Origin of the sequence: Kitasatospora sp. NPDC127035, from assembly GCF_042726075.1 — a bacterium.
GTDB lineage: Bacteria > Actinomycetota > Actinomycetes > Streptomycetales > Streptomycetaceae > Kitasatospora.
On the sequence record NZ_JBHXDN010000006.1, the window covers coordinates 124,218 to 176,517 of the forward strand.

The 52,300-nt window shown below is 73.9% G+C and carries 66 protein-coding genes and 1 other RNA gene (2 of these 67 only partly in view); 13 read left to right on the top strand and 54 right to left on the bottom strand.

The window, feature by feature from the left end; translation table 11 throughout:
* From ACFWIC_RS05650 to ACFWIC_RS05665, 4 genes are all read right to left on the bottom strand, one after another.
* A protein-coding gene (locus ACFWIC_RS05650; protein WP_380516100.1) for a hypothetical protein crosses the window boundary here: on the bottom strand, positions 1 to 414 show its 5' end (the start). The gene continues 540 nt to the left of window position 1, outside the view; the window shows 414 of its 954 coding nt (coding positions 1-414); the start codon lies at positions 412 to 414; its stop codon lies off the left edge, out of view.
* 311 nt (positions 415 to 725) lie between these two features.
* Entirely contained in the window at positions 726 to 1,664 is a 939-nt protein-coding gene (locus tag ACFWIC_RS05655) for an N-acetylmuramoyl-L-alanine amidase (RefSeq protein WP_380516103.1), read from the bottom strand.
* Between the two features lie 249 nt (positions 1,665 to 1,913).
* The gene (locus ACFWIC_RS05660) at positions 1,914 to 3,209 is read right to left on the bottom strand and encodes a hypothetical protein (protein WP_380516105.1); all 1,296 of its coding nucleotides are present in this window, start codon (positions 3,207 to 3,209) and stop codon (positions 1,914 to 1,916) included.
* Between the two features lie 279 nt (positions 3,210 to 3,488).
* On the bottom strand, positions 3,489 to 4,142 hold the full coding sequence (locus tag ACFWIC_RS05665) for a class I SAM-dependent methyltransferase (RefSeq protein ID WP_329878862.1): 654 nt from the start codon (positions 4,140 to 4,142) through the stop codon (positions 3,489 to 3,491).
* A gap of 185 nt (positions 4,143 to 4,327) precedes the next feature.
* Here ACFWIC_RS05665 and ACFWIC_RS05670 point away from each other — a divergent pair, with 185 nt between their 5' ends.
* Positions 4,328 to 5,416, top strand: a complete 1,089-nt coding sequence (locus tag ACFWIC_RS05670; protein WP_380354192.1) for an alcohol dehydrogenase catalytic domain-containing protein — start codon at positions 4,328 to 4,330, stop codon at positions 5,414 to 5,416.
* A gap of 122 nt (positions 5,417 to 5,538) precedes the next feature.
* On the opposite strand, the gene ACFWIC_RS05675 is transcribed toward ACFWIC_RS05670, so the two are convergent.
* From ACFWIC_RS05675 to lanL, 3 genes are all read right to left on the bottom strand, one after another.
* Positions 5,539 to 5,709, bottom strand: coding sequence for a hypothetical protein (locus ACFWIC_RS05675; RefSeq protein ID WP_329878860.1), 171 nt, complete (start codon positions 5,707 to 5,709; stop codon positions 5,539 to 5,541).
* A 321-nt stretch (positions 5,710 to 6,030) separates the two neighbouring features.
* Complete coding sequence (locus tag ACFWIC_RS05680; protein WP_380354195.1) at positions 6,031 to 8,037, bottom strand: alpha/beta fold hydrolase; 2,007 nt, start codon at positions 8,035 to 8,037, stop codon at positions 6,031 to 6,033.
* The gene (gene lanL, locus ACFWIC_RS05685; RefSeq protein ID WP_380516110.1) at positions 8,034 to 11,147 is read right to left on the bottom strand and encodes a class IV lanthionine synthetase LanL; all 3,114 of its coding nucleotides are present in this window, start codon (positions 11,145 to 11,147) and stop codon (positions 8,034 to 8,036) included. The genes ACFWIC_RS05680 and lanL overlap by 4 nt, the downstream gene beginning before the upstream one ends.
* A 529-nt stretch (positions 11,148 to 11,676) precedes the next feature.
* Here lanL and ACFWIC_RS05690 point away from each other — a divergent pair.
* From ACFWIC_RS05690 to ACFWIC_RS05700, 3 genes are read left to right on the top strand one after another with little or no spacing between them, the layout of a single operon-like run.
* On the top strand, positions 11,677 to 12,513 hold the full coding sequence (locus ACFWIC_RS05690) for a Nif3-like dinuclear metal center hexameric protein (RefSeq protein WP_329878856.1): 837 nt from the start codon (positions 11,677 to 11,679) through the stop codon (positions 12,511 to 12,513).
* 23 nt (positions 12,514 to 12,536) lie between these two features.
* Positions 12,537 to 13,280: a C4-type zinc ribbon domain-containing protein gene (locus ACFWIC_RS05695; RefSeq protein WP_329878854.1), complete on the top strand. Its 744-nt coding sequence runs from the start codon at positions 12,537 to 12,539 to the stop codon at positions 13,278 to 13,280.
* Positions 13,281 to 13,284: 4 nt separating this feature from the next.
* The gene (locus tag ACFWIC_RS05700) at positions 13,285 to 14,430 is read left to right on the top strand and encodes a bifunctional RNase H/acid phosphatase (protein ID WP_355407749.1); all 1,146 of its coding nucleotides are present in this window, start codon (positions 13,285 to 13,287) and stop codon (positions 14,428 to 14,430) included.
* A 121-nt stretch (positions 14,431 to 14,551) separates the two neighbouring features.
* On the opposite strand, the gene yaaA is transcribed toward ACFWIC_RS05700, so the two are convergent.
* Positions 14,552 to 15,337, bottom strand: a complete 786-nt coding sequence (gene yaaA, locus ACFWIC_RS05705) for a peroxide stress protein YaaA (RefSeq protein WP_380354203.1) — start codon at positions 15,335 to 15,337, stop codon at positions 14,552 to 14,554.
* 41 nt (positions 15,338 to 15,378) lie between these two features.
* Positions 15,379 to 15,837 (bottom strand): DUF3995 domain-containing protein, encoded by a 459-nt coding sequence (locus ACFWIC_RS05710; protein ID WP_329951630.1) that lies wholly within the window; start codon positions 15,835 to 15,837, stop codon positions 15,379 to 15,381.
* Positions 15,838 to 16,081: 244 nt separating this feature from the next.
* On the opposite strand from ACFWIC_RS05710, the gene ACFWIC_RS05715 reads away from it, so the two are divergent.
* The 3 genes from ACFWIC_RS05715 (at position 16,082) to rnpB (ending at position 19,510) form a co-directional block, all read left to right on the top strand.
* Positions 16,082 to 17,548 carry an RNB domain-containing ribonuclease gene (locus tag ACFWIC_RS05715; protein ID WP_329878846.1) on the top strand — a complete coding sequence of 489 codons (1,467 nt, stop codon included), beginning with the start codon at positions 16,082 to 16,084 and terminating at the stop codon, positions 17,546 to 17,548.
* Between the two features lie 108 nt (positions 17,549 to 17,656).
* Positions 17,657 to 19,099 carry a DHA2 family efflux MFS transporter permease subunit gene (locus tag ACFWIC_RS05720; RefSeq protein ID WP_380354226.1) on the top strand — a complete coding sequence of 481 codons (1,443 nt, stop codon included), beginning with the start codon at positions 17,657 to 17,659 and terminating at the stop codon, positions 19,097 to 19,099.
* Positions 19,100 to 19,112: 13 nt separating this feature from the next.
* Positions 19,113 to 19,510: RNase P RNA component class A (gene rnpB, locus ACFWIC_RS05725), an RNA gene on the top strand.
* 338 nt (positions 19,511 to 19,848) lie between these two features.
* On the opposite strand, the gene ACFWIC_RS05730 is transcribed toward rnpB, so the two are convergent.
* Positions 19,849 to 20,052, bottom strand: coding sequence for a hypothetical protein (locus ACFWIC_RS05730; protein WP_380516116.1), 204 nt, complete (start codon positions 20,050 to 20,052; stop codon positions 19,849 to 19,851).
* 348 nt (positions 20,053 to 20,400) lie between these two features.
* Between ACFWIC_RS05730 and ACFWIC_RS05735 the strand changes: the two genes are divergently transcribed.
* Complete coding sequence (locus ACFWIC_RS05735) at positions 20,401 to 21,180, top strand: hypothetical protein (protein ID WP_380516118.1); 780 nt, start codon at positions 20,401 to 20,403, stop codon at positions 21,178 to 21,180.
* On the opposite strand, the gene ACFWIC_RS05740 is transcribed toward ACFWIC_RS05735, so the two are convergent.
* On the bottom strand, positions 21,177 to 21,473 hold the full coding sequence (locus ACFWIC_RS05740; protein WP_380516121.1) for a hypothetical protein: 297 nt from the start codon (positions 21,471 to 21,473) through the stop codon (positions 21,177 to 21,179). The two genes, ACFWIC_RS05735 and ACFWIC_RS05740, sit on opposite strands and share 4 nt — an antisense overlap.
* Positions 21,474 to 21,599: 126 nt before the next feature.
* On the opposite strand from ACFWIC_RS05740, the gene ACFWIC_RS05745 reads away from it, so the two are divergent.
* Positions 21,600 to 21,791, top strand: coding sequence for a helix-turn-helix domain-containing protein (locus ACFWIC_RS05745; RefSeq protein WP_380516335.1), 192 nt, complete (start codon positions 21,600 to 21,602; stop codon positions 21,789 to 21,791).
* 379 nt (positions 21,792 to 22,170) lie between these two features.
* Here ACFWIC_RS05745 and ACFWIC_RS05750 read toward each other — a convergent pair whose 3' ends face one another.
* The 4 genes from ACFWIC_RS05750 to ACFWIC_RS05765 are packed head-to-tail and all read right to left on the bottom strand — an operon-like array spanning position 22,171 to position 23,426.
* A complete protein-coding gene (locus ACFWIC_RS05750) occupies positions 22,171 to 22,368 on the bottom strand; it encodes a hypothetical protein (RefSeq protein ID WP_380516124.1) in 198 nt (65 codons plus the stop codon).
* Positions 22,369 to 22,390: 22 nt separating this feature from the next.
* Positions 22,391 to 22,654 carry a hypothetical protein gene (locus tag ACFWIC_RS05755; protein ID WP_380516127.1) on the bottom strand — a complete coding sequence of 88 codons (264 nt, stop codon included), beginning with the start codon at positions 22,652 to 22,654 and terminating at the stop codon, positions 22,391 to 22,393.
* Complete coding sequence (locus tag ACFWIC_RS05760; protein WP_380516130.1) at positions 22,651 to 22,836, bottom strand: hypothetical protein; 186 nt, start codon at positions 22,834 to 22,836, stop codon at positions 22,651 to 22,653. The genes ACFWIC_RS05755 and ACFWIC_RS05760 overlap by 4 nt, the downstream gene beginning before the upstream one ends.
* Positions 22,833 to 23,426 carry a hypothetical protein gene (locus ACFWIC_RS05765; RefSeq protein ID WP_380516133.1) on the bottom strand — a complete coding sequence of 198 codons (594 nt, stop codon included), beginning with the start codon at positions 23,424 to 23,426 and terminating at the stop codon, positions 22,833 to 22,835. Before ACFWIC_RS05765 ends, ACFWIC_RS05760 begins: the two co-directional genes overlap by 4 nt.
* Before the next feature lie 132 nt (positions 23,427 to 23,558).
* Here ACFWIC_RS05765 and ACFWIC_RS05770 point away from each other — a divergent pair, with 132 nt between their 5' ends.
* On the top strand, positions 23,559 to 24,917 hold the full coding sequence (locus tag ACFWIC_RS05770) for a transcriptional regulator (RefSeq protein WP_380516136.1): 1,359 nt from the start codon (positions 23,559 to 23,561) through the stop codon (positions 24,915 to 24,917).
* A gap of 43 nt (positions 24,918 to 24,960) precedes the next feature.
* Complete coding sequence (locus ACFWIC_RS05775; protein ID WP_380516139.1) at positions 24,961 to 25,227, top strand: hypothetical protein; 267 nt, start codon at positions 24,961 to 24,963, stop codon at positions 25,225 to 25,227.
* Between the two features lie 41 nt (positions 25,228 to 25,268).
* On the opposite strand, the gene ACFWIC_RS05780 is transcribed toward ACFWIC_RS05775, so the two are convergent.
* From ACFWIC_RS05780 to ACFWIC_RS05905, 26 genes are all read right to left on the bottom strand, one after another.
* On the bottom strand, positions 25,269 to 25,463 hold the full coding sequence (locus ACFWIC_RS05780) for a hypothetical protein (protein WP_380516142.1): 195 nt from the start codon (positions 25,461 to 25,463) through the stop codon (positions 25,269 to 25,271).
* An 89-nt stretch (positions 25,464 to 25,552) separates the two neighbouring features.
* Positions 25,553 to 25,849 (bottom strand): hypothetical protein, encoded by a 297-nt coding sequence (locus ACFWIC_RS05785; RefSeq protein WP_380516144.1) that lies wholly within the window; start codon positions 25,847 to 25,849, stop codon positions 25,553 to 25,555.
* Positions 25,850 to 25,878: 29 nt separating this feature from the next.
* Positions 25,879 to 26,130 carry a hypothetical protein gene (locus tag ACFWIC_RS05790; protein WP_380354614.1) on the bottom strand — a complete coding sequence of 84 codons (252 nt, stop codon included), beginning with the start codon at positions 26,128 to 26,130 and terminating at the stop codon, positions 25,879 to 25,881.
* A 2-nt stretch (positions 26,131 to 26,132) separates the two neighbouring features.
* Positions 26,133 to 26,981, bottom strand: coding sequence for an N-acetylmuramoyl-L-alanine amidase (locus ACFWIC_RS05795; protein WP_380516147.1), 849 nt, complete (start codon positions 26,979 to 26,981; stop codon positions 26,133 to 26,135).
* Positions 26,982 to 27,033: 52 nt separating this feature from the next.
* Positions 27,034 to 27,414, bottom strand: coding sequence for a hypothetical protein (locus ACFWIC_RS05800; protein WP_380516150.1), 381 nt, complete (start codon positions 27,412 to 27,414; stop codon positions 27,034 to 27,036).
* 8 nt (positions 27,415 to 27,422) lie between these two features.
* A complete protein-coding gene (locus tag ACFWIC_RS05805; RefSeq protein WP_380516153.1) occupies positions 27,423 to 27,887 on the bottom strand; it encodes a hypothetical protein in 465 nt (154 codons plus the stop codon).
* A complete protein-coding gene (locus tag ACFWIC_RS05810) occupies positions 27,884 to 28,972 on the bottom strand; it encodes a hypothetical protein (RefSeq protein ID WP_380516155.1) in 1,089 nt (362 codons plus the stop codon). Before ACFWIC_RS05810 ends, ACFWIC_RS05805 begins: the two co-directional genes overlap by 4 nt.
* On the bottom strand, positions 28,969 to 30,015 hold the full coding sequence (locus ACFWIC_RS05815; protein ID WP_380516158.1) for a hypothetical protein: 1,047 nt from the start codon (positions 30,013 to 30,015) through the stop codon (positions 28,969 to 28,971). Before ACFWIC_RS05815 ends, ACFWIC_RS05810 begins: the two co-directional genes overlap by 4 nt.
* A 12-nt stretch (positions 30,016 to 30,027) precedes the next feature.
* Positions 30,028 to 30,897, bottom strand: a complete 870-nt coding sequence (locus tag ACFWIC_RS05820) for a hypothetical protein (protein WP_380516161.1) — start codon at positions 30,895 to 30,897, stop codon at positions 30,028 to 30,030.
* Between the two features lie 12 nt (positions 30,898 to 30,909).
* Complete coding sequence (locus ACFWIC_RS05825) at positions 30,910 to 34,977, bottom strand: phage tail tape measure protein (protein ID WP_380516164.1); 4,068 nt, start codon at positions 34,975 to 34,977, stop codon at positions 30,910 to 30,912.
* Positions 34,970 to 35,218, bottom strand: coding sequence for a hypothetical protein (locus ACFWIC_RS05830; RefSeq protein WP_380516167.1), 249 nt, complete (start codon positions 35,216 to 35,218; stop codon positions 34,970 to 34,972). The genes ACFWIC_RS05825 and ACFWIC_RS05830 overlap by 8 nt, the downstream gene beginning before the upstream one ends.
* 71 nt (positions 35,219 to 35,289) lie before the next feature.
* A complete protein-coding gene (locus ACFWIC_RS05835) occupies positions 35,290 to 35,817 on the bottom strand; it encodes a hypothetical protein (RefSeq protein WP_380516170.1) in 528 nt (175 codons plus the stop codon).
* On the bottom strand, positions 35,817 to 36,296 hold the full coding sequence (locus ACFWIC_RS05840) for a hypothetical protein (RefSeq protein WP_380516173.1): 480 nt from the start codon (positions 36,294 to 36,296) through the stop codon (positions 35,817 to 35,819). Before ACFWIC_RS05840 ends, ACFWIC_RS05835 begins: the two co-directional genes overlap by 1 nt.
* Positions 36,297 to 36,362: 66 nt before the next feature.
* Complete coding sequence (locus ACFWIC_RS05845) at positions 36,363 to 36,692, bottom strand: hypothetical protein (protein ID WP_380516176.1); 330 nt, start codon at positions 36,690 to 36,692, stop codon at positions 36,363 to 36,365.
* A gap of 11 nt (positions 36,693 to 36,703) precedes the next feature.
* On the bottom strand, positions 36,704 to 37,111 hold the full coding sequence (locus ACFWIC_RS05850) for a hypothetical protein (RefSeq protein WP_380516179.1): 408 nt from the start codon (positions 37,109 to 37,111) through the stop codon (positions 36,704 to 36,706).
* On the bottom strand, positions 37,108 to 37,491 hold the full coding sequence (locus ACFWIC_RS05855) for a hypothetical protein (protein WP_380516182.1): 384 nt from the start codon (positions 37,489 to 37,491) through the stop codon (positions 37,108 to 37,110). Before ACFWIC_RS05855 ends, ACFWIC_RS05850 begins: the two co-directional genes overlap by 4 nt.
* A complete protein-coding gene (locus ACFWIC_RS05860) occupies positions 37,488 to 37,898 on the bottom strand; it encodes a DUF6093 family protein (protein WP_380516184.1) in 411 nt (136 codons plus the stop codon). The genes ACFWIC_RS05855 and ACFWIC_RS05860 overlap by 4 nt, the downstream gene beginning before the upstream one ends.
* Entirely contained in the window at positions 37,895 to 38,257 is a 363-nt protein-coding gene (locus ACFWIC_RS05865) for a hypothetical protein (RefSeq protein ID WP_380516187.1), read from the bottom strand. Before ACFWIC_RS05865 ends, ACFWIC_RS05860 begins: the two co-directional genes overlap by 4 nt.
* Before the next feature lie 3 nt (positions 38,258 to 38,260).
* On the bottom strand, positions 38,261 to 39,442 hold the full coding sequence (locus ACFWIC_RS05870) for a DUF5309 family protein (protein WP_380516188.1): 1,182 nt from the start codon (positions 39,440 to 39,442) through the stop codon (positions 38,261 to 38,263).
* Between the two features lie 46 nt (positions 39,443 to 39,488).
* The gene (locus ACFWIC_RS05875; protein WP_380516191.1) at positions 39,489 to 40,106 is read right to left on the bottom strand and encodes a hypothetical protein; all 618 of its coding nucleotides are present in this window, start codon (positions 40,104 to 40,106) and stop codon (positions 39,489 to 39,491) included.
* 42 nt (positions 40,107 to 40,148) lie between these two features.
* Positions 40,149 to 41,153 carry a hypothetical protein gene (locus tag ACFWIC_RS05880; RefSeq protein WP_380516194.1) on the bottom strand — a complete coding sequence of 335 codons (1,005 nt, stop codon included), beginning with the start codon at positions 41,151 to 41,153 and terminating at the stop codon, positions 40,149 to 40,151.
* Positions 41,146 to 42,540, bottom strand: coding sequence for a phage portal protein (locus tag ACFWIC_RS05885; RefSeq protein ID WP_380516196.1), 1,395 nt, complete (start codon positions 42,538 to 42,540; stop codon positions 41,146 to 41,148). Before ACFWIC_RS05885 ends, ACFWIC_RS05880 begins: the two co-directional genes overlap by 8 nt.
* A complete protein-coding gene (locus ACFWIC_RS05890) occupies positions 42,540 to 44,171 on the bottom strand; it encodes a terminase (RefSeq protein ID WP_380516199.1) in 1,632 nt (543 codons plus the stop codon). Before ACFWIC_RS05890 ends, ACFWIC_RS05885 begins: the two co-directional genes overlap by 1 nt.
* 2 nt (positions 44,172 to 44,173) lie before the next feature.
* On the bottom strand, positions 44,174 to 44,632 hold the full coding sequence (locus ACFWIC_RS05895; protein ID WP_380516202.1) for a hypothetical protein: 459 nt from the start codon (positions 44,630 to 44,632) through the stop codon (positions 44,174 to 44,176).
* A 331-nt stretch (positions 44,633 to 44,963) separates the two neighbouring features.
* Positions 44,964 to 45,326 (bottom strand): hypothetical protein, encoded by a 363-nt coding sequence (locus ACFWIC_RS05900; protein ID WP_380516205.1) that lies wholly within the window; start codon positions 45,324 to 45,326, stop codon positions 44,964 to 44,966.
* Positions 45,323 to 45,706 carry a holin gene (locus ACFWIC_RS05905; RefSeq protein ID WP_380516207.1) on the bottom strand — a complete coding sequence of 128 codons (384 nt, stop codon included), beginning with the start codon at positions 45,704 to 45,706 and terminating at the stop codon, positions 45,323 to 45,325. Before ACFWIC_RS05905 ends, ACFWIC_RS05900 begins: the two co-directional genes overlap by 4 nt.
* A 51-nt stretch (positions 45,707 to 45,757) precedes the next feature.
* On the opposite strand from ACFWIC_RS05905, the gene ACFWIC_RS05910 reads away from it, so the two are divergent.
* On the top strand, positions 45,758 to 46,084 hold the full coding sequence (locus tag ACFWIC_RS05910; protein WP_380516210.1) for a hypothetical protein: 327 nt from the start codon (positions 45,758 to 45,760) through the stop codon (positions 46,082 to 46,084).
* 1 nt (position 46,085) lies between these two features.
* On the opposite strand, the gene ACFWIC_RS05915 is transcribed toward ACFWIC_RS05910, so the two are convergent.
* The 12 genes from ACFWIC_RS05915 to ACFWIC_RS05970 form a co-directional block, all read right to left on the bottom strand.
* The gene (locus tag ACFWIC_RS05915) at positions 46,086 to 46,292 is read right to left on the bottom strand and encodes a MerR family DNA-binding transcriptional regulator (RefSeq protein WP_380516213.1); all 207 of its coding nucleotides are present in this window, start codon (positions 46,290 to 46,292) and stop codon (positions 46,086 to 46,088) included.
* Between the two features lie 119 nt (positions 46,293 to 46,411).
* On the bottom strand, positions 46,412 to 46,696 hold the full coding sequence (locus ACFWIC_RS05920) for a hypothetical protein (RefSeq protein ID WP_380516215.1): 285 nt from the start codon (positions 46,694 to 46,696) through the stop codon (positions 46,412 to 46,414).
* 22 nt (positions 46,697 to 46,718) lie between these two features.
* Positions 46,719 to 47,315 carry a hypothetical protein gene (locus ACFWIC_RS05925; RefSeq protein WP_380516217.1) on the bottom strand — a complete coding sequence of 199 codons (597 nt, stop codon included), beginning with the start codon at positions 47,313 to 47,315 and terminating at the stop codon, positions 46,719 to 46,721.
* Positions 47,316 to 47,342: 27 nt separating this feature from the next.
* Positions 47,343 to 47,483 (bottom strand): hypothetical protein, encoded by a 141-nt coding sequence (locus ACFWIC_RS05930; protein WP_380516218.1) that lies wholly within the window; start codon positions 47,481 to 47,483, stop codon positions 47,343 to 47,345.
* Entirely contained in the window at positions 47,480 to 47,737 is a 258-nt protein-coding gene (locus tag ACFWIC_RS05935; RefSeq protein ID WP_380516221.1) for a hypothetical protein, read from the bottom strand. The genes ACFWIC_RS05930 and ACFWIC_RS05935 overlap by 4 nt, the downstream gene beginning before the upstream one ends.
* Entirely contained in the window at positions 47,731 to 47,943 is a 213-nt protein-coding gene (locus tag ACFWIC_RS05940; RefSeq protein ID WP_380516223.1) for a hypothetical protein, read from the bottom strand. Before ACFWIC_RS05940 ends, ACFWIC_RS05935 begins: the two co-directional genes overlap by 7 nt.
* The gene (locus tag ACFWIC_RS05945) at positions 47,940 to 48,296 is read right to left on the bottom strand and encodes a hypothetical protein (protein WP_380516226.1); all 357 of its coding nucleotides are present in this window, start codon (positions 48,294 to 48,296) and stop codon (positions 47,940 to 47,942) included. The genes ACFWIC_RS05940 and ACFWIC_RS05945 overlap by 4 nt, the downstream gene beginning before the upstream one ends.
* 41 nt (positions 48,297 to 48,337) lie before the next feature.
* Positions 48,338 to 48,520 carry a hypothetical protein gene (locus ACFWIC_RS05950; protein ID WP_380516229.1) on the bottom strand — a complete coding sequence of 61 codons (183 nt, stop codon included), beginning with the start codon at positions 48,518 to 48,520 and terminating at the stop codon, positions 48,338 to 48,340.
* Positions 48,517 to 49,500 (bottom strand): DNA cytosine methyltransferase, encoded by a 984-nt coding sequence (locus ACFWIC_RS05955; protein WP_380516232.1) that lies wholly within the window; start codon positions 49,498 to 49,500, stop codon positions 48,517 to 48,519. Before ACFWIC_RS05955 ends, ACFWIC_RS05950 begins: the two co-directional genes overlap by 4 nt.
* Positions 49,501 to 49,512: 12 nt before the next feature.
* Positions 49,513 to 49,668 carry a hypothetical protein gene (locus ACFWIC_RS05960; RefSeq protein ID WP_380516235.1) on the bottom strand — a complete coding sequence of 52 codons (156 nt, stop codon included), beginning with the start codon at positions 49,666 to 49,668 and terminating at the stop codon, positions 49,513 to 49,515.
* Positions 49,665 to 49,874, bottom strand: a complete 210-nt coding sequence (locus ACFWIC_RS05965) for a hypothetical protein (protein ID WP_380516238.1) — start codon at positions 49,872 to 49,874, stop codon at positions 49,665 to 49,667. The genes ACFWIC_RS05960 and ACFWIC_RS05965 overlap by 4 nt, the downstream gene beginning before the upstream one ends.
* 89 nt (positions 49,875 to 49,963) lie before the next feature.
* Positions 49,964 to 50,680, bottom strand: coding sequence for a hypothetical protein (locus ACFWIC_RS05970; RefSeq protein WP_380516241.1), 717 nt, complete (start codon positions 50,678 to 50,680; stop codon positions 49,964 to 49,966).
* A 115-nt stretch (positions 50,681 to 50,795) separates the two neighbouring features.
* Between ACFWIC_RS05970 and ACFWIC_RS05975 the strand changes: the two genes are divergently transcribed.
* A complete protein-coding gene (locus ACFWIC_RS05975) occupies positions 50,796 to 50,984 on the top strand; it encodes a hypothetical protein (RefSeq protein WP_380516243.1) in 189 nt (62 codons plus the stop codon).
* A 120-nt stretch (positions 50,985 to 51,104) separates the two neighbouring features.
* Here the strand turns inward: ACFWIC_RS05975 and ACFWIC_RS05980 are convergent, their stop codons facing one another.
* Positions 51,105 to 52,300: the 3' portion of a DNA-methyltransferase gene (locus ACFWIC_RS05980; protein WP_380516246.1), read on the bottom strand. It continues 79 nt past the right edge of the window; 1,196 of the gene's 1,275 nt are visible here — the last part of the coding sequence; the start codon falls outside the window, past its right edge; the stop codon is at positions 51,105 to 51,107.

Genomic DNA, 52,300 nt, shown 5'->3' on the forward strand with positions numbered 1-52,300 from the left:
CTGACCTCCGGCGGCCGCACCGGCCAGCACGATCAGCGCGATGACGGCGAGCCAGGCGCCGAAGCCGTGGCCGATGCCCTCCAGGCCGCCACCGAGGGACCAGAGCGCAGCCCAGAGCGCCGCCACCGAGAAGGCGATGCCCCACTGGTCCAGCCGCAGGCCGAGGATCTGGCGGTTGGCGGCGGCCTGGCCCTGGAAGCGCTGCACCAGGATCAGGGCGGCGGCCACGAGGCCGAGCAGGAAGACCGAGGGCAGGACGGGGAACAGGACGCTGTCCCAGGCGTTCGTCGAGGTGTCGCCGCAGTACTTGCCCTTGCACTCGACGGTCCAGTAGGGCAGGAAGGATGCGATGAAGAGCAGGACGGCCGCACCTGCGACGGCGGCGTCTCCCTTGGTGAGAGCGCGCAGATTCACTAACGTTCCCCTCGTTGGTGTGTCGTGGTCGGCGGGTTTCGTGTCGGCGCCCGACGCGGTCGGCTGACCGGCCGGAAAACCCCGAACGGACCAGAAGCCTAGGGCCAACCGCCCGGCGGGTGCACGGCGGGCTCGGCAATGGGGCGAAGTCGTTGCAAACTGCGCGGTTCCGACCCCTGCCGTCCACCGGCCCGCCCACCGGCTGTCGACTCCTCAGGACGCCTGTTGTGCGGCGTACCTCACAGTGTGCTCCACGGCGCGTTCTCGGGGAGCTGCCTGCCGGGTCGCCGCCGCGCTGTTCGCGGCGTCGCCTACCGGGTGGTCAGAAACGTCGTCAACGCGTCGGCGATCCCCTGGGCGGCCTGCTGGCGCCACTGAGGGTCCGTCATTCGACGGGCGTCCGTCGGGTTGCGCATGTTACCGCACTCGATGAACACCTTGGGTACGGTCGACAGATTGAGCCCGCCGAGATCCGAACGGGTGTCCAGCCCCTGGCTCGCCGTGTAGTCGGCGTAGGGCTCGCCGGTGGCGGCGCGGAAGCCGTCGCGCAGCAGGAGGCCGAGCCGGTGCGAGGGGGCGACGATCGCCGAGGTGTCCGCCCGGCCGGCGACCACCTTGGCGGGCATGATCACGTGGAACCCGCTGCCGCTCGCCGGGCCGCCGTCGCCGTGCACCGAGACGGCCGCGTCGGCGTGGGCGGTGGTGCCGGCCCTGGCGCGCTCGTCGATGCACGGTCCCCACGGGCGGTCGCCGTCGTGGACCAGCACCACCGTCGCACCCCGTGCGGCGAGGATCGCACGCGCCCGGCGGACCACGTCGAGGGAGTACTCGGCCTCGGTGTAGCCGGCGTTGGTGGAGGTGCCGGTGGTGTCGCACTCCTTGCGGGCGTTGCCGATGTCGACCTGCCGGTTGATCTCGGCGGTGTGCGAGAAGTTGCCGGAGTTGTGGCCGGGGTCGAGCAGGACGGTGCGGCCGGCGAGGGCGATGGAGGAGACGGGGGCGGCGCCCGCCGCGGGGGTGGTGGGGGCGCCGGGGGCGGCCGGGGCCGTCGCCGGGGCGTCGGTGACGGCCGGGGTCGTCGCGGGGGCGAACGGAGTGGCGCCGGACGCGTCGGGAGCGGGTGGTGCGGCGCCGGCCGGTGCCGGGGCGGCGGTCGCCGGGGCGGTCGGGGCCGAGGCGTGCGTGCCGCGGTCGGGGGAGCCGACCGCCTGCCAGCCCAGCCAGCCGGCCAGACCGAGGGGGCCCAGCACGCCGATCACGGTGACGGTGCGCAGCAGGGCGGAGCGCCTGCGGGGCCCGGTCTGCCCGGTCGGTTGAGCCGGTTGAGCCGGTTGAGCCGGTTGAGCCGGTTCGGTCGGTCGAGCCGGCCCGGCAGGGTCGGACGGCCCGGTGGGCGGAGCCGGGTCGGTGGGCGGAGCCGGGTCGGTGGGGCCGGACGGGCCGTGGGCGGTGCGGGTCACGGGTGGTTCTGGTCCTGTTCCTGTGCCGTACGGGGTGGTTCAGATCCGGTCCTGGGTCCGGACGGTCAGGCCGAACTGGTCGGCGATCGTCTTCCACTTCGCCACGAAGTCCTTCTTCGCCTGGGTGGCCCGCGGGTTGAGCTCGTCCGCGCGCTTCTTGTCGGCGGTGTTCGGGGCCGTGCCCGAGCAGCCCTGGGTGGCGACCGCCCGGGCCCAGCTCGCGTACGCCCGGTCGACGTCCGCGGACAGCTGCCAGGCGGACGTCAGCGACTGCACCGCCTCCGCGCCGCCGGGCAGGTCGGTGAAGCTCAACGCGGCCAGCTTGGTGAGGAGTTGGTCGCGCTGCTTGGCGCCGTTGTCGAACACCTGGGCGGCGGCGTCGATGTCGGGCTTGGACGGGCAGCTGCTCACCTTCGCGACCGCACTGCCGATCGGCGCCTTCGCGCCCTCGCCCTGGGTCAGCAGCTCGTCCAGCGCCTTGGCCTGCGGCTGGGCGTTCGGGCCGCCCCCGGCGGTCGGGCTGGGGGTCGCGCTCGCGCTCGCCGAGGGGGTGTCGGTCGGGGTCGGTGCGCCGGTGCCGCCGGTGGGCGCCGGGGCCGGCTGGGGGGCCCCGGACGGGGCGGCGCCGTCGGCGGTGGCGGAGGTCGGGGACGGGGCGGCCCGGTCGGTCGTGGAACCGTCGTCCCTGATGGCCCAGAGGATGCCGCCGCCCAGCGCCAGGACGAAGAGCAGGGCGAAGGCGATCAGCAGCGGCGCGCGCTTGCCGCCGCGGTCGTCCTCGTCGTCGACGTCCTCGTAGCCGGTCGGGTAGTCCGGCGGGGGGTAGCCCGGCTGCGCGTAGTTCGGCGCGTAGTCCGGCTGCGGGTGGTGCTGCGGGTGGCCCTGCGGCGGTTGGCCAGGGTACGGAGCGGCGCCGGGGCCCTGGCCGTACGGCGGCGGGGGCGGCTGCTGCCCGGGCTGCTGCGGCTGCTGGTACGGCGTGCCGTACGGCGGCACGGACCGGGGTGGGGCCGGCTGGGGCGGGACCGGCAGGGGGATGCGGGCCGTCGGGGCGTCGTAGCCGGGCGCGGGGTCCGGGGCGGCGGCCAGGTACGGGCGGGCGCCCAGCGGCGGTCCCTGGTCGCCGACGGCGCCGGCGGAGGGCTGCTGCTGCGGGGCGGCGGGCGGCTGGGGGTGGCCGGCCGGAGCGACGGGGCCGGTGGGCGGTCCTGCCGGCGGCGTGGGGGGCGGGCCGGCGGGTGCGGCCTGCTGCTGAGGTCCGCGCACCCAACCGCCGGCGCCACCGCGGGCGGTCGGGTCCCAGACCGCCGGAGCGGTGTTCTGCTGGTCCGTCATTGCGCTAGCCCCCACGGTCTGCCCGGATGCTCTGCTGTGTCGTGCGGCCGTGCCGCGGTCGCGGGCGCCCGCGACCGCGCGGACACCGTACCGTCCGCGCCCCCGCCCGACAGCCCCGGCACGACGTTAGAGCATCCGTGATCGGCCGTGGGACGGCTCGGCCGATTCCCGGCCGCGCCGCGGGTTCCCCGCCCGGGCTCCCCGCCCGCGTTCCGGTCCGCGTTCCCCGGGCCCTCCGGCCGCACCCGCCGGGTCCGCCCGCAGATCAGGGCGGGCGACTCAGGCGGCGGCGCGGCGCAGCACCCGCAGCGATCCCGTCACCGAGACCTCCTCGAACCCTTCGGCGAGTGCCCGCAGGTACACCCGGTAAGGGGCCTGGCCGCCGTCGGCCGGGTCCGGGAAGACGTCGTGCACCACCAACAGGCCCTCGGGCGCCAGGTGGGGCGCCCAGCCCTCGTAGTCGCCGGTGGCGTGCTCGTCGGTGTGGCCGCCGTCGATGAAGACCAGGCCGAGCCGCCCGCCCCAGAGGGCCGCGATCTGCGGGGAGCGCCCGACCAGGGCCACCACGTGGTCCTCCAGACCCGCCGCGTGCAGGGTCCTGCGGAAGCGGGGGAGGGTGTCCATCCGGCCGACCTCCGGGTCGACCAGGGTCGGGTCGTGGTACTCCCAGCCGGGCTGCTGCTCCTCGGAGCCCCGGTGGTGGTCGACGGTCAGGGCGACCGTGCCGGTCTCCCGGGCGGCGGCGGCCAGCAGGACGGCCGAACGGCCGCAGTAGGTGCCGATCTCCAGCACCGGCAGGCCGGTGCGGCGGGCGGCGGTCACGGCGGCGGCGTACAGCGCGAGGCCCTCGTCCACCGGCATGAACCCGGTCGCGCCCTCGAACGCGGTCAGCACCTCGGGCCGGGGGCGCGCGGTCTCCAGGAGGTCGGACATGGTGCTGCTCCTCGGCGGGGTGGGGGTGGCGGGGGTCCTGCTCGCCGTCGGACCCTACTGGACGGTACGGGGCCGGCCGGCCCCGGGACCCCGCGCGCCACCGGGTGGAACGTGTTCCACTCCGCCCCGGCGCGTCGTGCCAGAATCGGCCCGACCGTCGATCCGAGGAGAACCGGAGCAGCCGCATGCGCGCAGCCGTCCTGCACAAGACCGGCCAGGACACCCTGGACGTCCGCGACGACGTGGTGGCGGTCGGTTTCGGCCCCGGCAAGGTGAGGGTCCGGCTCCGGGCGGCCAGCCTCTGCCACTCGGACCTGTCGGCGATGAGCGGGGTGCTGCCGCACCCGGCACCGTTCGTGCCGGGTCACGAGGGCGCGGGAGACGTGGTCGAGGTCGGCGAGGGGGTGACGGACGTCGCCGTTGGCGACCGCGTGGTGCTCTGCTGGATGGCGCCGTGCGGCCGCTGCGCCCACTGCGAGCGCGGCCGGGGCCACCTGTGCGTGGCCAGCCTGCGGCGCCTCGGTGCGCCCGGTTTCCGCTTCGGCGCGGAGGGCGGGTTCGTGGAGGCGTCCGGCTTCTACGGCACCGGCACCTTCGCGGAGGAGGTGGTGGTCGACCGGGACGCGGTCGTCCCCGTGCCGGCCGACCTGCCGTACGAGCCGGCCGCGCTGATCGGCTGCGGTGTGACCACCGGCATCGGCGCCGCCGTCCACACCGCCCGGGTCGAGCCCGGCGCGTCGGTCGCGGTGATCGGCGCGGGCGGGGTGGGCGTCTCGGCGGTGCAGGGCGCGCGGGTCTGCGGTGCCGGCCGGATCGCGGTGGTCGACCCGGTGGCCTCGCGCCGGGAGCGGGCCCTGGCCTTCGGTGCCACCGAGGCGCTCGCCCCCGAGGAGCTCAAGGCGGCGGCGAAGGCCCTGCCGGGCGGCGGGTTCGACTACGTCTTCGAGGCCGTCGGCCGCTCGGCCACCGTCCGGGCGGGGTACGACGCGGCTCGGCGCGGCGGCGCCGTGGTGGTGATCGGTGCCGGGGCCCAGGACGATCTGGCGAAGTTCAGCATGGGGGAGCTGTTCTTCAACGAGAAGCGGCTGCTGCCCTCGCTGTACGGCGGGGCACCGGTGCCGCGCACCGTCGCCCTGGTGGTGGAGCTGTGGCGGGCCGGGCGGATCGACCTGGCGGGGATGATCACGCACCGGGTGGGACTGGCGGACGTCAACGAGGCGCTCGCGCAGATGCGGGGCGGCGAGGCGCTGCGGACGATCGTGACGCTGGACTGACCCTCCGGCGGGTGGCCCCGCCGGATGCGGCCCAGGGCCCGCCGGAGTGTCCGGCGGGCCCTGGCGCGCGTGGTGCGGGTGCGAGTGGTGCGAGTCGCACGGGGGCGCGGGGTCGGTGCGGGTCAGCCCCGGCCTGCGGCGGCGCGGTGCCGGCCGTGCGGGTCGGCCTCGGGCACGTCGTCGGAGGCGGAGCGGCCGCGGTGGCGACCGTGCGACGCGGCGCCCTCGGCCGTGGTCTCGTCGGCGTCGGTCCCGTTGGCCAAGGGTCCGGTGGTGTCGGTGAGGGTGGACATCAGAATCGTCTTTTCCGTGCGGAGGTGAGGGTGTTTCGGCGCCCGGCCGTCACCGCCGGCGCGGTCGGGGCCCGGTCGGGCACTCGACCCGGGCGGCGGCGCCGGGGCGTCTCCGGGCACGCACGGCCGGTGATCGCGGCCCGTGCCCCGGTCACCTTAACCGCCGGAGCGGGCGAGATCCTAGCGAGGTCACGACGAGCACCGCACCGGCTCCACGGCCCCGGACGGCCGTGCCTGAGCGCGGGTCGGACGGCGGGACGGTCGGAGCGCGGACGTGTCCCGGACCGGAGCCGGGGACCTGTCCCGGACCGGACCGGGGACCTATCCCGGACGGCCGGTGCGCAGGAACGCGGCGAGCAGCTCGTGCAGCACCGCGCCGCCCTCCTCGGCCAGGACCTCGTGACCTGCGCCGGCCGCCTCCACATACCGGAAGTCGGTCCCCTCGGTGCGTCCGATCCGCAGCAACTCGTGGCGCAGCGACCTCGATTGGCTGACCGGCGCCACCTCGTCCCGGTCGCCGTGCACGATCAGCAACGGGGCGCCGATCCGGTGGGCGAGCTGGAGCACGTCACGCGGCCCGCGGGCGTCCGCGATCGGTTCTCCGCCGCCCAGCCGGGTGGTCAACGCCCTTACCGGGGTCGCGGCTTCGGCCAGCAGCCGGGCTCCGGACAGGAACGGCGCGACGACCGCGCAGCGGGCCACGTGCTCGGCCGGAGCGTGCGCCGCCGCCAACAGGGCCAGGAAGGCCCCGTAACTGACCCCGAACAGGGCCGGCGGCTCCAGACCGAGCGCGGCGCGCTGCCCCGCGATGCCCTCCAGCAGGGACAGGACGTCGTCGAGGTCCGGGCCGCCCCAGGCGCCCCGGATGGCCATCGCGTGCGCCAACCCGTAGCCGGTGGAGCCGCGTTGGTTCGGCGCCAGCACCGCCAGCCCTTCGGCGGCCATCCGCTGCAGCGCCGGGTCGAACTCCAGTCGCCACGCGTCCGCCGGGCCGCCGTGCAGCGCGAGTACCAGGTGCGGGCTGCTCAGCCAGCCGTCCCCGCCGTACACCACGGCCTCCAACGGTCCGGCCGGGCCCGCCAGTTCGAGGCTCTGCGCGGGGTGCCAGCGCCCGCCCTCGCCCGGCGGGGTGGAGCCGTCCAGGCGCCAGCCCGGCTGCGGGGTCCGCGGGCCGGGGCGCGGGGCGCCGGGGTACCAGGGCAGGACGGTGTCCCGCCACGGCCCGGGCAGACCGGTGCCGAGCGGTGCCAACTGCAGGGGCAGCGGCGTCGCACCGGACGCGGCGGGCGCCGGGCCGTGCGCCAGCAGCGCGTCCACGTCCAGGGTGGCGAGCGCCGTCGGGTGGTCGGGCGCCGAGTACGGCATCCGCAGCCCCGCCGCCGACCAGTGCCCGACCGCGCCGAGCCGCCCCGGCGGGACCGGCAGTTGCTCCAGCCGCCCGGCGGCCGGCTGCCACAGCGCGAGCGAGGAACCGGCGCCGTGGTCGACCTGGAGCACCACCCGGGCCCCGCCCGCGGTCGGACGCAGCGCCACCGGGCGCAGGAGCATGCCCGCGACGTGCAGGCACTCCGGGAACCTCAGCGGCGCGTCGCCGCCCAGCACGCCCCAGCCGATCCGGTCGGTCCCGGGCGCGTCGCTGCGCACCATCGCGAACCGGCTGTCCGGGTCGAACAGCACCAGCCGGTCGTTGCTCCGCTCGCCGATCTCCAGCAGCGGGGTGACCGCTCCCGTGCGCAGGTCCAGCACCACGGTGCGGACCAGGCCGCCGCCCACCCGGTCGAGCGCCAGCAGGGCGCCGGTGTGGTCCAGCCAGACCCCGCCGCCGTGCAGCCCCGGGAACTCGGCGACCTGGTGCGGCGCCGAGCCGTCGGCCCGGACCAGCCAGACCGTGGTGGCCGGGCGGGTGTCGGTGCCCAACGCCAGGGCGACCGGGGCCCGGGGGCCGGTCGGGGCGCCGGCCGGCAGCGGCAGGAGGCGCAGCCCGGGCGCCCGCAGGGTGGCCAACGGCCTTTCGGCGGTGACGAGTCGGCCGTCCTGGTCGGTGGTGTGGGACAGCGTCACCAGGTCGTGCCGGTCGCCGTCGTGCCGGCAGACCAGCACCGAGCCGTCCGGCGGCGCGACCAGCTGCGACCGGGGGTCCTCCGAGCGGTTGCCGGGCAGCCGGAGCCCGGCCGCCGAGGCGGGGCCGTCCGGGGGCAGGCGCCAACTCTCCACGTACCAGCCGCCGTCGGCGGCGGACGCGAGACAGGCGGCGTGGCTGCCGTCGGTCGCGAAGGTGAAGCCGAGCCGGCGCAGCGCCTGCGTCGTGGTCCGGGTGGCCACGTTCATGTCGTCCTCGCCTCCGCCGGTTCGACCCTCTGCCCGTCCGCCGGCCCGTCCGCCGTTCGGCCCGAGGTCGCGGACGGGAGCGGTGCCGGGTCCGTCCAGAGCCGGGGCCCGCCGTACCGCAGCCGCAGCAGGAAGGCCAGCGCGCCCGCCGTGCCGGTGCCGTACGCCGCGGCGCACCCGGTGCCGGTCTCGTCCGGCAGGACCAGCAGGCCGTCCCGCAGGGCCGGACGGGCCGCGAGCAGTGCGCCCACCTCGTGGGCGGAGGAGAGGAACTCCGGATCGCCGGTGGCTTCGGCGAGGTCGAGCAGGTACTCGCCGTCGCCGGCCAGGCCGTGGCAGGCGGTGATGCCGCCGTGCCACCGCGCTGCGGCCGCCGCCCGTCCGGCGGCCAGGGCCAGCCGGTGGGCGTCGGGATCCCCGGTGGCCCGCCAGAGCCGGAGCAGGAAGGTGCCCGCGCCGGAGGATCCGCTGCACCAGTGCGCCAGCCGGACGTGCTCGGGATCGTCGGCGCTCTGCGGCCACCACGCGGTCTCCCCGGAGCCGGCCCGGTCGAGGCGGGCGGTCGCGGCGATCGTGCGTCCGGCCGCCGTGGCGCCGTCGAGCAGCGCGCCGTCGCCGGTGGCCTCGGCGGCTGCCAGCAGGAAGGCGCCGACGCCCGCGACGCCGTGGGCGAAGCCGAGGTGGGTGACGCCGGCGAGCACGGAGTCGAAGTCCTCCGGCACCGGCCACACCGTGCCGTACGGGGCCTGCCGCGCGGTCGCCAGCAGCCCGTGTCCGCAGCGGGCGGCCCGGTCGAGGAACGCCGCGGTGTCCGGTGCGAGGCCGTCCCGCGGCCCGCCGACCGTGGGCCCGCCGACCGTCGGGTGGGGCGGCACCCCGGTGGCGAAGCGGAGTTGGAGGTAGCCGGCACCGGCCGCGCCGTGGCAGACGTCGGGGTTGGGCCACGTGACGGGTATCCGCGCGGCCAGCTCCGCCGCCCGCCCGGCCAGGGCGCGGTCGTCCAGCGCGTCGGCGGCGTCCAGCAGCGCCCAGGCGGCGCCGGACCGGCCGAAGTGCAGGCCGGGCAGCACCACCGGCTCGGCGGCGCAGCGGCGTTCGACCCACTCGGCGGCCGTCCGTGCGGTCGTCCGGGCCACGGTCCGGACCTCGGCCGGTAGCCCGTGGGTCGCGGCCGCCCGGGCCAGGACGGCCAGCACGCCCGCCGCACCGTGCTGGACGTTGCACGGATCCGACCGTTCCCCGGCCGGTACCACCGGCCAGAGGCGGTCGCGCCGCAGCGGCGTCGCGGTGGCGGCGAGGTGGCGCAGGCCGTCGTGGAGCACCCGGTCGACGGCGGCGCCGCCGTCGGGGTCGGCCTCGTCCCCGCCCGGTCCTGGCACGTGCGGTCGGGCGGCGGGCAGGGCGGTACCGGTGCCGATGCCGGTGTCGCCGCCGTACACGGACGCGAAGCGCGGCGTCCCGTCGTCGGGGACCGGACGGCCGCCCGGTGCGCGGGCACCGCCATCGCCACCACCGGACTCCGCGGCCGCGCCGGACCCGCGCCCGGCCGCCTCCGCCCCGGCCGCCGTTCCCGCCAGCACCTCCCGGACGCGGGCCACGCTCCACCGCCGCCGGGGCTCCTGGGCGCGGAGCCCGAGGACGGCCGGGGCGAGGCGGCGGGCGGTGGCACCGGAGCGCGCCGCGAGGGCGAGCCAGCGGCCCAGCCGGTCGGCGACCGGGCGGGCGCACGGGAGGTCCTCGGGCAGCAGCGGGTCGTGGCCGGTGGCGAGCAGGAAGAAGAGCCCGCCGAGCGCGTAGAGATCGGTCTCCGGGTCCGCGGTGGAGGCGCCGCCGGTGACCAGCGTGAGCCGCCCGGGGCCCTGTTCGGGGGCGCGGTACCCGGGGGCGCCGGCCGAGCCGGCCCGGCTGCCGGCCTCGGCGGCGAGCTCCAGGCCGACCAGCCGCAGCGAGCCGTCGGGCAGGACGAGGACGTTGCCGGGGGAGAGGTCCCGCAGGACGAGTCCCTGCTCGTGCACCCGCTCGACGAGGTCGAGCAGGGCGTGGGCCACCGGTCCGGCCTCGGCCCAGTCGACGTCGGGGCTGCCGTCCCGGCGCAGCCGGGCCGCGACCCAGCTGCCGAGCGGCTGTCCGGCGATCCGTTCCTGGACGAGGAAGAGGGAGTCGTCCTGTTCGACCAGTTCGACCGGTCGGGGGGCCAGGCCCCGGCCGTCGAGCCGGGCCAGCAGAGCGGCCTCGTGCCGCAGTGCGGTGCGGGCGTCGGTGCCGGCGCGGTCCACCTCGATGTGGGCGCGCGCCTGCTTGACCACGACCTCGGTGCCGCCGTCGGTGTCCCGTCCGAGGAAGACGCCGCCCTCGGCGCCCTTCCGGAGGGTGCCGGTGATCACGTACCGCCCGGCCAGCAGGACCCCGCCGCTGCCGCGCCGCCGTGCCGGGGGCCGGCCCGCGCCGGGCCCGTCCCCGGCGGGATCGCGCACCAGCGGGTCCCGGGCCCACGGCGGGCAGCGGTACGCGGCCTCGCTGACGTCCTCGACCCGTTCGCCGCCGGGCCCGCGCAGCATGGACCGGTAGCCGCCGTCGTTGCCCAGCTCGGCGCGGGCCGCGATGGCGCCGTACCGGTAGTGGACGAGGCTGCCCGGCCGGTACGGGCGGTCGGAGAGCACCACCGGCCCGGGCAGGCCCTCGGTGGCGCGGTGCAACGCGGCGGCCAGCCGCCGGAACTGCGGCTCGCCGTCCGGGTAGACGGTGATGAACTTGCCTGCCGAACCCCGTTCTCGGTGGCGCGAGTTGATCTCGTGCAGCTGGGCCGACCCGGTGGCGAACCGGAACGTGCACGGGTCCTCGGCCAGGATTTCGGTGACGGCGGCGAGCACCACACCGCCGACCGCCGAGGCGGCGCTGACGTGGAGCTTCCAGCCCTCGTCCGCGAGTTCGCCCGCGGGCGGCCTGGCCGTGCACCAGGGGCCTTCGGCGGCGATCCGCCAGTCGCCGCCTCCCCGGCCGGCTCCGGCCAGCACCGCCCGCGTCATCTCCGGCCACGGGCCGACCGCATCCGGCCCGTGGTCCGCCGAGTCCGTTCCCCCGGCCGTACGCAGCGATGTGCCCGCTTCCATCCGCCACCACATCCCTTCGTCTGGGCCGGTGCCCGCCGGTGCCCACTGCTCCGGCACCCGGGCACCCGGCCGCGGCCTGAATCGGTCCCTCGGTGGGCGCGGGAGTTCGGCCCCGGCCGCGTCCGCCCCGGGTCCGCGGTCCGGCGGTCTCCTGCCGGTGGTCCGTACGGGTCCGCGCGGGTCCGTGCCCGCGGCCGGGCGGGGCGTCCGCCCGACCTCGGGGGCGGTGCAACTCCCTTTCGCAGGAGTGAAGTTACTTTCAGTAGTGAGGAATGCTCAACGCGAAGCCGGTCACTTCACTCGTAAGGGTGATCCGGGCGCCGTTTCGCATGTGTGCGAGGCATCCCGTGTGCGGGACCCGGGCCGTGCGGCCCGGCGCGTACGGCCCCCGAGCGCCCTCCGGACGGCGCGCGCCGGCCGCCCGCGCACCCCGAACCACAGGTTGACGCCCGTCCGTGCACCGGACGGCCCGGGCGCCCGTGCGAACCGGGAGGCCCGGCCGCCCCCGCGCGCACGGTAGTCTCGACAGGTGCCGAAACTGTCCGACGTCATCGCCGCCCTCGAAGAGCTGTACCCGCCGCAGTGGGCGGAGTCCTGGGACGCCGTCGGCCTGGTCTGCGGAGACCCTCAGGCCGAGGTCCGACGCGTGCTGTTCGCCGTCGACCCCGTGCAGGCGGTCGTCGACGAGGCCGTCGAGTGGGGGGCCGACCTGGTCGTCACCCACCACCCGCTCTACCTGCGCGGCACCACGACCGTCGCCGCCACCGGCTTCAAGGGCCGTGTCGTGCACACCCTGATCCGCAACGGGATCGCCCTGCACGTGGCCCACACCAACGCCGACCACGCCGACCCGGGCGTCTCGGACGCGCTCGCCGAGGCGGTCGGCGTGACCGTCACCGGCCCGCTGGTCCCGGACCCGACCGACCCGCTGGGCCGGCGCGGCACCGGACGGGTCGGCCTGCTGGAGCCCCCGCTGCCGCTCGCCGCGTTCGCCGCGAAGGTCGCCGCGGGCCTGCCGGCGACCGCCGCCGGCGTCCGGATCTCCGGTGACCCGAACCGCCTGGTGAGCCGGGTCGCGGTGTGCGGCGGCTCCGGCGACAGCCTCTTCGCCGAGGTGCGCGCGGCCGGCGTCGACGCCTACCTCACCGCAGACCTGCGCCACCACCCGGCCTCGGAGGCCGCCGAGACGGCGCCGATCGCCCTGGTCGACGCCGCGCACTGGGCCACCGAGTGGCCCTGGCTGACCCTGGCCGAGCGGGCGCTGAACGGCGCCGGCGAGAAGCGCGGCTGGGCCGTGGAGACGAAGGTCTCCCACACGGTCACCGACCCGTGGACCGCGCACGCCCCCATGTCCTTCCCCGCCTGACCCGATTCACAGGAGCTCTCCGCTTGAACGCCGCGCCCGCCGACCAGATCCGCCTGCTCGACCTCCAGGCCATCGACTCCAAGCTCGACCAGCTGGCCCACCGGCGGCGCAGCCTGCCCGAGCACGCCGAGATCGAGAAGGTCAACGCCGACCACATCGCGCTCAAGGACCTCGTGGTCGCCGCCCAGGCCCAGCTCGGCGACACCACCCGCGAGCTGACCAAGGCCGAGCAGGACGTGGAGCAGGTCCGCGCCCGGTCCGCCCGCAACCAGCAGCGCCTGGACTCCGGTGCGATCAACTCGCCGAAGGACCTGGAGAACCTCCAGCACGAGATCGGCTCGCTGGCCAAGCGCCAGGGGGACCTGGAGGACGTCGTCCTGGAGATCATGGAGCGGCTGGAGTCCGCCCAGACCCGGGTCACCGAGCTGACCGCGCGGCTGGAGCACTCCACCGTCGTGCTGACCGAGGCCGAGGGCCGCCGGGACGCCGCGTTCGCCGAGATCGACGGTGAGGTGGCGAAGATCCGGCGCGACCGCGAGACCGTCGCCGCCGTCGTCCCGGCCGACCTGATCAAGGTCTACGCCCGCCTGCGCGAGCAGCAGGGCGGCGTCGGCGCGGCCCGCCTCTACCAGCGCCGCTGCGAGGGCTGCCGCACCGAGTTCTCGATCACCGAGCTCAACGCCATCAAGGCCGAGCCGGTCGACAAGGTGGTCCGTTGCGAGAACTGCGGGCGGATCCTGGTCCGCACCGCCGACTCGGGCGCCTGAGCCGGTGGCGGGGCGCAGGTTCGTCGTCGAGGCGGACGGCGGGTCCCGGGGCAACCCGGGGCCGGCCGGCTACGGTGCGGTGGTCCGCGACGGCGACACCGGCCGGATCATCGCCGAGGCGGCCGAGTTCATCGGCCACGCCACCAACAACGTCGCCGAGTACAAGGGCCTGATCGCCGGACTGAAGGCGGCCCGGGACCTCGACCCGGACGCCTCGGTGGACGTCCGGATGGACTCCAAGCTGGTCGTCGAGCAGATGTCCGGGCGCTGGAAGATCAAGCACCCGGACATGCAGCCGCTCGCCGCCGAGGCCCGGACCGTCCTGCCGCGCGGGCAGGTCAAGTACACCTGGATCCCGCGCGAGCGGAACAAGGACGCCGACCGGCTCGCCAACGAGGCGATGGACGCGGGCAAGGCCGGCCGCCAGTGGGAGCCCAAGGCCCCCAAGGCCGCCGCCGCCGTCGTCGAGGAACCGCCGCTGGAGACCGCCGCGCCCAAGGCCGGCTGGGCCGGCGACGCCGACCTCGGCACCCCGACCACCTTCGTCCTGCTCCGGCACGGCGAGACCCACCTCACCCCGGAGAAGCGGTTCTCCGGCAGTGGCGGCACCGACCCGGAGCTCTCCGAGAAGGGCCGTTGGCAGGCCGAGCGGGCCGCCGAGGCGCTGGCCGCGCGCGGCTCGGTCCAGGCCGTGGTCGCGTCGCCGATGCTCCGCACCCGCCAGACCGCCGAGACCGTCGCCGCCCGGCTCGGCCTCGACGTCCGGTACGAGGAGGGGCTGCGCGAGGTCGACTTCGGGGCCTGGGAGGGACTGACCTTCGGCGAGGTGCAGGAGCGCCACCCGGAGGACCTCACCGCCTGGCTGGGCTCCGCCAAGGCCAGGCCGACCGGCGGCGGCGAGAGCTTCACCACCCTCACCCACCGCGTCGGGGTGGCCCGGGACAAGGTCCTCGCCCGCTACCCGGGGAAGACCGTGCTGGTCGTCTCGCACGTCAGCCCCATCAAGACGCTGGTCCGGCTGGCGCTCGGCGCACCGCCGGACGCGCTCTACCGGATGGAGCTGTCCGCCGCCTCGCTCTGCGCCGTCCAGTACTACGCGGACGGCAACGCCTCGGTGCGGCTGCTCAACGACACCGGGCACCTGCGCTGACCGTGCGGGCTCGCGGAACCGCGCGCACCCGCGCCGGGGACCGCCGGGAACCAGGGAAGGGCCGGTCGGGAACGACCGGCCCTTCGACGTGCGGTCCGCGTGCCGGCGGACTCGGTGCACCTCAGTGCACCTCGGTGACCACCACGTCCAGCTGCCACGGCTTGCGCGCGGTGCCCTCGGCGGCGACCTCCACCCGGTAGCCGAGCCCCAGCAGCGCGTCCACCAGCTCACCGGGCGCCTTGGGCGCCGCGTCCGTGACCAGCAGGTCGCGGACCAGCCGGCCCTTGGTCGCCTTGTTGAAGTGGCTGACCACGGTGCGCCGGCCGTCCCGTTCCTGGAGCACCCGGACGGTCGCCGTCCGGGACACCACCTCGCCGGCGGGCTTCCAGGCGGTCGCGTACGCGGCGGAGCGCAGGTCCAGCACCAGCCCGTCGGCCACCTCCGGCAGCACGGGCGCCATCGCACCCCGCCAGTACGCTCCGAGCGCCCCCAGGCCGGGGAGTTTCACGCCCATCGAGCAGCGGTAGGGCGGGATCCGGTCGTCGATCCGCACAGCGCCCCAGAGCCCGGAGAAGACCAGCAGCGTCCGCGCCGCCCGGTCGTACGCGGCCTCGTCGAGCGTCGCCAGTCCGAGGTTGTCGAAGAGCACCCCGGTGTACACCTCCCCGGCCGGGAGCGCGCCCGTCGTCGGCAGGCCGGCGTTCCTCGCCACCTCGCCGCGCAGGCCGGGACTCAGGCCGAGCACCTCGGCGGCCGCGTCGCCGTCGCCCCGGCAGAGGTCGACCAGGGTCTCCAGCACCCGGGCCCGGGCCGCCGTCAGCCCGGGCAGCGACAGCCCGTCGAGCGCCAACGGCACACCGTCCCCGGACGCGGCCTTCCCCTCCGAGGGCGGCAACAGGACCAGCACGGCGTACTCCTCAACACTTCGTGGCGGCGGACCCGGCCACCCTACGCAACCGGCCCCCGCTCCCGGTAACCCGTCGCCGCGACCGCCGCGGCCCCGGCGCCGAGCGCCAGGCAGAGCGGCGAGTAGTACCGGGTGTCCAGGCGCCGGAACCGCTCCGAGCGCCCGAGCAGCCCACCACCGAAGAGCAGCAGCCCGCCCGCACCGCGCGCCAGCATCACCGCAGACACCGCCCGCACCCCCACCCGGCGCAGCCGCGCGGGCCCGACCGCCGGCACCACCCCGGCCTCCGCGGCCACCAGGTACGCGGCCGAACCCAGCAGCCCCGCCACCGCCGCGCACGCCGCGGCCGGGGGCACCCCCTCGCCGGTGCCGACCACGGTGTCCGCGAACTCCTCCGGCGTCCGCAGCGGCCACGGCGTCACCGTCCACAGCGCGTGCAGCGCCCCGGTCCCCGCCAGTACCCCGGCCACCGCCGACCCCACGACCTTCGACCCACGCATCGCCCGATCCCCCTCCTCCGTTGCGATCACCAGCTCCCCCCACGCTACGACCCCTTACACCGCCACCCCGGCACCCCACCGGCCCCGCCACGACGACGACGTGGCCGCTGCTGCCAAGGACTTCAGGTCGCTGCTGGGCCGCTGAGCCCCCGCCTCGCGGCCGTCGCAGGACCGGCCGGACGTCGGCACGCCGCCCGCGGGCGACGTCCGGCCGGAACCACCCGGCCGGCCCTACGCTGCCTCCATGCCCCGCCGAAAACTGCGTGTCAAGGCCGCCGACTCCGCCCGGATCAACGCCGAACTGGCCGAGTTGCGGGCCCGACCGGAGATCCGCACCGAGTGGCCCGAGGCCGTCCTGGCGGAGGCCGAACAGGCCGCCGAATGCCCGCGCCTGCCCGAGTACGACGCCACGGACCTGCCGCTGTTCACCGTCGACCCGCCCGGCTCCCGCGACCTCGACCAGGCGATGCACCTCGCCCACCGCCCCGGCGGCGGCTACCGGGTGCACTACGCCATCGCCGACGTCGCCGCCTTCGTCCGCCCCGGCGGGGCGATCGACGAGGAGGCCCGCCGCCGGGTCGAGACCCTCTACTTCCCCGACCGGCGCGTCCCGCTGCATCCGACCCGGCTCTCCGAGGACGCGGCCAGCCTGCTGCCCGGAGAGCTCCGCCCGGCCCTGCTCTGGCAGCTCGACCTGGACGCGGACGGCGCCGTCGTCCTCGCCGACCTCCGGCGCGCGGTGGTCCGCTCCCGGCGCCGGCTCGACTACGCGACCGTCCAGCGTGCCGTGGACGCCGGCGGAGCGGACGAGCAGCTCGGCCTGCTCGCCACCGTCGGCCGGCTCCGCGAGGAGCGGGAGCGCGAGCGCGGCGGGATCAGCCTCCCCGTCCCCGAGCAGGAGATCGAGGAGACCCCGCGCGGCTATGCGCTCGGCTACCGCGCGCCCACCCCCGCCGACGGCTGGAACGCCCAGATCTCGCTGCTCACCGGCATGGCCGCGGCCGAGCTGATGCTCGACGCGGGCGTCGGCCTGCTGCGCACCCTGCCCGCCGCCCCGCCCGCCGCGTACGAGCGGCTGCGCCGCACCGCCCGCGCGCTGGACGTGGACTGGCCGGACGGCCTGCCGTACCCGGAGCTGATCCGCTCCCTCGATCCGCAGCGCCCGCTGCACGCCGCGTTCCTCGACGAGTGCACCGGCCTGCTGCGCGGGGCCGGCTACGCCGCCTTCGACGTGAGCGGCGGCGTGCCCGCGCCCGCCGACCCGGTGCACGCCGCGCTCGCCGCGCCGTACGCGCACTGCACCGCGCCGCTGCGCCGGCTGGGGGACCGGTTCGCCCAGGAGGTGTGCGCGGCGGTGGCGGCGGGGGAGGAGGTGCCGGCCTGGGCGCGCGAGTCGCTGCCCGGGATCCCGGCGCTGATGGCGGCGGGGGACCGCCGTTCGGGTGAGGTCGAGCGGGCCTGCATCGACCTGGTGGAGGCGGAGCTGCTGGCCGGCCGGGAGGGCGAGGACTTCGCCGCGGTCGTGGTCGACGTCGACGGCAAGCGGCCCGGTCGCGGCACCGTCCAGCTGCGGGATCCCGCCGTCCGGGCCCGCTGCGAGAGCCCCGACGGCGCGTCAGGCGGCGGGGGTCTGCCGCTCGGCGAGCTGGTGCGGGTCCGGCTGGTCGTCGCCGACCCCGCCACCCGTACGGTCCGCTTCACCGCCGTCTGACGGCCCGGCCGGTGGGAGGATCGACCCGTGGCCGAAGCGACCTCCCCCAGTCCACCGCCCGCCGCCCCGCACCCGGGCCCGTCCGCCGATCCCGGCCGGCGCCGCCGCCTGCTGATCCTGGCGATCTGCTGCCTGAGCCTGTTCATCGTCGGGCTCGACAACACCGTCGTGAACATCGCCCTCCCGGAGATCCAGAAGGACCTGGACGCCCCCGCCTCCGGCCTGCAGTGGATCATCGACGCCTACACCCTGGTGCTGGCCTCGCTGCTGATGCTGTTCGGGTCGGTGGCCGACCGGTTCGGCCGCCGCCGGGTGTTCCAGACGGGTCTGCTGCTCTTCGTGCTCGGCTCGCTGCTCTGCAGCCTGGCGCCGAGCCTGGAGTGGCTGGTCCTGTTCCGCGCGGTGCAGGCGGTCGGCGGCTCGATGCTGAACCCCGTGGCGATGTCGATCATCACCAACACCTTCACCGAGCCGCGCGAACGGGCCCGGGCGATCGGTGTCTGGGGCGGCGTGGTCGGCATCTCCATGGCGCTCGGACCGCTGCTCGGCGGCTTCCTCGTGCACGCCGCCGGCTGGCCGGCGATCTTCCTGATCAACGTCCCGGTCGGCCTGGTCGCCTTCCTGCTGACGGCGCGCTACGTCCCCGAGTCGCGCGCCCCCCGCGCCCGACGGCTGGACCCGGTCGGACAACTGCTCATGGTGGCGCTGCTCGGCTGCGGCACCGCCGCGATCATCGAGGGCCCGGAGCACGGGTGGACGTCCCCGCTGATCCTCGGCCTGGCCACGACGGCGCTGGTCGCGCTGGTGGCCTTCCCGCTGTGGGAGCGCCGGGTCGCCGAGCCGCTGGTCGACCCGCGGTTCTTCCGCAGCGCGCCGTTCACCGGCGCCACCCTGACGGCGGTCTGCGCCTTCGCCGCGCTCGGCGGCTTCCTCTTCCTCAACACCCTCTACCTCCAGGACGTCCGCGGCTACAGTCCGGTCGAGGCGGGCCTGTGGACGCTGCCGATGGCCGGGATGATGCTGGTGTGCGCGCCGCTCTCGGGCCGGATCGTCGGCAGCCGGGGCCCGCGCGGCCCGCTGGTGCTGGCCGGGATCGGCCTCACCGGCAGCGGCCTGCTGCTCACCCGGCTGGCCGCCGACTCCCCGCCCGCCCTCCTGCTGGCCGCGTACGCGCTGTTCGGCTTCGGCTTCGGCATGGTGAACGCGCCGATCACCAACGCCGCGGTCTCCGGCATGCCCCGCGCCCAGGCCGGTGTGGCGGCGGCCGTCGCCTCGACCAGTCGGCAGGTCGGCCAGTCGCTCGGTGTCGCGGTGATCGGTACGGCGGTCACCGCGGCGGTGATCGGCCCGGTCGTCACGGGCTTCGCCCCGGCCAGCCACGTGGGCTGGTGGATCGTGACCGGTCTCGGCGTCGCCATCCTGGTGATCGGGCTGGTCACCACCACCGCCTGGGCCACCGCGACCGCGGCCGGGGTGGCCGCCCGGCTCGGCGGCGAGCCGCCCGTCGCCCGGGCCGCGGTGCGGGAGGCGCCGCCCGAGCGGCTACGATGACCACTACGGCGGAAGAGCCGGCCGGGCGGCCGCGACGGGTCCCAGGACCCGCCGAGGAACGTCCGGGCTCCACAGAGCAGGGTGGTGGGTAACGCCCACCCGGGGTGACCCGCGGGACAGTGCCACAGAAAACAGACCGCCCGCCGCTTCGGCGACGGGTAAGGGTGAAACGGTGGTGTAAGAGACCACCAGCGACCGGGGTGACTCGGCCGGCTCGGTAAACCCCACCTGGAGCAAGGTCAAGATCGGCGCCTCCGGGTGCCGTGCGCGGATGACCGAGGGCTGCTCGCCCGAGTCCGCGGGTAGACCGCACGAGGCTGTCGGCAACGGCAGCCCTAGATGGATGGCCGCCTCCCCGGCTCGCGCAAGCGGCCCGGGAGACAGAACCCGGCGTACAGGCCGACTCTTCCGCCCCTTCGCAGGTCGGACCTCCGAAAGGTGGTCTGACCTGCGGGTTCAGTCTTCTCATACTTTCTCGTCGATGCTCAGGATTTCTCGGCATGGACCTCCCTGGAGACTCCCTGACTCCCTGGGAACTCCCTGGCGCTCACGCACGAGAGCCGCCCCGTACCCACCACTCGGGGGGTACGGGGCGGCGTCGCGGGCCGGTAGGATCCGGCATGCCTCCCAGCGTGAGGGTTCCTACCGACCTTCGATCCCGCCGGTCAGCGCCCGATGGAAGCGGGCACTGCGCGGCGGGGGCTCAGGGGGTGCGGGCGGTCGCCTCAGGCGGGCGCCCGCTGCTGCCGTCAGCCCCAGACGGAGTCGGCCAGGGTGGCCGCGGGCGACGGGGTGGCGGTCGGGGTCGACTCGGGAGCGACAGCGCCCCAGACGGAGTCGGCGACCCGGTCGGCCGGCGCAGGCGCGGACGGGGCCGCGACGGCCAGCCCGGCAGCGAGGGCGGCGCCGAGGGCGGCGACCGCGGCGGCACGACGGAGGCTCTTGCGAGGCATGCGGCACCCCTTCGAAGTGTGTGTATCCAGTGAAGTGGAGGGGCGCGCTCCCTCTGGATCTAGGGTGCGCGCCGTTCGAATCCGAATCAAGCCTTTCGCCGGGTACGCTGAAGATGTTGCGCCTTTGCGCAAACCTGACGTCAATTCATCTGGGGCAATCGGGTGGAATCGGACATCGCGTCAACTCGGCCGCTGCTCAAAGCCGCAAGCCGTCGCCTCTACCTACAGCTCCTCGCGGGCAAAGGGTCAGCCAAGGTAGGGCCCGAGCGGGACGAGCTGGAGCGCGCTGGCCTCATCGCGCCGGATCCCGATCGCCCCGGCCACGTCCGGGCGCTCGACGCCGACGCCGTGGCCAGGGCGCGTCAGACCGAGCTGATCCGAGCGGCCGGCGACATGCTCGCCGAGGCCCAGGCCATGCCTCACCACCTTGCCGACCTGGCGTCCGCCTACCGGGCGGCCACTGCTGGCCAGACCGTCGGCGGGGTCGAGATCCTCACCGGGCTGCGGGCCATCAACGAGCGGCTGGAGGGACTCGTCAACTCCTGCACGCAGGAGCTGATCACGGCCCAGCCGACCGGCCCCCGTCCGGCCGAGCTGCTGGCGATCTCCTACCAGCGCGACCTCGGTGTGCTGAAGAGGGGGGCACACATGCGCACGATCTACCTGCCATCCGTACGGTCGGACGCGCCGACCGGGCGCTGGGCGCTCACCATGACCGAACAGGGCGCAGAGATCCGCACCGGAGCCACGTTCGGCCGGATGATCATCGTGGACCGGCGGGCCGCCGTCGTCCCGATCCTCGACCCATGGAGCCTGGAAGCGAGCGCTCCTGACCAGGCCGCCGTGATCACGTCCGAGCTGGCGGTCGGCCTGGCCGTCGCCAGCTTCGAGCGAGACTGGCTCCACGCGGAGCCCTGGGACGGCACGCCCGAGGCGGAGCTGAAGCAGATCCACGTGGACATCCTGCGCTGCCTGGCACGGGGCCTCGAGCAGGACGAGGTCGCGCAGGAGCTGGGGATGTCGAAGCGCACCGTGCAGGGCAGGCTCGCCGACCTACGCGCGGCAACCGGGTGCCGGACCCAGTCTCAGCTCCTGTACTGGTGGGCGAAGCGGGAGCTGCAGCGCTAGCGGATGGTCACGACGTAGCGCTGACCTGCCGCGACGAAGGCGAGCTGGAAGCGCCCGTCGCGCTCGAGGAAGTCGAGCACGCGGTCGGCGCCGCCGGGTCCGGCGATCATCCAGAGGTAGGCCGAGGCGCGATCTGGGCGCAGCGGTAGCGTCCGGATGATGGCAGCCAGAGCGGTGATCGCGTCCTCAAGGGACGGGTGACTGCTGGCCTCGGCGAGGCCGGGAGCGGTCAGAGTGTAGGTCGTGCTCAGCGCGTGCTCCCGGATCTGGTCCCCCCGGGTGGCGACCGACATAATATCGAACAAACCTTCGTATAGTGGCGTCGTATCGGTACAGACTTTTGAGCACGGTACCGAGAGCGTCAAGGGGTGCCGCCGAGATCAACCACCAGCAGCTACCAGCGCGACGTCCGCCGACAGGTGGGCGGCCGGCTGTTATCCCTTCGGCAGCTGGCGGGGCTCAGCCAGGAGACCCTGGGGGCTCAGACCGGGATGGACCGGCGGACGATCGGCCGGATCGAGCGCGGAAGCGTGGCGGCCACGCTCGACCAGCTCTCCGCCATCGCGCGCGCCATCGGCGTACCGCCCTGGCGACTCCTGCGGGACGAGTAGGCCCCGGCCGACATGCTGCCCGTGCCGACCGGGACGCCGCGCTACTTCTCCGGCGGATCCTGCGGCGGCGGTCCCGCCGGTCCGGACGGCGGGGCTTTCGGGCCGCCGATCCCCCCGCTGCCGCCGCTCGGTGGCTTCTGTGGCGTCATCTCGGTGCTCTCCTCAGGGTTGTCCTCGGGCACCGCCGGGAGGACTCCCGGCGGGGGCATGGCGGGGTGGCGGAGTGTCCGGCTGGGGCCTCGACTGCCGCCGCCTCGTCGTACGCCCCACCGGCCCTGCCGGTCGGGCGGGATGATGCCGCTCACGCTGAGCTCCTCTCTCTGCCGGCCGGGCGGCCGGGCGTCCATCCTGACGCCCCGCCCGGGCCCGGTGGGGCACTTCAGTCCTCGTCGGCGTCCGGCTCGTCCCGCGGCTTGACGCGGAGACCGCGCGCCGCCCGGACTGCCTTGTTCTGGCGGTGCTGCGATGCGCCCTCGTCGCCGTCCTCGGTCGAGTAGCGGGCCAGCTCGGCCTGAGCGGCGGCATCGGCGGCCCGCTCGGGGGCGGCCGGGGGCGGGGTGGTACGGCGGAAGCGCACGTGTCCTCGATCGATGGGATGGTCAGCGGTGGATGGTGGAGATGATCAGGAGGGTGGCGAGGACCAGCACCCCGGCGGCGGAGACGGCGTAGGCCGCCCTCACCCGCACGGGGCCGATCAGCCGGACGAGCGAACGCCAGCCGGACGGCGGGCAGTGTCGGACCAGCGCAGTGAGCGCGGTGAGGTCCGCCAGCCACGGGCCCCGGACCCACGCCCGGCACACCGGGCAGATCCCCAGCTCCTCCCGCGGCTCGGTCGAGGGCGGGGTACCGCCCGCGAGGCTCACTGTCTGGGTCCCTCGGCGGTGACCTGCGCGGTGCACCCGACATGGTCGACGATCCAGCAGTCGATCAGGTCGCGCGCGCCGTCCTGCTGGCCGTGGCCGTACTGCAGGCAGCGGCGGCAGACGCCACACGCCCCGCGCTCTGCCTCCGGTTGTTCGGGCGACGAGATGGTGCGCTCGGTCACCGCTCCTCCGTGGGAGTGCTCGGGCAAGTGGAGTGCGCGACTACGGGCCAGCCAAGCGGGGCGCCGACCGTGGGGGTGTAGGCGTACCCGACCGGATGAAGAAGGCCGCCACCCGCACCGCAGACGATGCACGTCTCGCCTCGGACCTGGGAGGGTGCGTAGTCCGCGGCGACGGTCGTCTTGCCCAGCCAGATCTGTCTGGGCATCATCGCGCGGAGCAGATACCGTTCGACCGCCGACCGATCCGCCCCAATCTCCAGGGGGTGCTCGCCCAGGATGACGACGACGGTGCCGCCGCGACGGGCGAAGTCGGACCAGCCCTCATCTGTCGGGAACCGCAGGGCGGTCTCGGCGCGGGGCAGGATCGCCATCGCGTGATCCTCGTGCAGCACCAGCCGCAGGCCCGGCGCCGGGAGCGGCTCGTGCGGCGGCAGCAGGCCGGCCCGCGCGGCAAGGGACCCCAGGCCGGGCGACGACGCGTCCGACGGGGTGATCAGCACCATGCTCACCAGGCCGTCCGGGGTGGAGTCGATCCACGTCCACGCGGACAGTGCACTCGCTGTCGGGCGTTCGGCGGCTGTCATCAACACGGCCCCCTCCTTGGTCGCCGGGTCTACCATCACCACCAAGGGTCGACCTGTGATCACCAGATTGTGAGCCCCCAAGGGGTGGCACAGGGTGGCACTTCTGCGCAGGGTGGCAGACGAGGGTAGGACAGGGACATGAAGACGACGAAGACGCCGAACGCGCGGCTCGCCGAGTGGCTGGCCCGGACAGGCCTGAGCAACGCCGGGTTCGCCCGGCGAGTCAAAGCCGCAGCTCAGCAGGCCGGGCACCCGCAGGTGGCGCCTGATGCGACCGCCGTCCGGCGATGGCTCGCAGGCAACCGCCCCCGCCGGCCGCTGCCGGGGATCATCGCCGACGTCGTCTCAGCCACGGTCGGATACCGGGTCACATCGCACGAACTCGGGCTCGGTGAGAGCCCGGCCGAGGACCGGTCGCTGCTGTACAACCGCGACTGGGTCGTTACGGTGGACACCGTCTCTGACCTGGGGAGAGCAGACGTGGACCGCCGCCGATTCCTTGCCGCCGCACCGTTCGCCGCCGTCGCCGCCACCGGACCGTCCCGGGACTGGCTCCTCAACGTCCTTGACCAGGAGCCCGAACCTGGCCCCCGCGTCCTGCTCGAGGACGTCAGTGCCGTCAGGAACATGTTCTCCGAGTTCCAGCGCGTGGACATCTTCCAGGGCGGCGGCAGCGGCCGGCTCCTGCTCACCCAGTACATGAACATTCACGTCTACCCGCTGTTGAGGCGCCCGCAGCCCGACGACGTCCGCCGGGCCCTGTGTGAAGCCGCCGCCGAACAGACGTACCTCCTCGGGTGGATGGCCTACGACTCGGGCGAGCACGGCACCGCCCAGCGCTACCTGATCCAGTCCCTCCGCCTCGCTGAGGAGTCGAGGAACGTGCCGCTCGGCGCGCACGTCCTGGCTGGCATGGCCGACCAGGCGACCCTCCTCGGTCACCCCGACGAGGGGCTGCGGCTCGCCCAGTCCGGACGGCAGGGCCTGCGAGGAACCTCCGCCGCCGCGCTCGCCGACCTCTGGGCCCTGGAGGGCAGGGCGCTCGCCGCGCTCGGAGACAAGACTGGCGCCACCCGGGCCGTCACCAACTCCGAGGCCGCAGCCGAGAGCATCGACCACGAGCGCGAACCCGAGTGGGCGCTCTTCATCGACCCCGCCTACCTGCACGGCGAGCACGCCATGACCCTCAGGGACACCGGCGACCACGACGGCGCCGCCGAGCACGCGCGCCTCAGCATCGACCACGCCCGCCAGCAGAAGCGCGCCCGCCGCGGCGCCCTTTCCCAGGCCGCACTCGCCGCGACCCACCTCCAGCGACGAGACCTGGAGCAGGCGCACGCCGCCGGCCTCCGGACGCTCGCGCTCGCCAGCCAGGTCAAGAGCAGCCGGGCCGTCGAGGCCGTGGTCGACCTCCAGCGGCGGATGGAGCCCTTCGGGAAGAGTCGGCTGGTGGCCGACTTCGCGGAGCGCGCCAGGGCGCTGACCGCCGCCGCGTGAGCCGCTGACCTGCCCTGTCAGTGCTCTCGCCTACGATGGCGGTATGCCCAAGTCCCTGCCGTTGCCCGATGACCTGCTGCCCCTCCACGTCGCCGTGGTCGAGGCCGACCGCGGGATGACTACGGTGCGGCTGGCCGGTGGGGACGTGGACGTGGCGCGGGCGGCATACGTGGAGGCGATGCTCGCCCTCCGCGCCCACCCGATCTGGGTCCAGGCCCAGGCGGAGGCATGCTACGCGCAGACGTGGCAGGCGTCGCTGGAGGCAGCGAAGACGGCGCTTGGCGACGGGGCGGTAGCGGCGGCGGCCTGACCGCCGGCGTCCTGGGGGGCAGCCGCCCCAGCATTGACCCGCTATTCGCCGAGGCCTGCCGCGCGAAGTTCCTCCCACAGGGCGGCCACCGTCTCAGGACCCGGCGCATCCCGCGCCCGCTCGGCCGCCGCGTCGAGCCGCGCACGCACTTCAGCCGGCAGGTCCCGGGCCCGCGCGCCGAGCTGGTCCAGGCGCGCGGTGTGCCCGGGCGGTGGGGCGAGGATGTCGTCGTCCATGGCGTCATGATGGCCGAGCCCGCCGTCCAGCCGCGCCGGAATGCACGAACCGCCCCCGCCCTCCCGAAGGAGGGCGGGGGCGCGGTGCTTCACGGGCGGATGATCGCCAGCGCAGTGACCAGAGCAGTCAGGATCCCCGAGGCGATGCCGACGACCGCCGCCATCACCTGCACCCGCCGCCGGTCCGACTGCCGGACCTCCTCGGCGGCGGCCCGGGCCCGCTCGGCGTCGACCAGGCGCCGCTCGTGGTCGGTGAGGGTGGCACCATGATCGGCCAGCATCTGCCCCGTGTGACGGTCGGACTGTCTCAGCAGGTCCAGTGATCCCTTGATCTCCGCCAGTCCGGTGCTGAACTCGCCGCGTAGCTCTGCCAGGGCGACCGCCATAGTCGTGAGAGGGTCCGGGGCCGGGCTGGTCACTCGCGGACCGCCCGGGTGAGCGCGTCGTCGTCGGGGTCCGGCACGGCGCGCAGCCAGCGCGGCAGCAGCTTGTCGACCGCGGGCAGGGACATCACCTTGGTGACGCCAGCGGCTACGGCCAGGCCGACGCCGACACCGGGCGTTGCCTCGGGGATGCCGGATGCCTGGACGATCAGCGGCAGCGCAGCCGCGATGCCGAGGCCAGTCTGGACGGTGGTACGGATCGTACGGCGTGTGGAGTCGCGCATCGTCAGTTCCCCTTCGTGGTGACGTTGAGCTCCAGGCCGTCGGCGAGGGCCTGCTCGACCGCGGCGCGCACCTGGTCCTGGGTGGTCTGCGGCAGCGACCGCAGGGCCTGCCCGAGCGGCCCGACGACCCAGCGGAGCGGGTGGTCGCCCGGGTCGGCCGGGTCCGGCTTCAGGGACTGGAGCAGCCAGTACAGGACGGAGTGGGTGTCGAGGTCGCGGGTCGCGTCGAGCTGGCGCCGGACGGCGGCCTCGATGTCGCCGATGGTGATGCTGGCCAAGGGGTCCTCCTCGGGAGTGGGCTTGGGGGTGGGCGGGGCGGTCGCCCCGGTCGCGCGGGCCACGATCGCGGGGAACACCCGCTCGTGGAACTGCGCTACGCGGGCGTCGCCCGGGCACGCCGTGCCGGACGTAGACCACGACCGGTGGAGCCGGTGGTAGCCGTAGCCGGGGTCGTCCGGGGTCCGGCAGATCCGGAGCGGGATGCCGTGCTGCTGGTGCATCCACACCCCGATCCGGACCAGGGCCTCGACCTGGGCATCCGTCCACGGGTCGCTGTTGTCGTTGTCAGCAGCGGTCTCGACGCTCACCGCGCCGGTCCGGTCGCCGCGCCGGTTCGCCGCCGCGTTCGCGTCCGCCCTCGTCTCGGTGCCAACGAACTGACCGACCGACCCGTCGTAGCCGACCCCGAAGTGCGACTCCAGATTCGTCGAGTCCCGCCAGTACTGGTACGTACGCCGTGGCGTCCACGGCGCCGCGATGCTGTGAAAGATCAGCTGCGTCGGCACGATCGCCGGCTGCTCGTCCGACTCGGGTTGGAGCTCCATCTTCTCCGCACCGGGGAACCAGGCCATCAGGCCTCCAGACATGGGAAAGCCCCGGCCGGTCTGGCGCGGGGCGGGGTGGTCAGGTGAGCGGGACGTCCTGGTCCGTGTACGCCACGGCGAGCCCGCTGTAGCGGCGGAGCGCGACCTGGTGGCCGGCGGAGGCGAGGGCCTGGGCGATCTGGCGCGGGTCCCGCACACCGCCCGTGTAGTAGCCGGTCTGGTGCGGCCAACCCGGGATGTCCTCAGCCGAGGTGATCGCATAGACGACCCACTCGCCCGGGTCGAGGCTCGGCCGGGCGAGCGCCAGCAACCACAGGTCGCCGTGGATCTGCGGCTGTCCGGCCGACGCGGACGACAGGGCGCCCGCCCGGCCGGCCATGAACTCCTGCGCCGCGAGGGGCGCCAGGCGCTCGGCGAGCTGCTGCGGGGTGTCGGCGCGCAGGGTGGTGACGGTGTGCACGGGGCTCCTCAGTCGGTGGCGCGGATGAGCTGCACCTGGGCGTGGACCGCCCCGGTGCCGGACGTGCGGACGGCCTCGATCGCGATCAGGTACTGGTCGCCGATCGAGACCGAGGTGGGCAGGGGCGCGGTGGTGTCGAGGGTGGCGCCCGCGGTGCCGGTCGCCCACACGGCGTTGTTGATGAGCACGCGGACGGTGCCGGTCGACCCGCCGGACGTGGTCGTCGCCACCATGAGGCGAAGCCGCCGCTTCCAGGCGATGTTGGAGGCGCGGCTGATCTGCGTGTAGGTCGTGGAGGTGGTCTGCGGCCACCGGGAGAGGTCCGCGTCCAGCGGCGGCAGCAGGGCATCGGCGGCCGCCGAGTCCGGGGTGCGGGCCCGCAGGTGGTCGAGGGCCGCGGCCACCTCCTCGATGCGGCGCGCCAGCCACGACGGCTCGCGCGGGAGCTGCTGGTCTCGGATGCTGCTGCTCACTCGTCCTCCAGGATGATCGGGGTGAGTCGGTCGGCGGCCGGATCGAGGGACCAGCCCCACGCGCGGGCGACGACGTCGACACCGGCCGGGTGCCTCGGTGAGGAGTCGATGTTCAGGCGCACGCTGTCGCCCAGGCCCCAGGCGGTGCCGAGCCGGGGCGCGCGGCCGGCGACCGCCTGCAGAGCCCACGCCCTGGTGCCGGTGCCCATCAGGGCGATCGCTTCGGCGGCGTGCCGCTCCAGCTGGTCGGCGTCCGTGATGCCCTGGCCCGGGGACCATCGGTGCTCCCACAGCGGCCACCCGGCCGCGAGGAGCTCGGAGGCGGTGTGGGCGGTGCTGGTGGCCCGCTCGCCGAGCGCCCGGTCGCCGCGCGCGGTGACCGAGGTGGCGCCGCGGCCGCGCTCGTAGGACTCGGTGAGGGAGTAGGAGGCGACGCAGCCGGGCATGTCGAAGACGGCCTCGGGCTGGCTGAGTTGGACGCCGATGGTGGGGCGGAGTCGCAGGACGAGGCTGAAGCGGCTGTGGGCGGCGTCGGCCCACAGGGCGTCCACGGTCAGCTCGGGTCCGCCGGCCATGGCGCTGATCTCCTGCAGGTAGGACAGGACCCCGCGGTCGTCGCCGTCGACGACCGCGTAGTCGATCGCGGTACCGGAGGCCACCGTGTCCAGGGTGATGGGCGGGCCGCCGGTCAGTGCCGGGGTCGAGAGTGCGGCCATGACCGATGTCTGGTCGAGGCCGCTGGCGGTGTAGTCGCCCGGGTAGCGGCGGTCGAGGTAGACCTCGGGGGTGGCGGCGGCGAGGCGCACGCTGTCCTCCGAGCCGCCTTCGCGCACCAGTGTGATGCCGCACCATGTCGGCTGGTCGGTGGCTGTGTCGACGGCGACGAGCATCGTGCGGCCGGGGTCTGTGGCCGCCTCCCAGTCGTCCGGCGCGCCGCCGAGGTGGAGGTCGAAGACGGCCGAGGTGTAGGCGCCGAGGCGGCGGCCGATCGGGCCGCCCGGCTGCAGCGACGGCAGCTCCTCGGCGATCGCGCCGGTGAGCAGGTCGCAGCCGTACCACGCCAGTTCGACCGGGTCACCGGTCACGTGGCGGCCTCGTAGGTGATGGTCCAGCGGAGGCTGGTGGTGAGGCTGGCGGTGACTGGTGACGACGTGGTGACCAGCGCCGCCGAGCTGCTGTTGAGGCCCGTTTTGACGTTGAAGGTGAGCACGGTGCCGCCGCTGGCGATCTCCGCGACGCCGAGGTAGCTGTTGTCGCCGGTGTTGATGTAGGCGCAGGATCCCTCGGTGAAGATGCTGTCGGACGCGGCGCCCACCGGCAGGGACATCTGCCAGGTGCCGGCGCCGCCCGTGCTCGTGGTGCCTGGCTCCAGCCGGCCCTTGTAGATGATCGTCCGCCCGATCCGCGTCCAGCGCCCCAAGAGGGTGCCGTTGCCGATCACGGGGTTGGAGCCGGGCGCGGTCCAGACCGGCGTGTAGGCCGCCCAGTCGCCCTGGGCGGCCCACGCCGACCCGGACCAGTACTCCGGCACCAGCCGGGCGACGTTGAACCTAGCCTGGCCGACGTACGAGCCCGGGGCCGCGATGTCGGCGGCCAGGCTGACCGGCAGCACGCCGCCCGGTGCCACCGTGTACTGCCGGGCGGCGGTGGAGACGGTGGCCGCACCGGTGCCGCCCGAGCCGGTGGGCGGCACGGTGATCGTGGCCAGCGTGATCCAGATCTGGGTGCCGGCCGGGGTCGGGGCCGACGGCGTCGACCCGGGGGTGCCCGCCAGGTAGACCGTGTCCGCCTTCCGGAAACCTGAGGCGTCGACCGCGGTGTCCCAGACGCGCAGGTAGACCAGGTCGATGCGGCTGTACGTGCCGTCGGCCGCGGTCAGGTTGCCCGGGGTGGTGGCCGGCAGCTGGGCCCGGTAGACGCCCTGGCCGGACCGGTGGAGGGAGGCCACTCCGGCGGAGACGTTGACTGCGGTCCCGGCGAGGGTCACGTTGAACCCGGGGTCACCGGGGCGGACGCCGGGCCGGGAGCCGCGAGCGGTGCCGTCGGACATGAGGAGGGGCGAGTCCATCAGGCGGAACTCGCCCTCGTCGTAGCCGAGTGTCGGGAGCCAGAGCGGATCAGTGGGCACGGGCGGGGCTCCTCACATCCAGGCCGACCGGCACGAGGCGGTCAGCAGCGCGGCGGGGTCGTAGGCGGGGCTGGTCCACGAGACCGTGACGGACTGGCGGGGGCCGATCTGCGGCCACTGGCCGGACAGGTACCGGCGGCGTGACACCCCGCCGGTGAGGGTCACGGTGTGCGTGGCGGTGTCGATGGTCAGGACCTCTCCGGCGAGCAGGGTGTCCGAGTAGGTGAGTGCGCGCACGGTCGCGTCCGGGTACTGCGTCAGGATGGTGAACCCGGGCGCCGGGCCGGCGACGGTGAGCAGAGGGCGGGTCGCGATCGACCCCGCGTTGGTGAGGGTGATGGTGCTGGCGCTGCTGCCCGCCGGGATGGTGAGCGGCAACGTGATCGGCAGCGTCACCCCGCCCGAGGACGTCGGCAGTCCCGCCGTCCCGGTCTGCAGGACGGTCGCGTACCGGCGCGGATCCTCGGCGGTCAGCATCACGCTGTACCGGGCGACCCGGTCCGTCTCGTAGGCGACCAAGGGCTCCCCAGACCGCCTCACCACCACCTGTTTGGGGATCGTCTCGGCGACGGTGAGCGTCGTGTCGGTGATCGCCGCCGCATCGAGCAGCTGCTCGACCGCCCCGTCCAACGCGGCCAGATCGGGCGCCGTGATCGTGCCCGCCAGCGTGATGACCCGCGCCCCCAGGTACGTCCTCCCGGCCCACACGCCGTGGTCGGCCTGCCGGTCCGAGTACTGCGTGCGGGTCGCGGGCCCGGCCCAGCCGCCCAGCCCGTCCTTGCCGACGGACCAGGCGACCCCGGCGCCGTCGACCACGCCCAGCTGCAGGGCGCCGAGCGTGACCTGACGGCCCAGGACCAGGCCCGGTGGATATCCGGCCACCGCCACCTCCTCTCAGCCGATGTGCTCCATGTGGCGCACGACGTCGGCGAGTTGCTCCTCGCTGGACTGGCGGGCGCCGTGCAGGTGGATGGTGGTAGAGCGGCTGTGGTCGTAGCTCGGGCCCGAGGCTGGTCCGGCGATCTGCCGGGCCGGGATCAGGTCCCGGGCGGTCGGCCCGGCCGGGATCAGCTGCTGACCGAAGATCCCGGCGACCTCGTCGAGCAGCTGCATCGACCGGGCCCGGCGACCGGGCGACAGGGGGATGTACGCCTCCGGGCCCGCCTCCGCCCACAGGATCGGACGCCGGGAGATCCCCGCCTGCCGAGTCGACAGACCGTCGGCCGCCGCCCGCACGCCGCCGTTCGCGTACCGAATGACGGAGCCGTTGGCCTGCTCGTTCGGCCGGTCGCCCGCACGGTGCAGACCGGCCGGGAAATTCGCCACGACATCGATGGCGATGGCCCGGCCGCGGATCCCGTTGATGGCCTGCTGGATCGACCGGGTCCCGTCGAACGCGTCGCCGGACGGCACGGTCACGCGGACCTGGCCGTCCGGGAGCTTCTCGACCGCGTAGCCGATGGCCCTCAGGTCCTGAAGTGCGTCCCCTGTCGGCGCCTTGACCGTGATGCTCTTGCCGGGCGGGACCGCGGCGAGCCGGTCCCGCAGCACCTCCAGGTCTGCGATGGTCTGGATCGCGCCAGGGTCGGTGACCCTGGTCTCCTTGACCGGCGGGAGGGTGGCGTAGGAGATCGTCAGCTGGTCAATCTGCTCCTGGGTGAAGCCAGCCTGACGCATGGTCGCCTTGAGCGCCTCGACGTCCCGCCCGAAAGCGATCGTCCCGGCGTCGACCTGACCGGTTTGCTCGGCGACCGCCTTGGCGTGCGCGGTCGCCGCCTCGGCGGCGCCGAGCACTGCAGCCTTGACCGCTCGCCCCTTCTCCGTGGTGATGTCGAGCGCGAGGCCGTTCTCCTTGACCGCGTCGCGCAGGGACTGGAGGTCCCCCTGGAATGCGATCGCCGACTGAGCGACCGAGATGTTCGTCCCGTTGAGCCCCGCGAGGACCTTCGACAGCTGGTCGGCCGCGGTCTCCGTCTTCTTGAGGTCGCCGGCGGTGTCTTCAGCCTGGTCGCCGAGCGCCTTCGTGCCGACGGCCGCCTTGCCGCTGGCCTCGCCCTCCTGCGCCATTGCCGTGGCGGCGTCCGCGATAGCGCCCTTGACCGTGCCGACAGACGACTTCAGCAGGTTGAGCTTGCCGGCGTAGTCGTCGATGCGCTTGCCGCCCTTGAAGACCTCGTCGGACCCGCGGGTGATCTGGGCCTGGACCTCGACCCACGCCTCCTTGCTGCCGAGCGCCGCGTCCGTGAGGTCCTTGAGGCTGACGCCGAGCTCCTTGGCGGCCGACATGGCGCCGCTCTTCTGCAGGGCATTGACCGCGTACGCCCGTGTGTTCTCGCCGACGATGCCGCTGTCCTGCTTGACGGCCGCGCTGAGCCCCTCGACGTCGATCTTTGCCGTCTTGTGGCTGCTGGAGAACAGCATCATTGCGGCGACGGCACCGCCGACCGCCAGCCCCCAGGGGCCGAACAGGAACGACGACGTCGAGGCCGCGGCTGCCGCGAGCCGGGGCATCGTGACGGCCAGCTCCACCAGGGCGGCCCGGAAAGCAGCGATCCTCGGGAGGGCCAAGACGAACCCTCCGACGGCGAGCGCCAGGATCCCGGTGATGCCGGCCACCGCGGTGACGCTCTCTTTCACCGGGCCGGGCAGGCTGCTGTACGCCTCGATCACGCCCGTGATGCCCTTGACCATGTCGCGCAGCACGGCGGTGGCCCCGGAGCCGGATTCGATCAGCGCGGTCTCCAGCGTGCCCTTGAGCCGCTCCAAATCGCCGATCAGGTTGTTGGTCTGCTGGGCAGCGGTACGGGTGGCGAACCCCTCGTCGTTGACGGCCCCGATCCACCCGCGGACCTGCTGCTCGCCCGACTTGTAGAGGATGGTCGCGGCTCGGACGGCATCCGAGCCGAAGATCACACCCATCGCGGCGTTGCGGGCCTCGGGGGTCAGGTCGCCGAACGCACTGGCCATCCGTCGGGCCAGCTCGGTGATGCCGACGAACTGGCCCTTCGCGTCGTACGCGGTGAAGCCGAGTTGGGCCATCATGGCGGCCGATTCGGCACTCTGAGGCGTCAGACGTTGCAGCATCGTTTTCAGCGACGTTCCGGCGTCGCTCCCGGTGAGCGCATTTTGCGCGAAGAGCGACAGCGTGCCGACGGTGTCCTCCAAGGACAGGCCGGTCTGCTGGGCAACCAACGCGGCCATCCTGAAAGCAAAACCCATGTCGTGTACGTTTGTTGCCGATTTTCCGGCGCCCGCCGAGATGACGTCCGCGATGTGCCCGACCTGCGCGCCACGCAGGTTGAAGGCGTTCATCGCCTGTGCAGCGATCACAGCCGATTCCGACAGCGAGAGCTGCCCGGACGCGGCGAGGTCGAGCGCACCACGCAGGGCGCCGCCGACGATATCCGCCGTCGAGACACCGGCCCGGGCCAGCTCGACCTCGGCGTCCGCCGCCTCCCGGGCGGAGAACACCGTGGCCTTGCCAGCGTCGAGCGCCGCCGTCTTCAGGGCGTCCAGCTCCTTGCCGGTGGCGCCGGACGCCGCCCCGACGATGCTCATCGACTGTTCGAAGCGCGCGGCAGCCACAACAGCCGCGCCGAACACCGCGACGAGCGCGATGCCGCCCATCCGCACGGCCTTCCATGCGTTCTCGGATCGCTCCGCAGACCCGACCATCGCGGCGCCAGTGGCGGCCGCCTGAGCGCGCATGGACGCGGACCAGGCGGTGGTCGCCGCCCGAGACCGACCCAACATCGTGGCCTGTGCGGCTGTGGCCTCCGCCGTCACCACGCCGATCGCCGCGGCAGCCTCTGCCACCGCCGCCCGCGAGGCGAAGGTGAGGCCCGCGGTGGCGGTCGTGATCGTGGCGGTCGATGTGGCAGACACCTGCGCGAGGGCCAGCGAGGAGCGGGTGCTCGCCGCAGTGACCTGCGTGACCGCGCTGGTCGCCGCGACGCCCGCTGCCGCGAACGCGGCCGGGATGCTGGCGGCAGCCGCGGCAGCACGCTGGCTCGCCGCCAGTAGACTGCCGCTCGCCGCGACGCTGCTGGCCGTGACGGCCACGGACGTCTGCGCGAGGACCATCGCGGAGCGGGTCCCCGCCGCGGTCACCTGGGCGAGGGCACCCGTGGCGGCAGCGGACGCCGCGGCGAAGGCCGGCGGGATCTCGCTGGCCGCCGTGGCGACGCTCTGGGTAGCGGTGGCAGCAGGCCGCGCGGAGGCCGCGGTCTCGGCCATGGCGGCGCGGGACGCCGCACCGAGTCGGCTGAGCGCGGAGGCCGCCTCCGTCGACAGGTTCACGGCTGCCGTGCCTGTGCGCCCGAGGGCCTGTGAGGCTCCGACCGCCGAGGTCGAGATCTCGCTCAGCGACCGCGTGGCCGCAGTGCCGGCCGCCCGGAACGTCGCCGGAACCTCGGCGGCGGAGGCCGCGACGCGCTGGGTGGCAGAGGCCGCCGGCTGCGCGGCCGCGGCGACCTCGCCCATGGACGACCGAGCCGTCGCCGCCAGCCGGCTGAGCGCGGCGGACGCCTCGGTCGAGAGGTTCACCGCGGCGGCGTCGGTGCGGGCGAGGGCCTGTGAGGCTCCGGCCGCGCTCGTCGAGATCTCGCTGAGCGAGCGGGACGCCGACGTGCCCGCCGCCGTGAACGTCGCCGGGATGTCGGCGGCCGACGCGGCGACGCGCTGGGTGGCGACCGCCGCGGCCTGGCTCGCCTCCGTGGTGACCCGCGAGGCGGAGACCGCCGCCGCCGCGGTGCGCTCGAACGCGGCCTGCTGGCTGCGCTGGGCAGCGGTCGCCGCCGCCGCGGCCTCCCCGAACGCGCTGTTGAAAGAGCGCTCGGTCTGGTCGGCCGAGGCGGTTGCCGCGGCCGCGATCCGCCGGGTGTCCTGCTCGGCCTGCGTCGCCCCGCGCCGGAACCCGCTGGTGTTGAGGTCGAGGCGCACGTTCACCGTACGGTCAGCCACGCTCGCCCTCCCTCCGGGTCACACGCACTTGGGCGCCTCGGGTGTCCGCGCCGGCGTCCCGCCAGCCGTCCAGGTGTCGGGCCGCGGTCGCGCACGCGTGGCAGCGCAGCACCTCGGCCCGCCAGCCCTCTTCGAGTTCGCCGTCGAGGCCGTCGACCAGCGAGTGACCGCAGCCGGAGCATGTCTCCGCCTCGACGGCGAGCAGGGCGAGCGCCCACGCCCGGTCTTCGTCGGTCCACAAGGCCTCGCCCGGGCCCGGTAGCGCCCGGCCCAGGAAGACGGACCGCGGAACGCCCCAGGCGCGGGCGGCCTCTACCTCTCGGCGGTGGAGGCCCGAAGCGCGGAGGCGGCCAGCGAGAAAGGGACGCTGGTGGCCTCGTTGTTCACCTGCCAGGCGGCCAGCTCCAGCTGGTCGCGCTGGCCCTGGTTCAGCACCTCGGCCAGCTGCTCGTACTCCTCCGCCGTCATGGCGGGTTCGACCAGGCAGGCCGGGACCAGCGCACCCGGCAGAGTCACCGGGTTGTAGAGCTCCTGGGCGTGCCTGCCCGGGTGCAGGACGAGCAGGTCGGACCACGCCTTCGCGGGCAGGGCCCGGAGGGTGAAGTCGCAGGCGCTGTCGCGGATCCGGTCCTGGAGCTCGGCGATCTCTTCGGCGATCGTGCGGCGCGGGTCCGCCTCGGCCAGCGACTCCGGCTGCCAGCCCGCGAGGTCAGCGAGCTGGCCCTCCAGCTGGGTGATCCGGCCGCCCGCCTCGCCGTCGAGGTACAGGGTGACGGTCGCGGTGCGGGGCCTCACCCGGGCGAGGATGTCGGCAGCCGTGGCGGTCTTGCGCGCGGCCATCAGGCGACCGTCACATACGTGTTGGGCTCCACGGTCACCTTCATCGGCGACTTGAACTTGCCGACCTCGTTGGCGGCAGGCGGGATGTTCGCGGGCTCTCCGCAGGCCATCAGGTACACCTCGACCTGCTGGCCGGCCGCCCACGCGGTCGCGTACGCCAAGTTGCGGCGCACGACGAGGTAGCCGTGCACGCCGTACCGCAGCGTCGAGTAGGCGATGTCGTCGATCGGAGTGGTCCCGCGCTTGAAGGTCAGCTCGCTGTCGTAGCCGATCCGGCCGACTTCCTTGGTGTCGAACTTCGACGCGAGGGAGCTGGTGTCGACGTCCGCGGTGGACGGGTCCACCTTGAGGCCGTCGGGGGTGATCCGGGGAGTGAGGTCGATGCCGCCGGTGAGCTCGGCGACTGTCGGGGCGGCGGGGTTGGCGATGGACGCGACCCAGGCCACCCGGGTCGTGCCGTCGACGATCGTGTCAGCCACGGTGCCCTCCTTCGGGCATGAGAGAAGCCCCGGCCGGGTGGCACGGGGCTGAGGTTCAGGCGGGGGTCAGATGCGGAGCGCGGCGACCGTGACGGAGGTGGTGGACGAGTACGCGACCGCGCAGGTGCCGTCCGTCGGGGAGGCGAAGAGGTCGGGCGTGATCGGGCCGATCAGTTTGTCGCCGGTGGTCGCCGGGACGGTGACAACCAGGTCGGCGGCGGTCTGCCCGCGGACCTTCGCCGTCGACGTGAGGGTGACGGTCATGCTGGAGCCGGCCGCGTTCTTGACGTGCAAGAAGACGCGCTCACCACACGGGACGGTGGTGGACGCCGCGGCGGCGCCGTAGGTGGGGGTCAGGCCGGCCAGCGATACGGCCTGCGGGGTGAGCAGGGGCATGGGGTGCCTCCTCAGGCGGGGATGGATCGGATCCGGTACTGGACCGGGAGATACCAGCAGGGCGGGGTGACGTCGTCGTCCCGGGCGAGGGGCGGCCCGCCGAGCTCCTCGGGCCGCCAGCAGACGCGGCCGTCGACCGTGAGCGGGGCGGCGAGCGCGGCCCGGACCCGGTCAGCCGTGCCGAGGGCGCCCTCCGGCGTGGTAGCCACACAGGTCACCTGCAGCAGGACGTCCAGCGCGGTGCGCTCGTCGGCGAGGCTCGCCGGGCCCGCCTGGCCGCCGGCCGGGTAGAGCACCGCGTAGGTCTTCGGCGGCGGTGCCGGGCCGGCCGGGGCGCCGCCGACGTACACCGGCAGCGGCACCGCAGCGAGCGCGGCCCGGACCGCCTCCACGTGCGGCAGAACAGCGGGCGCGCTCACAGCAGCGCCTCGCCGAGCGCCTCCACCGCAGCGAGGAACCGAGGCTCCTCGGCCAGCAGGGCCCGGCCGCCGTCGTTGTGGGGTTGGCTGTGCGCGGACCCGTACTCCAGGATCGCGCCGAGCGGGCCCTGCTCGCCGCCCTTGTCCGGGCCGATCACCGCGCCGGTGCCGGCGCCGGGCACGGTGGTGAGGTCGTAGCCGATCGTGCCGGGGTAGTGCGGCGCGTACCGGCCGCTGGAAGCCCGGGCGTTGTCCCGCCAGCCGTTCTTGATGTGCAGGGCGCCCTTGGATACGACCTGGCGGGCCTGCCGGTCGGCCTCCGCTCCGGCGCGGCCGAGGTCGGCCGCGAGGGCCGTCAGGCCGCTGATGTCCGCACTCATGACCGGTCCTCCGCACTGATCCGCCACGCTGTGGCCGTGGCTGACTCGGGTACCGAGGTCACCCACAGGACCAGCCCGGCCAGGCGGGCGTCCGGAGACGTGAGCACCTCGACCTGGTCACCGGGCATAACCCGCTCGCCGCCGGTGGTGACCGCTGCCCACGGCAGCGCTACCTCGTACCGGCGGAGGACGACCGCCCGCTGCCCGGCCTGGACGTCCTCGGAGAGGCCGGAGTCCGGCTTCACCCGGGCCCGGCCGCTGTAGAGCACGCGGGCGTCCGGCTGGACGGTCGCACCGGTCGCCGGGTCGTACACCTCGGAGCCCGGCCGGACCAGCCGCACGGTGTCGACCATGATGGCCTCGTGCGCCTCCCGGCCACGCGCGAGCAAGGGTGCGAGGTCGATCACGAGGTCACCGCCGGCGCGCCCGGCACGATGCTGAACGCGGACGTCCGGACCGGGGTGAGCGTCTCGATCTCGTGCTCGGTCAGGTACAGCTCGCCGGCGGACCGGGCGCTGTCCACCGTGTACGAGTAGTCGTCGATCTGCTCGGACCGCTTCCCGTCCGGGTTGCGGAGCACCCGCAGCACCATCGCGCAGCACACCGCCGTCGAGGCGGGCGTTGGCGCGGTGGCGTACTGCGGGAAGCGATCCAGGATGAGCGCGGTCGCGTCGTCCAGCCAGGCGGTCGCCTGGCGGGTCTCGGCTGTGGTGAGGTCGCGGCCGAGACGGTCCGCCAGGTCCGCGAGCGTCGCCAGGCCCGCCACGGCTCAGACCGTCAGGCCGGTGATGACGCCGTGGGCCTTCTCGTTGCCGTAGGCGAGGCCGACCTCGCCGTACAGCTGGGTGCGGTCCTTCGAGCCGGTCTTGGCGAGCGGCTCGGCGAAGAAGTGCCCGCGGCCCGGGGTCTCCAGGTAGACGGGCATGCACTGCTCCAGCGACGCGACGACGATCTTGTGCTTGGGCAGGTAGCGGTTGAGCATGATGTTGAGGGTGCCGAAGTCGGTCTCAAGCGTGGTCATGTTGACGCCGCCGACGTTGCGGCTGCTCTCCATGTACTTGCCGAAGAGGTTGCCGTAGGCGGTGGTGATCGCCCGCTTCTGCGCGGAGTTGGCGATCAGGGTGCCGGCACTGGCCTCGGACAGGCCGCCGTTGTCGAACACGGACTGCATGAGGCCGCCGATCCCGTCGACGCTGGCGGCGGCGGACTTGGTGACGTTGGCGGTGCCGTCGCCGACGAGGTCGATCGCGGCGCCGCCCTTGGTCGCGGCCAGCTTGAACGTGTTCGTCGCCGAGTTGACGACGTAGTAAACGGTGTCGGCCGTGACGCCGGTGGTGGTGACGATCGTGTCGAGGATGACCTGGTCCCCGTTGGCGAGGCCGTGCGCGGTGATGGTCACGGTGTCGCCGGTGCCCGCCAGGGCCCCGTTGCCGAGCGCGGTGCCGGCGTTGAGGGAGTTGGTGGTGATCGCCTGGAGGAGGCCGCGGGTCTGGCGCTTGGTGGTGTTGTCGGACGGCTTGTTGTAGGTGCCGTTGAGGAACGACCACTCGATGTCGCGCACCATCTGCTTGAGCATGAGCTCGACCTGGTGGTCCAGCTCGTTGGTGACCGGGTTGGCGGCCTCGATGTTCAGCCCGGAGTGCTGGCCGAAGGCGGCGAGCTTGGTGTAGCTGACGCCGACGGTCTCGTGGTGGATCTGGCAGATGTTGTCGACGGAGGCGCGGACCCGGTTCTGGTCGGTGGGGGCGTCCTGGCCCTCCAGGGCGACATTCTGGCCGGCCGCGCGCAGGTCCTCGACCTGCCACTCGAACTGGGTGGCGGTGGTCTGGCCGCCGCCGCTGAGGCCGCCGATCGCCGAGAAGAGCGGCGCGTCGGTCGGGGTGAGCAGGTGCAGCAGGCCGGTGTAGTTGGGCAGGTTGTAGGTCGTGCCCAGGGCGGTGATCCCCGACATGGGGCCTCCTTCGGTGCGGGGCGCGGCCTGGGCCTGCCCTCATGGACTACTTGGGTTTCGGTGCGGTCGCGAGCTTGGAGTTCTGCAGCCGCAGGACGGTGCGCCAGTCGCCCTTGGACTGGGCCTCGCGGATCTGGTCCTCGACGCCGACGGTGCCACCGGGGCGCGGGCCCTGGGACGGGTCCGGACGCGGGGTGCGCGGGCCGGTGTCGGCCTTCCAGTGCGGCTTGCGCTCCAGCAGCGCGACGAGGGCGGCCTCGATGCCGGCGGCGTCAACGGCGCCAGTGTCGGTGAGGAAGTCGGAACCGAGGGCGTCGACGGCGTCCTGCGGGTCGGCGAACCGGCCGGTAGCCAGCGACTCGACCTTCGCGGCGATGGCCTGCCGCGTGGCGGTGCTGGCGCGCTCCTCTGCCGCCTTGAGGCGGTCGGCGAGCTTCTCCGTCTCGGACTTCTGCGTCTCCTCGATCTCCGCGAGCCGCTTGGCCGCCTCGGCGTTGGCCTTGGCCCTCGTCTCGTTCTCCCGGCTCAGGGCCTTCCACTTCTCGGCCTCCGCCTGCCAGTCCTTCGGCGCCGGCGGATCGGTCGGCGCGGGCGGGGCCGGTGCCGGAGGCCCGGGCTGCGGGGCGGGGGCCGGAGGATCGGCAGGAGGAGTGGGTGTGGACATGATGTCTCCCGTTTCGGGTGATGGGCCAACCCCGTTGCGGGGTCAGGTGAGGTAGCCGTAGCGCCGCAGCATGCTGATCAGCTCGTCGCGGCTGTCGGCGCGCTTGTAGATCTCCTCCGGCAGGAGCCGGTGCGTGGTGAGGCGGAACTGCCGGCGGTCCAGGGAGCGCGGGATGAGGCCGCGCTCGCGTGCTCGCAGCCACTCGGAGCGGAAGAACGCGCCGCGTGCGGTGGTCGCGTCGTAGGTGGAGCGGAGCTTCTGCCCGTACGCCTCTGCGGTGTACATGCCCCGGCGGGCGTTGACGACGGCGTTGATGTCGGCGCCGTCCCGGATCGCCTGAGCCCCGTGGACCGTGAAGATCCGGTCCTGCTCAGCCCGGGAGAGGCTGTTGAAGTAGTCGCTGACGTTGACCGTGCGACCCCGGAAGGCCGTACGGCGAGTGATCGGCATGTGAACGCAGTCGCACCGCGGGTGCCGGGCGAAGCCCTGGTTGAAGGCGTACTCCCGGCCAGCCAGGACCGCGCACCGGGCGCACGACGGCGAGTTGAGCACCCGCACGTACCCACGGGTGCGGCGGTTTCCCGCCAGGCTCACCCCGGTGGCCTCGCGACCGGCGTCCGGCACCTCCGTGGCCGCCTTGCGGACCAGCGAGGCCAAGCCGCCTTGGAGGGCCTCCGGCGCGGTCTGGCCCGCCGCGAGTCGCCACCGCGTCTCGATGAACGGCTCGTACAGCAGGCTGGTGAGCGATCGGCCGTCCGCTGCCCGGCCGACAAACGCGTCGGCCGCCACCCGACCACCGGCCTCAGACACGGCTCCGTCAGCGGCGATCACCGCCTCGACGTAGGCGTCCGCCGGGGCTACCGCCTGCGCCTGGCCGGCGGTGACCGCCCGAACCAACAGCTGGCCCGTCGCCAGCCAGGACTCGTCGAGGGCACCGGGATCGACCGTGCGCCAGATCGCCTGTACCGCCTCGGCCGTCCGGCGGGCGGTGAGTTGCTGCTGGCGGTAGTAGGCGGCGGCGAGCTCCTCGGCGGTCGGCTCAGCCACCAGGCACCGGGTCGACCTCGGGGCCCGGCTTGGGACCGATCAGCGCGGCGAGGTCACCGCCCATCGAGCGGGTGAGCGCGTCGGCCTGCATCTGCCGCATACGGGCCTGCTGGGCACTGGAGTACCCGAGGTCCTCCCACGCCTGCTCAATCGGCAGGATCCCGGCTCCCACCAACTTGGTCGCCGCGTCGGCCTTCTGCGCGTAGGTGGGCGTCGCCGGGTTGGCCCACAGCGTCTCCAGCTGCAGGAGCGCCGGGTCCCACCCGCCGGTCTGGAACCGGCGCACGAGGCGCTGCATCTGCTCGTACCCGTCGCCCAGGGATCCGCACTTGCGCTCCGCCCGTTTCACCAGCCGGGCCTCACGCGAGCGGATCGCCGCGTCGCTCGCGGCGTCGTCCGCCGAGAGGCCCATGTAGTTGGGCGGCAGGGCGGCGAGCGCGGCCGTGATCCGGGCGAGCAGCTCGATCGTCGAGTGGAAGTTCTTCAGGTCGGCCTCGGGGAACTGGCCGACCTCGACCCCGTCGTCCTTGCGGTTCTTCGCGGTGGCCCAGATCCGGCCGGCCAGGCGCGACCACACCGACACCGGCTTGCCGTCCGGGTCGGTGAAGTCCTCCTGGTCGAACCCGAGCGCCCACCGGCGCGGCATGGCGTGAAACTCGGACCCGACCATCATGTCCGTGGCGATCTTGCACGCCGCGTTCGAGATCGGCAGGACGTCCGCCAGCTCGGTCACCCCACCAGGCACCAACAGCCGGCCCCGGTTGGCCAGGGTGACGACCGGCACCACGCCGAGCTTGTGCTCGTCGCGGTCGACCTCCAGCCACCCCCCCCGGCCCTTGAACTCGTAGTGGTGGGTGGCGTTGGGCAACTTCAGCGTCGCGAGCTGGTCACGCACGGCGCCGGTCAGCGGGTCGACGTCGTTGTACCGCTTCACCACCGCCCGCTCCTGGCGGGTCGCCGGGTCGTAGTCCGCGTGGACCTGGAGCGGCGACTCTGCCGTGATCAGCGGTGTATCCGAGTCGGCCCTGTTCGCGCCGACGAAGACGAACGAGCGGCGCATCACCAGACCCTCGACGTGAGCCTTCTGAGACTGGCCGGCCATGCCGTTCGCTTTCCAGACCCTCCACATCTCCTTGTCGCCACCCTCGGCGTCCGGCAACCGGAACCCGGTGACGTCCAGGCGCTCCTCGACCGCATCGACCACCAGCCTCGGCCAGTTGATGACGACCTGCTGCATCTGCTCGCCGAGCTCGGCGAGCAACTCCGGATGCAGGTAGGCCAACGGCTGGCAGCCCTCGTAGAAGCGGTTCAGCTCCTGCAACTGGGGCAGCTCCTCCTGGTGGCCAAGCAGCAGGAGCTGCAGCCACTCCTCCGGGCGCAGGTCCATCAGCGCATCACCACCATCCGGCCGGAGCGTTTACGGTTGGCGCCGGCCGCGATCGCGTCGCTGCGGGCTTCCCAGGACAGGACGCCGGCCATCGCCGCGTCGATCTTGAACGGGCTGTCGTGGCGTTCCTTCTCGATGACCCACAGGGGCTGGCCCCGGTCGTCGAGGATCCGGATGTGCCGCTTCCGGGCGTTGGCGATGTGCTGGGCGAACACCTGGTCGCCGCTGTTGCGGACATCGCCAGCCTGCTGGGCCCGTTCGTAGGCCCGCAGCGCGTAGCCGATCTGCTTGGGCCGGTTGGTCCACCACTCGTGCACCCGGTCCTTGCCCCACCGGCCGGCCCACTGAGTCACCGTGCCGTCCCACCACGGCGGGTCGGCGTAGACCCGCAGCACCTTGAAGGTGTCGAGGGCCTGCTCCAGGGCGGCGTTCACCTCGTCCTCGGGGCACTCCCAGTCGGTAGCGCCCGGCGGGCACTCCCAGATGCCGATCGGCCACTGGAACCCGGTCTCGACGTGGGTACCGATCAGGGCCGTCGCGTCGCGGAACTGCGCGCCGTCGAAGCCCACGACGATCTGATCGCGGGGCGGGACGACGAACGCCGGGTCGGCGAGGTCCACCCACCGGGCGGCGTCGAAGGCCTGCCGCCCGGCCTGGACCCGGCGGTTCAGCCAGACACGTTCGAAGTACCCCTTGTCGGTGTCGGGCTGGTTGTACAGCGACGCCACGTAGTCGACCTGGCCCTCGAAGTCCGGCCACGCGGCGATCGCCGGGCCGGAGGCCTCGCGGATCGCGGCACGCAGCTGCTGTTCGTCGCTGAGGTCCTCGTCCGGGCGGGGGGCCGCCTCGCGGTGGAAGAAGAACAGCGTCTTGTCGCGGGTCTTGCCCTTCGCCACCAGCTCGGCGTACTCGTGGGTGCCCTCCGCCACCGAGCCCTCGCCCGGCGTGTACGTGGTCGTCGTCTCCAGCGACCACGGGTCCGCGAGCATCCGCTTCGGGATGTTCGCCAGCATCGTCTGGTGTGCCTCGCGCAGCCGCGGCAGGACGAACCGGTGGGTCTCGTCGAAGTGCTGGAAAGTCGTGCGGGCGCCGTCGCGGGAGTCCGGGGAGGACGCCAGGGCCTGGGCCTTGCCGTCGCCCCCGATCCGCATGATGCGCTCCAGGCCGACGTCGAACAGGTCGGCGTCCTCGCCCTCGGAGACCATCACCAGCAGGGCGCCGTACGCGAGGTCGGAGGTCTGCTCCTCCGTGTAGGCGACCATCGGGATGTACGGGTCGGTGACGGGCACCCCGACCGGTTCCCCGCGCGCGTCGAACCCGTCGCAGCGGACCGGGGCCTCCGGGTGGAGCTCGGCGAAGGCGACCGCCGCCGCCAGCTCCGTCTTGGCGGTGCCCTTCCGTACGGACAGGGCGACTCGCTTGAAGCGACGCCGGCCGGCGCGCGGGTGCCCCTGCGGGTACACCTCGTACCAGCGGTAGATGAGCGCCCGCTTCTCGGCGTCCAGGGTGTACGGCTTGCCGCGGAGGTCTCCGGGGCCGTGGACGCACCGCTCCTCCAGCAGTGCGCAGACCTGCGGGCCCAGAGTCGGCCAGGGCTCCTCATCGACCTGCGGGACGATGAGGATGCCCACCGTCAGACCGCGTACAGGATGGACCGGGGGTCAACAGGCTGACCCTCGGGAGCGGCGTCGGCCGCCGGAGGCGGGACCCGGCGCCGGCGGGTGCGCTCGGAGGCGTCCTCGCCGCGGTCGATCTCCCACTGAAGCCGACGGCGGTCAATCGGCGTCAGCCCGAAGCACTGACGCTGGAGACGGATCTCGGAGGCCAGCGACGTCGTCGGGCTCTGCCAGAAGTCGTCGACCAGGATGGCGAGCAGGAACAGACCGTGGATGTCGGCACCGCCGCCGATGAACTCGCCGGCCATTGGAGACGCCCACACGTCCTCCCACCAGGCCAGCGTCATGGCGTGCCAGGGCCGAGCCTCGGGGAGCTCGGGTGCGACGAAGCCCTCGGGGAGCTCGGCGAGCAGGCGGGCGGTCGACGCGCGGTTGCGCCGCTGTCGAGTGGCTGGGCTCTTCGGGAGTTGGGGCATCGGGTCCTCCTGGTCGCCGTTCCGGCGAGCTGGCGGCGGGGCCGTTGCGGTCCCGCCAGTTGCTACAGAGGGTCACCATCGGGGCGCGTTCGGGGCCCTGGGATCCGTACAGACAGAAATCCCCCTCCCCCGCGGGTCCCGCCGGGTCGGGCGGAGGGGGTCACCCCCCTGGGGTCAGTCACCCTCCGTGGTCGACAGCCAGAGGGAGCCAGCAGGTAGCGACCGGCCTGCCAGGGCACACTGGACGGCCTGGCACTCCTCGGCGGTCCACGTGTGCTCCTCAGCGACCATCAGGCCGCCTCCGGGCAGCCGGTGGAGCTCCACCGTGTGCTCACCCATCGGTGCTGGCGGGCATCCGGTAGACGGTGATGTAGCTGGCGCCGAGGTCGCCGAGTGCGGTCACGTCGACCTGGGAGACGACGACCCCGGGGATCAGGACCTGCTGGTCGACGGTACGGCGGACGGTCCAGACGCGGTTGCGGTTGTCCGGGTCGACCAGCTTGTGGCCGGTGCTGGATCGCTGGAGCTCGTGGTAGCGGATGACGGTGTGGTCGGCGGTCTGCTCGATGGTGAGCGGCAGGTCGGCGGACACGTCCTCCGGGTTGACGCCGTTGGCTGTGAGCCAGTTGCACAGCAGCTCGCGGTGCTTGTCGATCTGCGTGGGTGTGATGGTCAGCAGGACCTGGTTGCTCATGCGTTCCATCCTCCGGGTTGGTGGCGGCCGGTCTCGCGGCTGTGGCAGCTGTGGCAGAGGCCTCGGCCGTGGCGTGGGTCGTCGGGGTCGTGGCCGGCGTCGACGAGGTCGCGTCTGCTGAGCGGGTGGTGGTCGGCGTGCCTGCTGGGCTGGCCGCACGGGGCGCCGTGTCCGTGGTCCTGCTGGGTGCAGACGCATAGCGGGTCGCGGGCGAGGACGCCGGGGCGGAAGCGGGTGCGGTGCTGCTGGCCGTAGCCGCGCTGGGTGGTGGTGCCGCGGGCCCGGTCGGCCTCGGCTCGGTGGGTGGGGCAGCGTCCGCTGTCGGTGATCGTGGGGCAGCCGGGCACGGTGCAGACGGTGCGGGCTCTGCGTCTGGCCACTGCGGATCACCTGCCTCTAGGCTGTGCGCCCTCTGGATTGAGGGGGTCGTGATGTCGTCTCAGGTGACGCAGGGTGTGATGGTGGCCGGGCTGGTGCTGGCGGCCGGGGGGTTCGCGCTGGGGTTCTTCCCGGTGGACGAGGAGTGCGGGTCGCCGTGGTCGCCGAAGGAGTCGGGGTACTCGCGGGATACGTCGGCGGAGTGCACGCTGAAGATCAGCGAGCGGCAGGCGCCGGCGTGGATGCTGTTGACCGCCGGGGCCGCGGGGCTGTTCGGTGGTCTGGCCGCGCGGCCGAAGCTGGAAGCGACCGCCCCGGCCAACCCGGTGGAGGAGGAGCCGAAGCGGCGCGGTGTGGGCGAGGGGCCTTTGGTGCCGTAGGTCAGGCGGCGACGGAGCCGACGGTGCGGCGCGCTCGGTCGCGGGTGGCCCGCTCGGCCCGGGCGGCGGTGAGCTGGCGGTAGAGCGGGCGGCCACGCCCGTCGAGCCCGTCGGGGGTGATGATGCCGCGCTCCTTCCACTTTCGGACGGTGGCGGGGTCGACGCCGCAGAGGGCGGCGACTTCGGCGGTGGTGAGCAGGTCCTCCATGGTCGCGGCCTCCCTCGGGAATGCCGAAGGGCCCGACCGTGTGGTCGGGCCCTTCCTGATGTAGGCGCACGTGTGGTGCTGTCAGCAGCGTGACACACGGCGTGGATCATGGCAAGCGGCTACTGCGCGGCGGTCTTGAATCGGCGGTAGTAGCGGCCGGCGGTGGCCTGACTCACTCCGCACTGGGCGGCGGCAGCCCGGGTGCTCAAGTCGCGGCGCCAGCAGCGGTGGAGGGCGACGACGGTCTTGTCCGGGAGGGCGGTCCCGTGCGCCGGTCGAGTCAGGCTCGGCGGGGGTGACTCGGCCAGCTCGGGGCCGCCCTGGGGCGGCATCGTGGTGCGGTAGACGTGCGGGCCTGCGAGTGCGGCGGTGATGGCGTGAGTCAGGTCGGGTGTGGTGGTCATGGGTGGGTGGCCTCGGGGTGAGTCAGGCGGCGGAGCGGAGTTCGGCGATGAGCTGCTCGGCGCGGGCGACGTAGTCGGTAGGGCTGAGCTCGGTGCGGCAGTGGAGGCACTCGCGCCAGCCGTCGGTGCGCTCGCAGAGGGCGAGGAGCTGGCAGGCGGGGCAGGGCGTGCGGGTGGGGCGGGCGGAGCGGATGGGGTAGCGCGCGACGCGGTTGAGGTGGGCGTGGAGGGTGCCGATCTCGGCGGCGAGGTCGGCGGCGTAGACGCGCTGGGCGGCGAAGGGGACGTGGAAGGCCAGGATCTTGATGCTGGTGCTGGCGGGCAGCTCGCCGGGGATGGCCGGCAGCTTCACCCAGGCGGTCCAGTCGTTGGCACGGGCGCGGTCGTCGAGGACGGTGGAGGCCCAGGATCCGAGGATGTCGACGCTGGGCTCGGTGGGGTCGGTGAGCGCGTCGAGGGTGTCGAGGCGGACGGGCAGCGGCGGGGTGCGGGTGGCGCCGGAGACGCGGGTGCCGCGGGTGGTGGTGCTGGGCAGGAGCGCGAGGTAGGTGTGGGTGAGGATCTCGGGCAGTTCGGCGAGCTGTCGGTGGAGGCGGGTGGTGGCGGCGGGGGTGAGCATGTCCGGTCTCCTGTGCGGGGGTTGCGGTCAGCTGGGCTGGTAGTTGTCGAGGTCGTGGATCACGTCCTCGACGGGCCGGGGCGGTGGGTCGCGGGGGAACTCGTCGTCGGCGGTGAACAGCTGCTCGTCGGTGAACCGTTCGTCCTCGTGCCGATCAGTGCCGCTCACGGCCGGGCCTCGGCCCGGCGGCGGGCGGACAACCATGCCGACCGGTACCGCTCAGCGCGGGCGGCCTGCTGCTGGAGCTGGGCGACGTACGCGCCGGACGGTGCGCGGCGGACGGCGGCTCCGGCTCCGGCGAGGGATGCGCGGAGCTGGCGGACGCCGGCGCGGAGGAGGGCGGTCTCGTCGGGGGTGAGGGGGCGGTGGTCGGTGTGGCCGATGAGGTGGTCGAGTTGCTCAGCGGTTGGCGGGTTCACCATGTGAGGTCTTCCTGGTGTGCGGTGGGGCTGGGTCCGGCGGGGCGGGGGATGAGGCCGGAGTGCTCGGCGGCCTCGCGGACGGGGTCGGGTGCAGGCCCGGGGTGCTGGTCGCCGAGGCGGGCGCCGTGGCAGAGGGCGAGGAGGATGGTGCCGGAGCCGGCGGCGTAGAGGCCGCCGGCCACCAGCAGCAGGTGCGGGGTCGTCACCCGGCGGGACCGAGGCTGATCGGCGCCCAGAGCGCGGCCAGATGCTTGGTCATGGCGGCGAGGTACGTCCGGACGGCAGCCTCGTCGGTGTCGGTGACCGGGATGCTGTACGACATGCAGCTGCTCTTGCGCGGCATGATGAAGAACAGCTGCAGCTTCTCGCGGCCGTCCCAGTCGTGGTGGCCGGGCTTGTGCCAGTCCCAGCGGTAGAGGTGGTTAAGGTCGGCGTCGAGGTGGGGGGCGACCTCGGTGGCGAACTCGTTCCAGTCCTCGCACTCGTTGGTGTAGCCGTCGGCGCCGTAGTACGGGTGGTCGATCTCCCAGAGGTGCTGGGCGGGGGTCTGGTTGGTCACGGTGTTCCTCTCGGTCGGGGTGGGGCGGCCGGGACGGGGTGTCAGCGGTGGCCGGTGGTCCAGCAGGTGGGGCAGATGTCCCGGCCGCCGGGGCGCGTGTGCCAGCCTTCGGGCTTGCGGAAGGCGCGGACGGCGGCGGCCGTGCCGTCGAGGTGCGGGGTGTGCGTCTCGGCGCCGCACCCGGTGGCGTTGCAGCGGATGACGGTGATGCGGTGGGCGCTCACGCGGCGGCTCCGGCGGGCACGGGCAGGGCGGCGGCGAGGATGGCGCGGCCGAGCGGGATGGGGACGGCGTTGCCGATCTGCTGGGGGATGTCGCTGCCGGTCCACGGGTAGTCGGCGGGGAAGCCCTGCAGCAGGCCTGCCTCGGCGGGGCTGAGGCGGTCCAGTTCGCGGCCGTCGCGGTAGAGGCGGAGGCGGTTGATCTTGCCGGTGACGGTGAACGCCGGCTCGGCGGAGGTGCGGCGGCCGCGCTTTGCCGGGTCGCCGCCGGTGCCGTAGTTGGACACCGCGGTGAACGGGCCGCGGTCGAGCACGTCGCCCATCGAGACCCACGGCAGCAGCGCCGGGTCACCGGCCTCCTGCGGGATGCCCTTGACGTACCGTCGGTGGGTCGGCGCCGGGAGGGCCGCGGGCGCCCCGTGGCGGGCGATCAGGGCGGCGCGGCGGCGGGTCTGCGGCGCCCCGTACTCCTCGGCCCGCAGCACCCCGCACACGGCCCCGTAGCCCTCCGCCCGCAGGATCTCGGCGTACGCCTCCCAGACGGGCAGCACCGCCGGGACCTGCTCCAGGACGATCGCCTCGTACGGGCGCCCGGCGTCGATCGCGTCAAGGGCCCAGCGCAGGGGTTCGAGGACGAGGGCGGTCCGCGGGTCGGTCAGGGCGGCGAGCGCGTCGGTGATGTCCTCGCGGGCGGCGAGGCGCTTCGCCAACGCGAGGACGAGGTCGAGTTGGGCGCGGCCGGCGCCTTGGCCGGCGACGGTGAAGGTCTGGCAGGGCGGCCCGCCGAGCAGGATCTCGGCGTCGGGGAAGTCGGCGGGCCCGTAGCGGCGGACGTCGCCGACGACGGTGGCGTGTTCGACGGCGGTGCGGGTTGCGCAGGCGTCGCGGTTCTGCTCGATGCCGGTGCTGGGCACGCCGAGTTGGTGGGCGGCGAGGTCGAGGCCGCCGGGGCCGGCGAACAGGTCGACGATGCGGGGCTGCATGGTGGCGGTTCCTCAGCTGGTCGGGGTGCGGGCGGCGGACGCGGCCGGGCAGTTGGCCTTGTGGTCGGCGACGAGCCGGATGTACTCGCGCTCCGTCTCTGCGGTGACGGTGGCGAAGCAGCGCCCGCAGGTGAACTCGGCGCGGTCCCAGCCCTGCTGGCTGGTCACCGGCCCGCCCCGGCGACGGTGATCGCGTCGAGGATCTGCTCGCGGGTCGCGGCGATCGGCTCGCCGTACCTGGCCGGGGGGAGCGCTGCGACGCGAGCGTGCGCGGCGGCGAGCACCTCGTCCCGGTAGGCGTCGAGGGCGGCGGCCCGTTCGGTGGGGTCGGTGAGTTCCATCAGGTCGGTCAGGCGCTGGCGGGCGGTGGTCATGGCGGGGCTCCTGGGGGGTGTGTGCGGGCGTGGCGGGTGTGTGTCGGGGCGGCGACGGCAGGGGCCGGAGGACCTCCCCGGGTGGGTGGTCAGCCGTCCTTGTGGCCGGTCCAGTGGCACCAGTGGCAGCCGGAGCCGTCGCAGTCGGTGCAGGCCGGCGCGTCGTCTGCGTTGCACCTACGGCAGTGGTTGGCCCGCTGGGCCTCGTGGCTGGGGCAGATGCGTCCCCATGTGGCGTAGGGGTCGTCCGCATCCCGCTCCAGTTCCGCGTTCTCCGCCGCGGCGCCGTTGGCGGCCTCGACCGCGCAGTCGTCGACGAAGAATGCGCCGTCGTCGACGCCGTCGTCACCGAAGGCTCCCCACTCGGTGCGGCCGTCGACATCCTTCGCGGTGCACTCGGTGATGGGGTCGCCGGTCACGTCCTCACGCGGGGTGTTGCCGTGCTTGCACATCTTCGTGACCAGGGGCTCCAGCGGCGGACGCCTGCTGTTCTCGGCCTTGGCCAGTTCGGGGTAGGCGCGGCGGATTTGGGCGGTGGCCAGGGCGAGGCGCTCGGCGGTCTCGTCGAAGCCGAAGTTGTCGGCCCAGCCGTCGATGTAGTCGGTGCCGCGTCGCTCCATCTCGGTGCGGACCGTGTCGCGGACCTGCTTAGCGGAGAGGCCGTTGCCGATCGACGCGAGCCGGTCCATGTCGATGTGGCGGTGGGCGCCGGCGAGGTAGCTGGCCAGGTCGCCGATCGAGACGCGACGGGTGATGCGCAGGTCAATGCGGTAGGTGCCGTCCTGGCTCATGGTGGCGGTGGGCATGGCCATCTCCTTCGATTTCTCCGTCTTGGTGTACGTACACCGTAGCCTCTGGTGTACGTACACCGCAAGTGGTTCGGCCCTACCGGCGTACGTACACCCGGGGTACTGTGTGGCCATGCCGAACGCCCCGAAGACCCAGCACCGCTCAGTCCGCTTCGACGACGACACGTGGACCGACTTCCTCACCGCCGCCAAAGCCCAGGGCACCGACCGCGCCAAGCTCCTGAACGAGTTCGCCGCCTGGTACCTGCGGCGCCCCGGAGCGAAGCTCCCCGCCCGGCCCGAGGTACCGCCGAAGCCCTGACCCACCCCGCCCTTCAGCCGCCGGCCGACGCCGAGCGGCTCTTCGTGCTGCCCGAACGCGGGGGCGAGAGGTGTGGTCACGAGATGCCTCCTGGGGGTCGTGGTGGGTGTGTGTGGTGGCTCAGGCGGTGAACAGGGGCAGGTCGAGCGGGCGGTCGAGTCTGGCCCGGCAGAGCGCGGCGTACGGCTCGTGCTGCTCGACGCCGACCGCTCGGGCACCCTCAAGGAGGGCGGCCTGCAGGGTGGTGCCGGATCCGGCGAACGGGTCGAGGACGAGCCCGCCGGGCGGGGTGACGAGTCGGACGAGCCAGCGCATCAGGGCAAGCGGCTTCGGGGTCGGGTGCGTGACGCCGTCCACCTCGATCCGTTCGGCCGCGGGGGTGCGGGATTCGAGGCGGAAGATCGGGAAGCTGGCAGCTGCCGCGCCGAGGTCGCGGACGGGGCAGCCGTCTGCGCACGGCCCGCCGTCGGGGCAGTCGTGGCCGATCAGGATGTTGGTGGGCCAGCCTCCGCCGGCCGCGGTGCACGCGGCGGTGTGGAGGCCGCCGACACCGTGCCGCAGCACGCCGGCGGTGAGGGTGTCGTAGCCGGTGCCCTTGCGGGCGAGGACGATCGGGTCGTGGGCGGGACGCAGGGCGGTGTGCCAGCCCTCCCAGCGGCGTGCGTCGGCGCTGGCGGCGCGGGCTTTGACCCGGTGCCCGCTGTATCCCTGGTAGTGGCTGGTGGTGCGGGCGGTCTCGTGTCGCTGACTGATGATCTCCCGGGTGCCGAAGGCCTCGCCGACGGTGCCCTTGCGGGCCCAGAGGGCCTCAACCACATGGCGGATCGTGGAGTCGTCGGCGCCTAGTGCGGTGATGAGCCGGTCCCATTGGGCGGGGGTGGGGACGGCTGCGGCGACGCCGTGGGTAGTCCAGTGGGTGGCCTGTCCGCGGGCGTGGAATCCGAACAGGTGGTTGATCTTTTCCGTGGTCCAGCCGGCGGCGTCGCGGGCGGCCTTGAGCCAGGCAGTCACCTGGAGGATCTGCGGACGGTCGTCTCGGTGGCGGTCGATGGCGCGGGCGAGGTCGATGCCCTTGGGCTTGCCGTGGGTGTAGATCCAGTCGAGTTGGTCGACGATGTGGAGGCCGGCGTCTTCGATGGCGCTGGCGAGGCGGTGGTAGGTGCGGGGTGCGCCGAAAGCGATCAGGTGGCCGCCGGGCTTGAGGACGCGCCAGCACTCGCGCCACAGGTTGACGTTGTAGGCGATGCCGGTGGAGTCCCAGGAGTGGCTGGCGATGCCGATCTCGTACGGGGGGTCGGTGACGATCGCGTCGACGC

Excerpts from the sequence above, each read along its gene's own strand:
- ACFWIC_RS05920 (WP_380516215.1), bottom strand. The coding sequence starts at position 46,696 with ATGACCACCACACCCGACCTGACTCACGCCATCACCGCCGCACTCGCA.
- ACFWIC_RS05785 (WP_380516144.1), bottom strand. The coding sequence starts at position 25,849 with ATGGCGGTCGCCCTGGCAGAGCTACGCGGCGAGTTCAGCACCGGACTG.
- ACFWIC_RS05910 (WP_380516210.1), top strand. The coding sequence starts at position 45,758 with ATGTCGTCTCAGGTGACGCAGGGTGTGATGGTGGCCGGGCTGGTGCTG.
- ACFWIC_RS05715 (WP_329878846.1), top strand. The coding sequence starts at position 16,082 with ATGCCCCGCCGAAAACTGCGTGTCAAGGCCGCCGACTCCGCCCGGATC.
- ACFWIC_RS05875 (WP_380516191.1), bottom strand. The coding sequence starts at position 40,106 with ATGTCCACACCCACTCCTCCTGCCGATCCTCCGGCCCCCGCCCCGCAG.
- ACFWIC_RS05935 (WP_380516221.1), bottom strand. The coding sequence starts at position 47,737 with ATGGTGAACCCGCCAACCGCTGAGCAACTCGACCACCTCATCGGCCAC.
- ACFWIC_RS05665 (WP_329878862.1), bottom strand. The coding sequence starts at position 4,142 with ATGTCCGACCTCCTGGAGACCGCGCGCCCCCGGCCCGAGGTGCTGACC.
- ACFWIC_RS05925 (WP_380516217.1), bottom strand. The coding sequence starts at position 47,315 with ATGCTCACCCCCGCCGCCACCACCCGCCTCCACCGACAGCTCGCCGAA.
- ACFWIC_RS05775 (WP_380516139.1), top strand. The coding sequence starts at position 24,961 with ATGCCCAAGTCCCTGCCGTTGCCCGATGACCTGCTGCCCCTCCACGTC.
- ACFWIC_RS05795 (WP_380516147.1), bottom strand. The coding sequence starts at position 26,981 with ATGGCCTGGTTCCCCGGTGCGGAGAAGATGGAGCTCCAACCCGAGTCG.
- ACFWIC_RS05790 (WP_380354614.1), bottom strand. The coding sequence starts at position 26,130 with ATGCGCGACTCCACACGCCGTACGATCCGTACCACCGTCCAGACTGGC.
- ACFWIC_RS05675 (WP_329878860.1), bottom strand. The coding sequence starts at position 5,709 with ATGTCCACCCTCACCGACACCACCGGACCCTTGGCCAACGGGACCGAC.
- ACFWIC_RS05845 (WP_380516176.1), bottom strand. The coding sequence starts at position 36,692 with ATGCCCCTGCTCACCCCGCAGGCCGTATCGCTGGCCGGCCTGACCCCC.
- ACFWIC_RS05965 (WP_380516238.1), bottom strand. The coding sequence starts at position 49,874 with ATGACCACCGCCCGCCAGCGCCTGACCGACCTGATGGAACTCACCGAC.
- ACFWIC_RS05915 (WP_380516213.1), bottom strand. The coding sequence starts at position 46,292 with ATGGAGGACCTGCTCACCACCGCCGAAGTCGCCGCCCTCTGCGGCGTC.
- lanL (WP_380516110.1), bottom strand. The coding sequence starts at position 11,147 with ATGGAAGCGGGCACATCGCTGCGTACGGCCGGGGGAACGGACTCGGCG.
- ACFWIC_RS05955 (WP_380516232.1), bottom strand. The coding sequence starts at position 49,500 with ATGCAGCCCCGCATCGTCGACCTGTTCGCCGGCCCCGGCGGCCTCGAC.
- ACFWIC_RS05855 (WP_380516182.1), bottom strand. The coding sequence starts at position 37,491 with ATGAGTGCGGACATCAGCGGCCTGACGGCCCTCGCGGCCGACCTCGGC.
- ACFWIC_RS05885 (WP_380516196.1), bottom strand. The coding sequence starts at position 42,540 with ATGGACCTGCGCCCGGAGGAGTGGCTGCAGCTCCTGCTGCTTGGCCAC.
- ACFWIC_RS05975 (WP_380516243.1), top strand. The coding sequence starts at position 50,796 with ATGCCGAACGCCCCGAAGACCCAGCACCGCTCAGTCCGCTTCGACGAC.
- ACFWIC_RS05660 (WP_380516105.1), bottom strand. The coding sequence starts at position 3,209 with ATGACGGACCAGCAGAACACCGCTCCGGCGGTCTGGGACCCGACCGCC.
- ACFWIC_RS05870 (WP_380516188.1), bottom strand. The coding sequence starts at position 39,442 with ATGTCGGGGATCACCGCCCTGGGCACGACCTACAACCTGCCCAACTAC.
- ACFWIC_RS05970 (WP_380516241.1), bottom strand. The coding sequence starts at position 50,680 with ATGCCCACCGCCACCATGAGCCAGGACGGCACCTACCGCATTGACCTG.
- ACFWIC_RS05730 (WP_380516116.1), bottom strand. The coding sequence starts at position 20,052 with ATGCCTCGCAAGAGCCTCCGTCGTGCCGCCGCGGTCGCCGCCCTCGGC.
- ACFWIC_RS05780 (WP_380516142.1), bottom strand. The coding sequence starts at position 25,463 with ATGGACGACGACATCCTCGCCCCACCGCCCGGGCACACCGCGCGCCTG.
- ACFWIC_RS05895 (WP_380516202.1), bottom strand. The coding sequence starts at position 44,632 with ATGCCCCAACTCCCGAAGAGCCCAGCCACTCGACAGCGGCGCAACCGC.
- ACFWIC_RS05680 (WP_380354195.1), bottom strand. The coding sequence starts at position 8,037 with ATGAACGTGGCCACCCGGACCACGACGCAGGCGCTGCGCCGGCTCGGC.
- ACFWIC_RS05835 (WP_380516170.1), bottom strand. The coding sequence starts at position 35,817 with ATGGCCGCGCGCAAGACCGCCACGGCTGCCGACATCCTCGCCCGGGTG.
- ACFWIC_RS05900 (WP_380516205.1), bottom strand. The coding sequence starts at position 45,326 with ATGAGCAACCAGGTCCTGCTGACCATCACACCCACGCAGATCGACAAG.
- ACFWIC_RS05740 (WP_380516121.1), bottom strand. The coding sequence starts at position 21,473 with ATGTCGGTCGCCACCCGGGGGGACCAGATCCGGGAGCACGCGCTGAGC.
- ACFWIC_RS05710 (WP_329951630.1), bottom strand. The coding sequence starts at position 15,837 with ATGCGTGGGTCGAAGGTCGTGGGGTCGGCGGTGGCCGGGGTACTGGCG.
- ACFWIC_RS05770 (WP_380516136.1), top strand. The coding sequence starts at position 23,559 with ATGAAGACGACGAAGACGCCGAACGCGCGGCTCGCCGAGTGGCTGGCC.
- ACFWIC_RS05670 (WP_380354192.1), top strand. The coding sequence starts at position 4,328 with ATGCGCGCAGCCGTCCTGCACAAGACCGGCCAGGACACCCTGGACGTC.